Below are 57671 nucleotides of genomic sequence, written 5' to 3'. Positions count from 1 at the left end.
TTTACTTCAAGTTAAACCTCAGGAAAAACAAGAGGCTTTGGTTTCAGGACAATTGAGTGATGCCTTTGCGCAATTTGTGGGATATGTGGTCAAAGGTGTAGTACAAGTAGATTTTGCAGACTTTGATCAGGATGTGAAGTGGCGAATAACTAATCTTGGGTATGCTGTAGTAGAACAAGCTGCAATACATGACGTTGAGTTTATTAGTAATTTACCGATTATGAGTTATTCTCAGGTGATTACAGCAATTTACGAAGTTTATTGTGAGTTTTATGGGCCGACCAAAGCTGACTTTGTTTTCGCACGTGCAAAAGAACAAATTAAACAACAATTTATGGATGTTGATTTGCATCAACTAATTTAAGCAGTTGACTTAAATTTAGCTAACAAAAAAGCCAGTTAATTCCAAGATTAACTGGCTTTTGTAGACCGAGTTGGTCATTTTTCTTATGCTACAGATTCTGGAGCTGTACGCCATAAACTTTCTAAGTCGTAAAATTTACGCGCAGTTGGCAACATTACATGAACCACGACAAGTCCAAGGTCAATTAAAATCCATTCTGCATCACGCTCGCCTTCGACACCGATAGGGCGGAAGCCAGCTTTGCGTGCTTCTTCAGCCACATTATCTGCGAGTGCTTTCACATGACGAGTTGATGTACCACTTGCAATCACAATCGCATCGGCGACATTGCTAATGCTACTAACATCAAGTTCGATAATATCTTTTGCTTTTACATCTAATAGAGCTTCATGTACAACTTTTAAGCAAGCTTGTACATCTTGAGCTTGAGAATTCATTGCGAGATCGAGAGAATTAGAAGCGCTGGGCGATGGTTCTAAATTCATAAAGGGTCATAATTCCTGACAATAACTCATCATCTAATATAGCGGTTTTATCACCAAATTTCAATTGTCTGTTTTTTAACTTTGTGGATGCTCAGCAAAGTACTTGTTTTTCCACGCAAATGAATGGTTCGAGTGGGCTTGTGGTCGATATTCTGCCGCGATAAAACCTGCATAATCACTGTGACTTAACCAGTCAAAAATTTCTTTAAAGTGAATTTGTGCGGTGTCAGGTTCATGTCGCCCAGGACAATCTGCAAATTGAATATGCCCAATTTCTAAAATATTTTCTTTCAATTCAGTCAGTACATCTTCGCCCATCATCGCCATGTGATAGCAATCGTATTGCATTTTGAGTGCGGGATGCTGAACAGCTTCCAGAATTTCCTGAGCTTGCGCAACATTTTGAATGAGGAAGCGTGGCATATCTGTGCCATTAATCATTTCAAACACAGGTTGAATATGATGTTCTGCCAGCATAAAGCAAGCGAGTTTTAAGTTTTTGGCTAAAGTATTTAGGCAGGGCAATAAGTCACAATCAAGCGGTTGTTTACCCGCTAAAATGTTGACACTTGGTACTTTTAACGCAACGGCATATTGAATTGCTAATTCTAGGGCTTGATGAAATTCTTGTTCTCTGCCTGGAATACCAGCCAAACCATTACCGCCTTGCATAAGGTCTCCAGCAGGCACATTAATGAGGCATAAACTTAAATCATGCTGGGTCAGTTGATTTTGAATTTCAGCAATACTGAGCTCATAAGGGAATTGAATTTCAATATGCTTAAAGCCATGAGCATAAGCCAGTGCAAAACGTTCGATGAGTGGCACTTCAGTAAAGATCATGGAAAGATTCACTGCGAGTTTAGTCATGAGCTTGCTCCTGCATTATTATTCTGTTTCAACATGTTGAATTACAGTGGCTAAATCTGATTCAGCATAGCCTTTATTTTGGTGTGCCTGCAATTCCGATAATGCTTTTTTTGCAACTGGAATATCTAATTGAAATTTTTCAGCCAACTGCACAGCATTATTTAAATCTTTTGATAAAGTCTGCACCTTCCATTGTACAGGTTCAAACTGATGATTGGCCATTCTTGGTGTTAAAATTTGAAAAGGTTTTGAGTCGGCAAATCCACCTGCCAATGCTGGAGCAAGTAGGGTGGTATCGACACCCGCCTGACGGGCTAAGGCAACTGCTTCTGCTATTAAGGTGCTGCTGGCGGCCACAATTAATTGGTTACAAATTTTGGTGGCTTGCCCAGTCCCCGTTTCTCCCATGCGTGTGACACGTTGTGAAAGGACATTATAAATCAGACTTAAGTTTTGAATGATTTCGGCATCGCCCCCTGCAAAAATGACCAGTGTGCCTTGTTCGGCACCCGCTGTCCCGCCAGAAACAGGTGAGTCAATCCAATGTACATTATCTTGTTGTGCTAATAATGCCAGTGTTTTGGTTTTATCCACAGATAAGCTTGAGAAATCCACAACCACTTGATTTGCAGTCCAGAAGGGCTGAATTTTTTCAATCACCTGTTGTGCAGCCGAATCATCCGAAAGACAGGTTAAGATGACGGGATAGTCTGCAATGTTTTCTAGTTTTAGCGCAGTTGCACCTAAATCAATGAGCACATCGCAGGCAGCAGCAGTTCTGTTCCATACAGCCACTTCAAATCCAGCTTGAAGCAATCGGGTGGCCATACGGCTGCCCATGAGTCCCATACCTAGAAATGCAATTTTTGTATTACGATCAAAACTCATAGGAATCTCTCTATAGCTTATGTATGTTGCCTAAACTTTATTGAAACTGACGTGGAACAAATTGAACTTCAGGTTGTTTATCTTTTTTACGCGCCAGTTGACTGTTTTTACCTAATAAAAGTTTCAGTTGCCAAATTTTTTCTAAACGTAAAGATTTACGTGGTTGATGCTCCATTGCATCCAATACTTGCTTGGCTGCAGCCAAGGCATCTGGGGAGCGTTGCAGCATTTCTTCTGCAAGGGCTTGCGCTTGTTGTAACGGAGTTTCAGACAAATGCGTGACTAAACCAATAGTTTTGGCATAGTTAGCATCGAAAATACGAGCAGTGAGGGTCAACTCTTTGGCTAAATCTAAGCCAATTACCCCTTTGAGTGAACGGCTTAAGCCCATGTCAGGCACCAACCCCCAACGGCTTTCCATAATTGACATTTGCGTGTCAGGATGAGCAATACGAATATCCGCAGCCAAAGCCAATTGCATACCCGCCCCAAAGCAAAAACCTTCTAATGCTGCAATGACAGGCACAGGCAGTTCTTGCCAAATGAGAAAGGCTTTCTGAAAGAGGCTTTGTCCAGGTTTGACCAATTCCCATGCGGCATAAGCACGGTTCTTGGGATTATTTAAATCGGCAAGATCAATTCCTGCGCTAAATACATGAGCTTCACCTGTTAAAATAACACAACGAATGCTGCGGTCTTTTTTGAGTTGATTGGCAACTTTGACCAGTTCATTCAGTAAGGCAAAGCTCATGGCATTGCGCTTCTCTGGGCGGTTTAAACTGACTGTCGCGATTCCGTTTTGTTTTTCTACACGTAATAAAGCCATGTTGGATACTCTAATTTTGCTTTGTTTCGGAGCATAACATGCACCTAACGCAGTTGCATGACAGCTCAGTCACATCTTTTTTTCCGAACATTATTGCACGTGTTTATTTAAAATCGACTGTGCTGCTTGTTTCACTTGTTGCATGATGAGTTTTAGATCATCAAAGCGTTGAAGTGTTTCTTGAATGAACTGTTCATCGGCACGTCGCTTTTCTTTACGTAGTGTCGATATAAATTGTTCAAAGGCCCCTGATGATTCTTGTAAATTAGGCGTGCCCACGTAGCGTGTAGCGCCGTACAAGCGATGTAAAACATGCTCAAGCTGAGGGAAATCTTCTAACTCAATCAGTTGCTGCATTTCATCGAGTTCGGTCTGGAAACTGTCGACTAACATTTTTAAAAGATCGATTGCTAGATCTTCTTTATTGGCTGCCAGTTGTAAGCTTTGTTGCCAGTTTAGAATTTGCGGATCGAGTGCTTCAATGACGATATTTTTTTCCACGATAGCTGCTTTGTCGAAGCTTTTACTGGTCCAATGCGTCAAAATTTGAATGATTTGTTCCATTTGAATCGGCTTGGTTACATAGTCATCCATACCGACTTTTAATAGTTTTTGTTTTTCGTCTGCCAAAGCATGTGCAGTCAGTGCAATGATGGGCAGATGTGTTTCTTCTTCTAAAGTAGACTCCAGTGCACGAATGGCTCGTGTGGTATCAATGCCAGACATAACAGGCATTTGAATGTCCATAAAGACCAAATCAAAGGGTTTTAGTTTTTGTTCCAGACGCGATTGAATAATATCAATGGCTTCCTGACCGCTTTGCGCTTTGGTGGTGGTGACGTTTAGTTCGGCCAGTAAGGCTTCTAGGACAATTAAGTTGGGTAAATGGTCATCGACAGCTAAAATATGCAAGCCTTGACCATCAAAGTTTTCATGTTGTTCAGATTGGAACATGGACTGATTGCTCAGTAATTGAATCAGCGCATTTCGACTTAGAGGTTGATACAGTGGGCGTGCACGATATTCATTCAGCATATTCGGATCGAGTGCCATTTGGTAACCATAAACGGCAAGGCTACCCGTATAGCGACTACGGATTTCTTTAAGCATGGCTTGAGTGTCGCCACTATGATCCACAATCAGCCAAGTATTTTCTTGTTGCGACTGAAGTTGATTCAAGCGACTAAATAAATCCAGAATCGATGCGGTTTCAATATGCTCGACTTGATAGTTTTCGAGATAGTGGCGCAGCACATGTGCAGCGGCAGGATGCGCCAAATAAGACACCACTTTCATATGTTCGAATTGTGGATGAACAATTTCATATTCTTCATCGACAGCAAACATGGCGGTAAACCAGAAGGTTGAACCTTTTTCGGTTGGTGCTCGTTCTTGGTTGTCTTCAAAACCAATTTGACCTTGCATCAAATGCACCAACTGTTTGGAAATGGCAAGTCCTAATCCTGTTCCGCCAAATTGACGTGTGACTGAAGCATCACCTTGTGAGAACGATTCAAATAAACGTTTGCGGTCTGTACCACTTAAGCCAATACCACTGTCTTGGACACTAAAGTGTAGTAAGCATTGCCCGATATCATCATGTTTCATGCGTACTCGAACAATGATTTCGCCATCAGGGGTAAACTTAATGGCATTCGAAATCAGATTGGTCAGAATTTGTTTAAAGCGTAAGGTATCACCAATCACTTGTTTAGGTACGTCATCGCCATAGTAGAACGCCATATCAATATGCTTTTGCGCTGCCAATGGCGATAACATGTCCATGACATCAAAAATAGCTTCTTCAAGATCAAATGGCGCTGTTTCCAGTTCTAGTTTACCTGCATCAATTTTAGAAAAATCTAAAACATCATTAATTAATGCCAACAAATGAGCAGAAGATTTGCGAATCGTCTGTAGGTATAAATTTTGCTCGTTACTTAAATTGCCCTGACGCAACAGCAAATGAATAAAACCATCAATACTGTTTAAAGGCGTTCTTAATTCATGACTGATATTGGCTAAGAAAACTGACTTGGCTTGGTTCGCTGAAATCGCTTGGTCACGCGCTTGGCGGTAAGTAATGTTTTGTACTTCTAAGGTGTCGAGGGTACGTCTTAAGTCATCTTCAGTCTGTTCAGTATGTTCTTTTAATTCGAGAAAGCTGAAATGAAGTCGTTTTACCACATTGGCAATATCACGTTGGAGGAGACGAAGTTCGCCTGTGCTATTAATGATCATGTGTTGATCGAGTGTGTCGGCATTCAAACGTTGTAACTGCATCCGAATTTCATACATAGGTGCAATCCAACGACGTGAATAGAAGTTTAAACATAACAGCAGCAGTAATAGGGTTAAAAGCCCTGTTGCGACCAACACAATCAAGACACGATAGCGTGCAATTTGTAAGGGTTGATTGTCCAGTTCAATCAAGAGCCAACCTTTTTGATTGGAAGATTCATTAATTTGCATGCCATAGACATGATTGCCATTTAGTTTAATTGGTCCAAAAAAGTTTTTATCTTTTGGATATTTGGGCCAAGTTGAATGTGCATCACCACCAATATTGAGTCGCGCAGCACCAGTATGGTCAATAATAGTGGCTTGATTCAGCAGTTTTTCATTGAACATATATTGCATCGCATTTTGCGCTTGGTCATAGTGCCAAGGGTAGCGATTGAGCAAATCGAGTGCTGATTCTGCGGTGCTTTGGTAACGGGTTAAAATCGCAATCGCCATTTGGCGCTGTTGCGCTTTTGCTGCATTCGATGTTTCAGATAAAACCAATGCCGTGCCTACACAAGCCAAAATCATAATTGGGACAAAAATCATGGCAATTAGCTGCCCATAGGCATGATTTAAGTGTAAGCGTTTAAATAACTTTTTGTTGATATTCGGCATGGCAAATGTAGTAAATTCCCTATGCCCAGCATATTAACATGCTTTAATTGAAACTGACTGAGCTTTAATCACTTTCATGAAAAACCCTGCGAAATGAGTGCAGGCCCCCCTATTTTTTCATACAATACCCGCACCTCGATCAAGGTGCACATAATGAGTAACATAATCCCCGATTTCCAAGCTGATGAATTTTTGTTAGACCACTATGTAGGAAAAACACCATTGGTGCGTTTACAGCGTCTGGCAAGTCACACGCAAGCCACGGTTTTAGCAAAATTAGAAGGCAACAACCCTGCGGGTTCAGTCAAAGACCGTCCAGCCTATAACATGATTATGCAGGCAGAAAAGCGTGGGCAAATTCGACCGGGGGATACCTTGATTGAAGCGACCAGTGGCAATACGGGTATTGCGCTTGCTATGGTTGCAGCGATGCGTGGCTATCATATGAAATTGATTATGCCTAATAACATGAGTCAAGAACGTAAAGATGCTATGCGTGCCTATGGTGCAGAGTTGATTGAAGTGACTCAGCAGCAAGGGATGGAAGGTGCGCGCGACTTGGCGTTACAAATGCAAGCTGAAGGTAAGGGCTTGGTGCTGAATCAGTTTGGTAATCCAGACAATGTGGAAGCACATTACCTGACCACGGGTCCAGAAATCTGGCAGCAAACCAGTGGGAAAATTACCCATTTTGTTAGCTCAATGGGTACGACAGGCACCATTATGGGCGTGTCGAAATTCCTGAAAGAACAAAATCCTGAGATTCAAATCGTGGGTTTACAGCCTGAAGATGGTTCGAGCATTGCGGGAATTCGTCGTTGGCCACAAGAATATTTACCGACTATTTTTGACCGTAGCCGCGTTGATCGTATTATGGATATTCCGCAAATTGAAGCGGAAAAAACCATGCGTAAACTGGCGCAAAAAGAAGGCATCAGTGCGGGTACATCATCAGGTGGTGCGGTGTGGGCATCATTACGTATTGCAGAAGAAAATCCAGATGCAGTGATTGTCTGCATTATTTGTGATCGTGGCGACCGTTATTTATCGACAGGTTTGTTCTCGGTACAAGATCCTGAATAATTTTAAATTGACCATTGAGAGTTGACATGCGCTTACCTGTTCTTGTTTTTGATATTGAAACCATGACGGACTTGAAGTCAGGCGCACATCTTTATGGTCTGAATTTACCCGAAGCGGACTTGGAACAAGCGCTGACCAAGCTGCGTCGTCAAGAAACAGGCATTGATTTTCAGCGTTTACCTTTACATGAAATTGTCTGTATTTCGGGTTTATGGATCGATGAATTAGGTGCAATGAAACTGTTTTCATTTAGTCGAGAACAGTATTCTGAAGCCGAAATTTTAAAGAAGTTTCTCTCTATTTTTGATAAGAAGCATCCAACCTTGGTCAGTTGGAATGGTTCGCAGTTTGATCTTCCTGTGATTTTGTTCCGTGCCATGTATCATGGTTTGTCGGCATCAAGTTTGTTCGATCAGGGTGAGATTGATCATCAGAAGAAGTATAATAACTACCAGAACCGTTACCATCATCGTCATGTCGATTTAATGGATGTTATGGCGATGTTTAATTTGCGCCATTTCCAGAAACTGGATGATGTCGCACATTTATTTGGCTTTCCTGGAAAGCGTGGTGATGGTGGTTATCATGTGCCCGAATATGTTCGGTTACAACAATGGCAGGATTTAACTGGCTATTGTGAGGGCGATGTATTAAATACATGGCTGATTTATTTACGTTGGTTGTTATTGAAAGGTCAATTACAGCTACAAGAGCATCAAGCTTGGATACAGGCGAGTATTCAGTTATTACAGGCTCATCCACAACATACTGATTTTCTGAAAATTTGGCGAGAAACGTCACAGCAGACAGAATTTACAGCATCCGATTTTCACCATTTAAACTAGGTTTTCATGAAGCATCGCAAGCATACCCGTCCAAGTCAGCAACCAATTTATACTTTTCAGGTTGAGACGCTTTCGCATGAGGGACGAGGGATTGCCCATTATGGTACGGATGCCATACACCCTGTAGAAAAGCATGGCAAGAAAGTCTTTATTGCTCAGGCATTACCTGGCGAAACGGTACGTGCCAGAATTACCCATAGTAATAAACGCTTAGAAGAAGCCGATTGTGTGGAGGTGTTGGGTACGCCATCAACGTTAAGAGTGAAGCCTGCCTGCCCACATTTTCATGTCTGTGGGGGATGTAGCTTGCAGCATATTGAAAAAGATGAGCAGATTCGCTTTAAAGAAGATGTGTTGAAATCACATTTACAGCACTTTGCAGGCTTGCAACCAGAACAATGGTTAGCACCTATTCGCTCTTTACGAGAAGATTACCGCCGTAAAGCCCGTATCGGTGTACGCTATTTCCCGCAACGTGATCAACTGATTGTCGGGTTTCGTGAAAAGCAAAGTAATAAATTAACGTCAATCGATCGTTGTTTAGTGCTTGATCAGGCTTTTGGTTCAATCACGCGCTTAAAACAGTTACTCCAAAGTCTAACAGCCAAAGCAGCCATTGGGCATATAGAATTGGCGATGGGGGATCAGGATATTGCCTTACTGATCCGTCATACAGAAAAATTATCGGACCATGATGTCAACCAATTAAAACAGTTTACGTTACAGAAACAATGGCAGTTGTATTTGCAGCCCGCAGGCCCAGACAGTGTACAGCGTGTGGATCAAGCACAGGCTGAAATGCGTTTACATTATGCTTTACCTGACTTTGAAGTGAATTTTAGCTTTAGTCCACTAGATTTTACTCAGGTGAATTCAACTGTAAATCCACAAATGGTCAAGCTGGCATGTGAATTGCTTCAACTGCAACAAGGTGATCGTGTTTTAGATCTCTTTTGTGGACTTGGCAACTTTTCTTTACCCCTCGCGCGTTGTGTTGGACCAACAGGACAGGTGATTGCGGTTGAAGGAAGTGATGAAATGGTACAACGAGGTCAGGACAATGCACGTCGCAATGCCATGACTAATGTTGAGTTCTTTTCACAAGATTTAACAAAAGATTTTTCGCATCATTCTTGGGCAAAACAGGGATTTGATGCATTATTGATAGACCCTCCGCGCTCTGGTGCGGAAGAGGTAATGCATTATGTTCCTAAATTTAATGCAAAAAAAATCGTTTATGTATCATGTAATCCAGCAACACTGGCAAGGGATGCGGGTGTTTTGGCACAGCATGGCTATCGATTAAAAAAGGCGGGTGTGATGGATATGTTTACGCATACTGAACATGTCGAATCAATAGCCTTATTTGAGCAAGAAAAAGAGATAAACGATTTATAATATGAATGATCATTTCGTAGGAGAAGGGTATGGTCACAGTACGTGAGCAATTGCCTGGGCGACTCAATGAGTTGTCTGAGGAAGCGACTGTAGAGCATGCCGAACAAGCTCAACTCGATTTAGCTGAATGGTTAGATCGAGTACGCAGCATTTTAGACGGGGCAGCGCTCAAACAACTCGAAGAAGTTGCAAAAGAGACTCTGCAAAAAGAGTTGGAATCCACTGTTAATCATCGATCGAACACCTTTTACACAGGGATCGAAATGGCCGATATTTTGGCTCATTTACACGTCGATGAAGATACCTTATCCGCTGCAATGTTGTACCGCAGTGTTCGTGAAGGACTCATGAGCATTGATTTTGTCCGTCAGCATTTTGGTGAGCAGGTATATAGCTTGGTGAAAGGTACCTTGTCCATGGGTAAGCTTTCTGAGCTGATTGAACAGAATAAACGCTTAGAAGACCATTTTAATAATGATCAGCGTGAACATTTGACGGGCATCTACAAGATGCTAATTTCCGTCACTGAAGATGTGCGTGTTGTATTGATTAAACTGGCAGAACGTACTTATGCTTTACGTGAACTGGCAAAATCCTCACGTGAGCGTCAGGAACGTGTTGCACGAGAAATTCTGACCATTTATTCTCCACTGGCACACCGTTTGGGTATTGCACAGTTAAAGTGGGAACTGGAAGATTTAGCCTTTCGTTATTTAGCACCAGAACGTTATAAAGAAATTGCTTCCTTACTGAATGAAAAGCGTTTAGAACGAGAACACTATATTCAGTTTGTGATTGATAAACTCAAAAATGAGTTAGCTGATCATGGTATTGAAGCTGAAATTAATGGGCGGGTGAAACACATCTATTCGATTTATCGGAAGATGAAAAGTAAGAACCTAAGCTTTGATCAGTTGTATGATATTCGCGCTGTACGGGTGTTGGTAAAATCTGTGCCTGAATGTTATCACTCGTTGGGCATTGTGCATCAAATTTGGCGACATATTCCGCATCAATTTGATGACTATATTACCAATCCAAAAGCCAATGGATATCGTTCTTTACACACGGCAGTGATTGCTGAAAACAAATCACTGGAAGTACAAATCCGTACCCGTGATATGCACGAAGAAGCTGAGTTGGGTGTGTGTTCGCACTTTAACTATAAGGAAGGTGCGAAAACTACGGATCGCTCTTTCAATCATCGTTTACATTCATTGCGTTCAGTATTGGAACACTACCAAGAACGCAATGATGCCAGCGCGCATAAAGAAGATGAAGATTCTGAGAACTTTGAACAGATTCAAGAGTTTGAAGATTTTGAAAAAATTTATGTGTTCAGTCGTGATGGTGATATTAAGGAATTGCCACGTGGTTCGACAGTGCTGGACTTTGCTTATCATGTACACACGGAAGTCGGCAATAAGTGTTATGCCGCACGTGTTAACCAACGTTACGTACCGCTCACTTACACCTTAAAAACAGGTGAACAAGTTGAGATTTTAACCAAGAAAGATCGTGAACCGAACCGTGACTGGTTGGTGAATTCTTTGGGGTATATCCGAACGGCACGTGCTCGCGATAAATTACGTCATTGGTTCCGTCAGCAAGATCGCAGTAAGAATCTGGAAATTGGTCGTGACATTCTGAACAAAGAGTTATCACGTTTGGCGATTCATCCTAAAAGTATCGATTTAAGTGACTACTGTAATCACTTTAATGTGAAAACAGGGGATGACATCCTGATTAACTTGGTGAGTGGTGATATTAGCCTGCATGCCTTGATGAATCAGGTCAATCGTCATATGCATCTAGATCAGGATGAACCTGAACTGGTACTCAAACCTGCGTTGAATCCGCGTGCTAGCCATACTTTATCGGCACACGGTATTCTGATTGATGGTTTGGATAATGTGGAATTGCATGTTGCACAATGCTGTCAACCTGTCCATGGTGAGTCTATTGGCGGCTATATCACTCTGAATCGTGGCGTCAGCATCCATAAAGTGGCATGCCCTGACTATGTGCGTATGATTGGTCAAGAACCTGAGCGTGCTGTAGAAGCCGATTGGGAAATGCAGCCAACCCGCGGTCAAAGTGTACAGATTGTCGTGGAAGCTTATGACCGCCGTGGTTTGTTGAAAGATTTAACCCAAGTGATCTTCTCGGACCAAATCAATATTCGTCAGGTAAACACCATTTCTGAAGCCGATGGTATTGCCAATATGAAATTGTTGATTGAAGTGAAAGGTTTGGCACAATTGTCACGTTTGTTGGCACGATTGGAGCAGCAACCAGGTATCATTAGTGCGCGTCGCTTAATTCAAGGGAGTTAAGCGCATTCAAAAGCCTGCCTAGAGCAGGCTTTTTATATATGTGGTTCATCAGAAAGATTGAATAGAGAGTAAGCAATGGAACAACTATTGGCGGTCATGCAAGAATTACGTGAAAAATGTCCTTGGGATCAAAAGCAAACGCCTAATAGTTTAACGCCCTATGCGATTGAAGAAGCTTATGAAGTTGAGGCAGCAATTCGTTCTGGCGATATTCAACATATTAAAGAAGAACTGGGCGATTTGTTGCTGCAAGTAGTTTTTCAATCCCAAATGTACAGCGAGCAAGGTGCTTTTAATTTTCAGGATGTGGTGCAAGGGATTACTGAAAAACTGATTCGCCGTCATCCACATGTTTTTCAGGCTGAACAGTTTAATCAGTTGACCGCAGAAGAAGTGTCAACTCTGTGGAAGCAAATTAAACAACAAGAAAAACAAGGTAAGCCACAATCTCGTTTAGATCAAATTAAGCATGGTCCAACTTTACAACAAGCAGAGCAGATCCAAAAAAATGCGGCGCATATTGGTTTCGATTTTGCCAATGTGGCAGATGCTTATGCCAAATTAGAAGAAGAACTTGCTGAATTACAACAAGCAATCAAGCAACAAAATTCAAACGAAATACAAGCTGAATTGGGTGACTGTTTATTTTCTTTAATTAATGTTGGACGTAAACTAGGCGTCAATAATGAAATCGCCCTGTTGGGAACGATTGATAAATTTAGAACACGCTTTGCTTACATTGAAAATCAAGCACAATTGCAAAACAAAAGCGTAGAGCAATTATCCTTGATTGAAATGGACCGATTATGGGAGCAGGCGAAAAACATATGACTTTATAATAAATACAGGCAACTTATGCAGATGAATTTTAACGCTATTCGATTATTGCGAATGGTGATGTTGTTGACATTGACGATTTTTGGATTCGATCATGTAAATGCACAAAACTTTGATCAAGAATACTTGAACTGGAAAGCAAAACAGCAAGCACAGGATGCTCGGCTTGGTTCATCACGCACGGATGGAAACTATTATCTTTCAAAACCCAGTTTAAATACGGTATCAGGCAATAAAATACGCTTGAACAGTGCAACATCAGAACAATTACAGCAACTTTCTGGTATCGGTGAGAAAAAAGCTGAAGCGATTTTACAATATCGACAACAACACGGAAAGTTCAAAACTGTGGATGAATTACAGCAGATTAAAGGCATTGGACCGAAGCTCTTACAGAAAAACAAAGATCGATTAACTCTCTAGCGTTTGGTTTTGCAGAATTGCTATGCAATATTCGGTAATGCGTTGAGATAATCAAATTGCCCTTTGATTGTGTTAGAGATATGATTAGCACCATCTTAGATATTTTACGTTCAGGCGTAGGAGACAGCGTCTTTTGCAAACTTTGCGCGCGTCAAAATGTGGTTTATCCACCGCTCAACTTCCTGCTTCAATTCTTGATGTAATTGATGCCCTAACCAAAGCGGGCTACGAAGCTTATATCGTAGGGGGCGGTGTTCGCGACTTAATGTTGGGTCTTAATCCGAAGGATTATGATGCCGTGACCAATGCCACACCCTCACAAATTAAAGAAGTGTTCGGCCGTCGTTGCCGTATTATTGGCCGTCGTTTTGAATTGGCTCATGTCTATTCTGGACGTGAACTGATCGAAGTAGCGACGTTTCGGGCACCACCAAAAAAAGCAGTGACTTCCGCTGCGGGTATGATTCTGCGTGATAATAATTGGGGATCGATAGAGCAAGATTTTTCTCGTCGTGATTTTTCAATCAACGCACTTTATTATCAACCACGTAAAGATGTGGTGCTCGATTTTTGTCATGCTGTAGAAGATATCCAAAGTCGTACTTTGCGTTTATTGGGTGATCCTCAATTGCGTTTTGAGGAAGACCCTGTACGAATGTTGCGAGCATTACGTTTCTCGGCAAAATTAAAATTCAGTATCGATCCAAAGATTTTAGAGATTTTTACGCCTGAGCGTACACAACTTTTGCGTGATGTCTCACCACATCGTCTTTATGATGAATCACAAAAATTATTTACCATGGGGCACTTGTACCAAGTATTGCCAATGTTGATTGATTTTGGCATTTGGCGTCAGCTATTTGCAGAGATTCGTCCTGAAATTACGCCATTTATTGAGCGTGCGGCCAAAAATACTGATCAGCGCATTCAAATTGGCAAAACCATTAACCCTGCATTTTTTTATGCGGTGTTGTTATGGAAACCTTTTTTAGAGCGTTGCGATTTTTATTTGCAAAAAGGTGTAGTTCCTACAGAAGCACGTGCTCAAGCGGGACTAGATGTGCTCAAGCGTCAAGCGACACGTACCGTGATTCCGCGTTTTGCTGAAACTTTCATTCGTGAAGTGTGGGAAATGCAAACACGTTTGTTAAACCCAAAACCACAGCAAATTGAAGCACTGTCTAACCATGCACGTTTCCGTGCAGGTTTTGACTTTTTATTGTTGCGTGAGAAATCAGGCGACAACACGACTCAATCTATGGGTAGTTGGTGGGATGCTTATCAACTGATGTCTAGCGACGAAAAAGAACGTGCGATTGGTCAGTATAATCGTCAACGTGCCAAAACGCGTCGTAAGGCAGCACAAGAAGAACCTGCTGAAACTAAGGTTGCTATTGAGATTGAACCTTTGGTACAAGAGCAAGAGCCACGCAGTCGTCGAAGCCGAAAAGCCAAAACTACAGAAACCACTTCTAGAACCTCAACTCAAGATACGTCTGAATTGAGTCACGATCATCCTATTTTAAAGAGAAAACGGGTGAAACGTGATTTAAGCCAAGTTGTATTTGGGCCAACCCAATGAAGATTGTGAGCTATATCGGTTTAGGCAGTAATTTGGGTGATTCACGCCAAATTTTGACTGAAGCTGTTCAGAAGTTAGCAACATTGGGTGCTGTGAGTACATCTAAATTGTATCAAAGCCCGCCCATGGGTCCTCAAGATCAACCGCATTACTTTAATGCGGTAGCACGTTTGGAAACGGACTTGGCTGCTTTGGCTTTGCTAGATCAATTGCAGCAATTTGAGCAAGATGCAGGGCGAGTCCGTCTGCGTCGTTGGGGGGAGCGGACTTTAGATCTAGACTTATTGCTGTATGGCGATGAGCAGATTCAACATGAGCGTTTGACCGTCCCACATGTTGGAATTTTAGAACGTGATTTTGTGGTTATTCCATTAATGGATTTAAATCCAAATTTACAGATTCAGGGACACCGATTAGATCACCTCGATTTATTTCAGCACACAACATTAACTGAAGTGGCTGATCAGCATTGGGCCAACATTTAATAACAAAGGTATGTTCTAGGAACTTCTAGAGAGGAACATCTCATGATTAGTCTGAGTGACTTAAGACAATTTAAACAAGATGGACGTAAGTTTTCATGCCTCACTTGCTACGATGCGAGCATGGCAAAAGCAATGGAGCTTGCTGAAGTCGATACGATTTTAATTGGTGACTCTTTAGGGATGGCAATACAAGGTCGTGATTCAACTTTACCAGTAACTGTTGAAGACATGGCTTATCACACCGCGGCTGTGCGCCGTGGTAATCAACATGCGTTGATTATGACTGACTTACCATTTATGTCTTATGCGACGTTGAATGATGCATTGGTGAATGCGAAAACCGTGATGCAAGCGGGTGCGCAGATGGTCAAAATTGAAGGTGGTGCTTGGTTAAGTGAAACTGTAGAAGTATTGACCCGAAATGGTATTCCAGTCTGTGTGCATTTGGGCTTGACCCCTCAATCGGTCCATGTTTTAGGTGGTTATAAACTTCAAGCACGTTCACGCGAAGCCGCAGATAAGCTGCTTGCAGATTGTCAAGCAGTTGTCGATGCTGGTGCTGCGATATTGCTACTCGAATGTGTGCCTGCACAGTTGGGTCAGGAAGTTACTGCACGCTTTCCAAATGTTCCCGTGATTGGTATTGGTGCAGGCGTCGAAACAGATGGACAAGTTTTAGTTGTACAAGATATGCTCGGTTTGACATTTGGACGCGTAGCCAAATTCGTGCGTAATTTTATGAAAGAGCAAGCCGGGGAAACTGCAATTTTAGATGCATTTAAGGCTTATCATGCCGCTGTGCTCGATCAATCATTCCCAGCAAAAGAACATACTTTTCAAGTAGAGCTGTAATATGAAAACTGAAACGACGATACAAGGCTTGGCGGCATCACTGCAACCCGCTCGTACTGCGCGAAAAATTATCGGTTTTGTTCCGACCATGGGGAATTTACACCAAGGACATTTGAACCTTGTACGCGAAGCACGCAAACTTTGTGATGTAGTAGTGGTCAGTATCTTTGTCAATCCGATTCAATTTGGCCCGAATGAAGATTTTGATAATTATCCGCGTACTTTAGATCAAGACAGTCAGCTTTTGGCAGACGTCGGTTGTGACATTATTTTTGCACCTTCGGTCGAGCAAATGTATGGTAAGCAGCCACGTTTAACAAATATCAGTGTCTCAGAAATTACCAATGATTTGTGTGGTAAACAACGTCCTGGTCATTTTGATGGCGTAGCTGTTGTTGTGACCAAGTTATTTAATATTGTACAACCGAATTATGCCTTCTTTGGACAGAAAGACTTTCAGCAGTTGGCGGTGATTCGTCAATTGGTGCGTGATTTAAATATTCCATTGGAAGTGATTGGTGTACCGATTGCCCGTGCTGAAGATGGTTTGGCGTTAAGTTCTCGCAATGGCTATTTAAGTGAAGATCAACGTAAAGTTGCGCCAAGCATTTTTAAAAGTTTGAAGCATGCAGAAGCAGAATTGCAGCAAGGCACTGATTTAAAAGAAGTGTTAGAGAATATTAAAACCACGTTGACAACAGCAGGTCTGGTTGTGGACTATGTAGAAGCGCGTACACCACAATTACACATGATTGATCAGTTCAATCAAGATATTGTTTTGTTTGTGGCAGCAAAATTGGGCACAACCCGACTCATCGATAATTTGCAGATTAAGCATACTGCAGCATAGAAACCAAGGAATAGCTTTGCCATGAAGCGCATTTTGATTGTGACAGGACAATCTGGTTCAGGTAAGTCATCTGCATTGCAGGTACTGGAAGATTTAGGTTATTACTGCATTGATAATTTGCCTTTGGCATTGCTGCCAGAGATTGTGGCGAAACTGGATCGTGAAAATAATCTCGAACAATTGGCCTTAGGGGTGGATGTTCGGAGTACGCGTGCAGATTTGCAGGAGTTTGATCATGTTTTTGAACAATTATTAAGACATGGGGCGGTCGATATTATTTATTTGACTACGCGGGATCAGGAGTTAATCGCACGATTTAGTGCTTCACGTCGCCCGCATCCATTGTCGAGTCGTTTTAAAAGTTTGAATGAGTGTATACAGGAAGAAAAAACATTATTACTTCCGATACAATTACGCTCTACAGTACATATTGATACAACTGATAAAAGTGTGCATGATTTAAAGCATACTTTATTGTCTAAACTTGGACAGTCCGATAACTTAATTGTAATTTTGCAGTCATTTGGCTATAAACATGGCATCCCTTTAGATGCTGACTATGTCTTTGATGTGCGTCATTTACCAAATCCGCATTGGGATTTAGAGTTGCGGAAATATTCTGGTTTAGATGTGCCAGTACAAAATTTTTTGGAACAAAGTCCACAGACCAATGAAATGTTTAAAGACATTTATCATTTTTTGGACAAGTGGTTGCCTGCATTTGCTGAAGGGCATCGTCACTATATGACGATCTCCATTGGTTGTACAGGTGGACAGCATCGTTCTGTTTATATTGTGGATAGACTCAAAAAAGCGCTTGAAGCGAACTGGTCTATTCAAGTCCTACATCGAGAAATGAAGCACTGGTCATGATTGACACAACTGTTGACGTAATTAATAAACTAGGGTTACATGCGCGTGCATCTGGCAAACTCATTGAAGTAACCACCAAATTCAAATCATCTATTCAAATTGGAAAAGGTGATAAATTGGTCGATGCAAAGAACATTATGTCTTTACTGATGCTTGGCGCAGGTAAAGGCACCACTTTACGTTTAGTGATTGAAGGCGCAGATGAGGAAAAAGCCTTGTCTGAAGTTCAAGCACTATTTGCAGCAAAATTTTACGAGGCAGATTAATCGTGGCACGTCGACCGAACCGTTTTACTGACGAAGACTTCGAAATTTTAGAAGGACGCGCAAGTAAAACTGAACAAAAGAAAGCAGTTCAGCGTATGGCTGCTTTAGGTGAGCAGTTGGCGCAACTGAATCCAAAACAAATCCAGCAACTTCCTGTGGATGAGCGTTTAATTGATGCTATTTTGGATGCGCAAACCATTACCTCACATGAAGCGCGTCGTCGCCAATTTCAGCGTGTAGGTAAGTTATTGCGCAATGAAGACGAGACCGTCATTTTGTCGTATTTGACCCCACAGCAGGGTGCAAAGAAAACTGCACAGTTGCAACGTTGGGTAGATCGAATTATTAAAGATGGTGATCCGATCATCAATGAATTCTGTAAAGTTCATAACGCTGCAGAACGTCATACGTTACGTCAACATGCTTTGCGTATTCACCGTGATATGGCTAAAAATTTGACGGAAGCTGAATTGGCAGAATCAAGACTGAAGTTATTTAACTATGTGCAGCAAGTGGCACTGTTGTCTGATAACTGATTTAAGTAAGTTATAAAAAAGCACTTCAAATGAAGTGCTTTTTTATTTGGGGTAAAGCCTTTGTTTAGGCATTACTTAGCCGAACTCACCGATAGAGCGCTCTTTAGCCCAATCCCGCAGTACAAATTTTTGTAGTTTACCCGTTGAGGTTTTTGGAATTTCCGTAATCACGACATCCTTAGGTACTTTAAAGCGTGCTAGATGTTCTTGGCAAAAGCTGATGATTTCTTCAGGAGTCACAGATTTCCCTTCTTTAAGTTCAATAAAGGCACAAGGGACTTCTTGCCAGCGTGGATCAGGTTTGGCTACCACAGCAGCAGTCAGAATGGCTGGGTGTCGATATAGCACTTCTTCGACTTCTAAAGAAGAGATATTTTCGCCGCCTGAAATAATGACATCTTTGGAGCGGTCGGTAATTTTGGCATAACCATCAGGTTGGCAAACCGCCAAATCACCTGTATGGAACCATCCACCTTTAAACGCTTCTGCTGTAGCTTCAGGGTTTTTTAGATAGCCTTTCATGACAATATTGCCACGGAACATGATCTCCCCCATGGTTGTACCATCTTTAGGCACTGGTTCTAAGGTCTCTGGATCAAGAACTTTCATACCATCTTGTAGCGGATAAGGAACACCTTGACGCGAGTGAAGTTGAGCCTGTTCTTGAATACTTAATTCACTCCAACCTGCTTGAGAAGCACAAAGTGCTGAAGGTCCATAAGTTTCCGTGAGGCCATAGACATGGGTGACATTAATGCCAATATTGCGCATCCCTTCAATAATCGCAGCAGGCGGCGCTGCACCTGCCACCATGACTTCAACGCGATGTTCAAATTTAATCTGCTTCTGTTCTGGGGTATTAATTAGCATAGATAAGACAATTGGAGCACCACAGAAATAATCGACCTGATGTTCAGCAATCAGTTTAAAAATGAGTTCAGAATCTACTTTGCGCAAACAAATATTAGTACCACCATTGGCTGCCATGGTCCAAGCAAAACACCATCCATTGCAATGGAATAAAGGAAGGGTCCATAAATAAGTCGCTCGAGGTGTCATACCGCAAGCGATAATGTTGCTCGCTGCATTAATATATGCTCCGCGATGGTGATAAACTACGCCTTTAGGATTACCTGTGGTGCCTGAGGTGTAGTTTAAGCTAATCGCATCCCATTCATCATTTGGTAAATGCCATTCAAATTCAGCATCGCCTTCTGCCAGCCAATCTTCGTATTCAATTTGCCCAATTGGGGTAGAAAAGCATTGCTCGTATTCTTCATCATCCACATCAATCACATAAATTGAATGGGAAACCAAGCTTAAAGCTTCTTTCGCCAGAACAGCAAATTCAGGATCAACCAAGAGAACTTTAGTTTCGGCATGCTCTAGCATGAACGCAATGGTCTTGGCATCTAAACGGGTATTGAGGGTATTCAATACCGCACCAATCATTGGTACAGCAAAATGAGCTTCAATCATCGCAGGAATATTGGGTAACAACACTGAAACCGTATCGTTTTTACCAATCCCTAATTTTTGCAACTGATGTGCAAACTGACGGCAACGATTATAGGTTTCTCGCCAACTAATATGTCGCTTGCCATGAATAATTGCATCTTGATGCGGATAAATATAAGCCGCACGCTCTAAATAGCGCAGTGGGGATAATGCAACAAAATTCGCAGGGGTGCGCGGTAGTTCATCATAGGCAGCGACCATCTAATAACTCCATGTATATTTATTATCATCGATGATTTAAAGATAAGCCTTTCATAATCGACATGCATTTATGCTTTAGTCGAGTGGTTGTTTATTTATAAGGTAATGAATTTTATGTAAAAATAATTAAAAAATACTATTTAGTGAATGTGAATTCATAAATATGATTAAATTCAATCATATATGAAAAAGTTAAATATGTGTTTATTTTTTAATCTTGTTTGTCAATATAGAAAACTCTTGCGGATAAAAATGTACATGCATGACATCAAGATTAAAAATCATTCCAATGGGTTCAAATGTATCAAAAATGACAATTTTCTGATTCGGATAAGATTTATAGAGCGAAAAGGTTTTATCCAACCCTGAACCCGTGTAAAATTCTTAGCAGTTTTTATCCACCGTTTTTATCTTTTGAGGTTTTACCTCGATCATAATCTCGCGGTGACATGCTCCATGGTACGGGGCATCACTCCTTAAGGATTTTCTATGCCTATTATTACTTTGCCAAATGGCGATCAAAAACAATTTGATCAAGCTGTTTCTGTAATGGACGTTGCTTTAAGCATTGGTCCAGGTCTTGCTAAAAATACTGTTGCAGGAAAGGTCGATGGTCGTTTAGTCGATGCATCAGACTTGATCACCACGGATGCAAGCCTTCAAATTATTACACCAAAAGATGATGAAGGCGTTGAAATCATTCGTCACTCTTGTGCGCACTTGGTAGGTCACGCAGTTAAGCAGCTTTTCCCAGAAGCAAAGATGGTGATTGGTCCAGTCATTGAAGAAGGTTTCTACTATGACATCTGGATGCCACGTCCATTTACATTAGATGACATGGCAGCAATCGAAGAGCGCATGAAAAAGCTCATCGACCAAGATTATGATGTCGTTAAAAAAATGACCCCGCGTGATGAAGTGATTGCAGAATTCACTGCGCGTGGCGAAGAATACAAATTACGCTTGATTGCGGACATGCCGAATGAAACTCAAATGGGCTTGTACTACCATCAAGACTATTTGGACATGTGCCGTGGTCCGCACGTGCCAAATACAAAATTCTTAAAATCATTCAAGCTCACTAAAATCTCTGGTGCTTACTGGCGCGGTGATGCGAAAAATGAACAGTTGCAACGTATCTACGGTACAGCATGGGCAGACAAGAAACAGCTTGCTGCTTATATTAAACGTATTGAAGAAGCTGAAAAGCGTGACCATCGTAAAATTGGTAAAGCTTTAGACTTGTTCCATATGCAAGAAGAAGCACCAGGTATGGTGTTCTGGCATCCAAATGGTTGGACTATTTACCAAGTGCTTGAACAATACATGCGTAAAGTTCAGCAAGACAATGGTTACCTCGAGATTAAAACACCACAAATCGTAGATTTTACGCTGTGGGAAAAATCAGGTCATGCGGCAAACTATGCGGACAACATGTTTACGACTCATTCTGAAAGTCGCAACTATGCGGTTAAGCCAATGAACTGTCCTTGTCATGTGCAAGTATTTAACCAAGGTTTGAAATCTTACCGTGATTTACCAATTCGCTTAGCTGAATTTGGTTCGTGTCACCGTAATGAACCATCAGGTTCATTGCATGGCATTATGCGTGTACGTGGTTTTACCCAAGATGATGCTCATATCTTCTGTACTAAAGAGCAGATTGGGCAAGAGGTTGCAGACTTTATTAAGCTCACTTTAGAGGTTTATAAAGACTTCGGCTTTGAAGAAGTGCAAATGAAGTTGTCTACACGCCCAGAAAAACGTGTGGGTGATGATGCACTTTGGGATATGGCGGAAAAATCTTTAGCAGACGCTTTAGATGCGGCAGGTCTTGCTTGGGATTTACAACCAGGTGAAGGGGCATTCTACGGTCCGAAAATTGAATTCTCGTTGAAAGACTGCTTAGGTCGTGTATGGCAATGTGGTACAATTCAATGTGACTTCAACTTGCCAGAGCGTTTAGACGCGTCATATGTCACTGAAGACAATGACAGGGATCAACCTGTAATGTTGCATCGTGCAATTCTTGGCAGTTTTGAACGTTTTATTGGTATACTTATTGAACACTATGCGGGCTTTATGCCACCTTGGTTAACACCAATTCAAGCATGTGTTATGAATATTACCGATTCTCAAGCGGAAGCTTGTGAGTCTGTAGTGGCGAAACTTAAAGAAAACGGTCTCCGTACGATTTCAGACTTGAGAAATGAGAAAATCGGCTTTAAGATTCGTGAACGTACATTAGAGCGTATTCCTTATTTACTCGTTCTTGGAGATCGAGAAGTAGAGGAAGGTACTGTAAACGTCCGTACCCGCTCAGGAAAAAATTTGGGTACTATGTCAATCGACGCTTTCGTTGACTTAGTAAAAGCAGCCGTTGCCGAACGCGGCCGGTACATTGTGGAGTAACAGCGATTAAACAGCCTGACCGTAATCAACAGGGCGGTAACAAATCAAACCGTCCTGCTTTGAATGATGAAATTCGTGCGAAAGAAGTTCGTCTTGTAGACGAAAATGGTGAGCAAAAAGGTATTGTTAGCTTGGCAGATGCATTACGCGCTGCTGAAAGTGTTGAGCTTGATCTTGTTGAGATCGTAGCAAATGCTGAACCACCAGTTTGTAAAATCATGGACTTCAATAAGCATTTGTTTGATCTGAAGCAAAAGCAGAAAGAAGCGAAGAAAAAACAGCATCAAGTACAGGTGAAAGAAATCAAACTCCGCCCAGGTACTGATGTTGGTGATTACAACGTAAAATTACGTGCAATTATCAAGTTCCTTGAAGAAGGCAATAAGGTAAAAATCACATTACGCTTCCGTGGTCGTGAAATGGCTCACCAACAGTTAGGTTTGGCTCAATTACAAAAAATTGAAGCAGATGTGGCTGAAGTTGGTATTGTAGAGCAAGCACCAAAAATGGAAGGTCGTCAAATGGGTATGTTACTTGGTCCTAAAAAGAAAAAGTAATGATCCTTTGATCTTAAAAAGCACTGCCTATGCAGTGCTTTTTTTATTGCCTGAAGATTGGTTTGGTTCTAACGGGGGGGAGAGAGCTTATAATCTTGCCTGAAACGCACATAAACCATCTATTTCCAGATGAATCTGAATATTTTTGAACTGAGCTTGTTTTAGGCTAAGAATATGCTCGGTTTTATTCATATAAAGTTCGTGATTATTCATCTGTCCATCGGGAGTAGCAAGATGATCAGTGATGAAGTAATCTCCATCTGGGTGAAGTACATGCTGAGCGATAATCTGGTGAAAATTATCAGTATGAGCTTTATGGCGAAGCTCATGTAAAGCCTGATGAATCACTACGTAATCGAAGCGTTGGGCTTGGAGTATCTGATACCAGTGTGGCTGTTTAAAATCGGCAATGATGAAGTTGGTCTGTGAATGAGGAATGGTTGCTATTCGTTGTTGGGCTAGAGTATGCATAGCTGATGAAAAATCTATAGCGGTGTAATGGATATGTGGTTTTGCATTTAACAGTTCGTAGGCAAAAAAACCTGGGCCAGAGCCTAATTCTAAAATACGAATATCTTGTTTAAAGTCGGCTAAAATTTGAGATACATAATAAGCAAAAAACTCTTGTCGATAAGGTCGCTTAACGCTGGCTTCATTTGCCCACTGTATTGCATGAAGTGAGTCTTGAAGATTGATTGGGCTAGGAATATCTATGATTTTATGCATTTGTGTAGCGTATTTTTATATGAATAAGTGTTAAACAGTTTATAAAATTACATCAAAATAATCATGTCTAATTATGCTATGGTGTATCCCAAAGAAGTGAATAAACAAAGGAAATAACAATGATCGACTTGTATTATTGGGGCACGCCCAACGGTCATAAAATTACGATTGCTTTAGAAGAAATGGGTTTGGAATATCAAATCTTCCCAGTCAATATTTCAGAAAATGATCAATTCCAGCCTGATTTTTTACGTATCTCACCTAATAACAAAATTCCTGCCATTGTTGATCAAGATGGGCCGAAAGGTGAGCCGATATCGGTATTTGAATCAGGCGCGATCTTGCAATATTTAGGTCGAAAAACAGGCTTGTATTATCCAACAGATGAACAAGAGCGAGTGGAAGTTGAACAGTGGTTGATGTGGCAGATGGGCGGTTTAGGGCCAATGTTAGGGCAAAATCATCATTTTAGTCGCTTTGCACCTGAACGAATTCCCTATGCGACAGAACGTTACGTGAATGAAACTAAACGTTTATACGGCGTATTAAATAAGCAGTTGATCGGTCAAAAATATGTAGCTGGAGAATATTCGATTGCCGACATGGCAATATTACCGTGGATTTTGCGCTACGAGTGGCAGCAGATTCAATTAGAAGATTATCCTTATGTTAAGGAATATGTCGAGCGTTTGACCGCACGTCCAGCCGTTCAGAAGGCTTTAGCAATTAAAGTTTAAAGTTTTGGGTAGATAGTTTAAAAGCTATCTACCTCCACAAAAGTTATATTCCTAACAGGCTTAAATTTATATATTTTGGATTTACGTTTCTCTGTTAATACTTCTTTTGCACGATACAGTAAATTGCCATTTAGAGTGATGAACCAATTATAAAATAGTTCAGGCATATTTGTACTTGGATGTGTGATTTCCGTAAGATTGCCATGAATTAAATCCTTAATTTGCTGTGTATTGAAATTGATATTCTCGAAACTATGTGCAAACTTATTTCTAATCTTTCTTAAGCCTTTCAAGTTGTTGGTATTCATTCTCCTCAATTAATCCTAATGCGTGACATAAAGGGATTTTTGACGAAAATTGACCTATGGGGGCATTGAATCCATCTAAAAGTTTTTTGCAGATTTTGAATCACTTAAGAATGAATACAGAATTTGCGTTAACTGCTCTTCGAGTATAGTGGCAGCAATTAAAGTTGCTCCGCGATCTGTTTCTGGATAAAACGATTGGATTTTTGAAGCATTTTCAAAAATTTCAGGGTGTTTTAATTTCATTTCGTCCTGATATTTGTTCCATTCATCCATGTGTTCTTCCTGTATTTGTGTTCGCATCATTGATAGGCGGTATCCTTTCTCAGGTTGAGTCCCTCAGTATGTTAATATCTGTTTCTTACCCAGCATTTTTTTTTGTGATTTTCAAACCTGAAAATCAGTAGGTTGTGATGAAAGCATTTTTTTTAAATTTAACTCGAATTATTGAAGCAAATCCTAAAATTTATATCAGTATTATTGTCGGAATTGCAGGGTGTTGTATGCTATTCGTCGCAGAAGCAGTGCATGTTCAAAAAATTGTTGAGTTGCTGAATACTCGGGATCAAGCCATATTGCGGACTGCCATTGAGCCGATTGCAAATAAATACACAGTGGCGCGTAGTTTATTATTGGTGTTCTCATTTATTTGGTCAGGTTATGAATATTTGGTGACAAAGAAAAAGCTGGGTCTATCTTCATAAGATTATGTGGACTTTAGGGCTTTTATTCCTTTCAGCCTTTGGTGCGGCCACTTTACTGCCTTTGCAATCTGAGGCGGTGTTATTGGGATTGTTGGCAAATGGAGTTTATTCCGCGGGATTACTGATAGCGGTAGCCAGTATCGGTAATATTTTAGGTTCATGTGTCAATTGGTATTTGGGCTTTAAGATTGAACACTACAAGCATAAAAAATGGTTTCCCGTCTCTGAGCAGAAAATGCTGCAAGCACAAAAAATTTATCAGAAATATGGTTTTTGGTCGTTATTGCTGAGCTGGATGCCAATTATTGGAGATCCTATTACCCTGATTGCGGGGCTACTCAGAGAAAATTTTCTACGGTTTTTGTTGATGGTGTGTGTAGCGAAAACAGGCCGATATTTTGTACTTTATCTTGTTTTTGTTGGATGGTTTTAATTGCAAAAGCTGTTTTAGCTATTAAAGGATAGGGAGGAAAACATGTCCTCCCTAGACCTTACTTATGAGCATTGATTGAGTTTGAATTGAATTTCATCCTTAAAGCTCGATTTTTTATAGAGCCATAAGGTGCTAGCAGTACGCTTCACTTTAATCTGGCTTTTGGAAACCGCTTGTAGAATATTTTGGTCAAGTGCATAAACACCAGAACCTTGATTGATTTTTACTTTCTTGACTGCACCGTGTTTATCTACTTTAAAGCTAAACTTGATTTTACGGTCATGTTGGTTGAGCTCATCGCGATTGAGTTCAAGTTGGGGTTGAGTGTTGTAGGCAAATTTAACTTTTTGTTGCTGTTGTTGCGCCATCCAATTTTTCGAATTAAAGCTGTAGTTACAGTCTGATTGATCGTGTTCCAGATTTAAACTAAAGGTTTGATAACCAATAATCGGCAGCACGGTATCTTCAATTTTATAAGGTTGAACATGTGCCTGACGTACAGCTTGAACTAAAATTTCGTCTAAGTTTTTTAAACCAGTGCTTTCTTGAACACTGGCTTGGGTAATTTTTCCTGTTTCATCAGCATAAATACGCAAGATTGCCGCACGATTCTGCCCTTTTAAATCATCATTGTTATATTTTGGCTGCGGGAAAGTCGTCCATTGAATACGTGTGGTTAAATGGGCAGGTAGTGCAGTACTTTTTTGTACTACCAATTGTGAAGTTTTGGTTGTTTCTGCACTGTGGCTCTGTACAAAAGGGAAACTGAGAATCAGGGAAAAACAAAGCAGTTGTTTCATAAGGTTAGATAGGACATTCGTTCAAGAATGCTCATGCATAATGGTGGCTGAATTATCGCCCAGTATTTCCTGATTTGAAAATACTGGCAAGTCTAAATTCATGTTTTATTGGTCTTTTCTTTGGGTAATATCTACACCAAATAAATCGGAAGTTTTTAACCAACTCAGTCCCACCACAAGCATGGTCATACATCCGCCAAACACTGTCGCCATAACGGTGCCCATATATTTAGCTGCAAGCCCAGATTCGAAAGCACCTAATTCATTGCTACTGGACACAAACATACCGTTTACCGCTGCCACACGCCCACGCATATTTTCTGGTGGGTAAATTTGCAAAATGGTTTGTCGAACGACTACGGAAATGCTGTCACAGGCCCCCGTCATGGCTAAAGCAAATAAGGAAAGCCAGACATGATTGGAAAAGGCAAAGACGAGTGTGAAAAGCCCAAATCCAGCCACAGCCAGTAGCATATTGCGCCAAGCATGACGTGTCGGTGGAAATCGGGTCAGGGCAATTATGGTGATCAGTGCGCCAATTGATGGAGCTGCGCGTAAATAACCCAAGCCTTCAGGACCAATTTTTAAGATGTCTTCAGCGAAAATAGGGAGGAGAGCAATTACACCGCCAAATAAAACAGAGACAAGATCAAGTGAAATGGCCCATAAAACAATTTTGGTTTTCCAGATAAAACGGAATCCATCGCCTAAGCTGGCCCATAGATTTTCAGTTTCAATACTGGGAAAGCTACGTTTTTGTAATAAGTTAATTAGAATAAAACAGAGGCTCAGCAATACAGCAATGCTCAGTAAACTGATTTCTCGACCAAGAAATGCTAATATAAAACCACCCAGCATTGGACCTAAAATTACCCCACTTTGCCAACCAATGGTGGTCCATGTAGCACCATTGGCATACAATTCACGTGGAATTAAAAAAGGTTTTAATGAGGTGGCAGATGGGTTGTAAAATCCACGAATGGTGCCTAAAGCAAAAATAACAGCATAAATACCCCAAGATAAGCTTGTTACACCAAGATACCCTAAGCCAAAAGCATGAAATAAGCTCCATAAAATGAGGGGCAGTGGTACTGCGAAGAACAGGCAGATTTTCATGATGTTTTGTTTGTTAAAACGATCAGCAAAATAACCACCCCATAGCGAAAGAGCAATAAAGGGAATGGCTTCGGCGAGTCCAATTAAACCAAGCGTTAGCGGATCTTTGGTAATTTTATACAGTGAATACGCCACAATAATTTCTTGAATCAGAATGGCGAGGGTTAGGCAAAATTGATTTAAGGTCACAATTGAGAAATCGCGATAGCGTAATGCAGCAAAAGCATCAGGTGTTGGCTTCATAATGTTTGGGTTTTATCGTCATATGATTATTATAGAGGTAATTTTTATGTTTAAACTAAATAATTGTCATATTAAGGCTAAACAAGTATTCAATTCTGAGAATGGATTTATTCCCTAATTAATACGGTTTTTGCTTTTGTTTTGTACAAAGATGATTTAGAATAGCGCCTTCCTTACCTGCAGGTCGTTTTGCAATGGTGCATACGTGCCGAACAGGTGTTTAAAGAGGTTGTTATGGCTAAGTTAAAAACTCGCCGTGGTGCAGCTAAACGTTTCAAAGCGACTGCAAACGGTTTCAAGCGTAAACAAGCGTTCAAACGCCACATTTTGACCAAAAAATCTGCTAAGCGTATTCGTCAATTACGCGGCTGTGTAATGGTTCACGTAAGTGACGTTGCTTCAGTTCGCCGTATGTGCCCATACATCTAAGGAGATTTATAAATGGCTCGTGTAAAACGTGGTGTACAGGCTCATCGCCGTCATAAAAAAATTCTTGCTCGTGCTAAAGGTTACTACGGTGCTCGTTCACGCGTTTATCGCGTAGCGTTCCAAGCAGTAATCAAAGCGGGTCAATACGCTTACCGTGACCGTCGTCAGAAGAAACGTCAATTCCGTGCTCTATGGATTGCGCGTATCAATGCTGGTGCTCGTCTAAACGGTTTGTCTTACAGCCGCATGATCGATGGCTTGAAAAAAGCTCAAGTAATCATCGACCGTCGCGTACTTGCTGACATCGCTATGCATGACGCAGTTGCATTTGCTGCTTTAGCTGAAAAAGCTAAAGGCGCATTAGCTGCTTAATCATCTTCCGATGATTTAAAAAAGACCGCTTTATGCGGTCTTTTTTATTGCGTAATTTTATGGAAAGGACAGGTGTTACATAATTTGTCTTTAAATGAACAAGACTTAGTTGCCTAATAAAAACAATTCATTATAAAAAGGAATAGGGCGATGCTTGCAGAAATTGTTGGTGTGGATCAGGCGCGGATCACTGTAAAGCTAGAAATGATTCCAAGAATTGGTGAATCTGTCAAAATTATGTATGGACCCGATGCACAGTTAGAAGGAGAGGTGGTCGCGGTGCAGCATTATATCAATCAGCATGCCGATGAGCATAAAGTGCGTATTGAGATACGGCCCTTTAATTTGTTGATAACGTCCTAATCTAATTTGTTTTTACTGTACTTTAATAAATTTTTAGAAAAGAAGGTTTCTGATTCAATGGATTGATTTAATTATTTATTATGAATTAAAACAAGGCCACATGAAGTGGCCTTTGATGTTTTTATAAACCAAAATAATAAGCCGCAATACAAATAATGACGGTAATCAGGATCAGCTTGAATACGGCAGAAGAACCAATTTTATGAGGGTGATGCGGCGTAGATGATGTTGACGTTGTAGTCGTAGCAGCGGCACCTTCTAAGGGATTATTGATGGCAATCGAAGTTAGTTGCGCTGTTTGATAATGGTTGGCAACTTTCACAATAAATTTGGCTTGAAGATCTTCAAGTTTTTGCGAAAAATGGCGTAGGTTAAGTTGCTCATCAGCAGTGAGAAGCGAGCCATCTTCATGTTGAGGGTGTTGTAATTTATTTTGGATGTAGTGATTGAGTGCTTCAAATCGGTAAAGAGATTTATGTGCAAAATCAGCAGGATAATCCGTAGGGATTAAAGCGAGTTTCTGTGAGTCTAATCCACTTTCAGCTTCAGTATTTGTTTTTCTAACATAGCCATAATACGGAAGATTTGATTGTGCAGGCTCGATAAAACCTTCTGTTAAAGGACTATTGAATAATTCAGTTTGTGTATAGCTTTGAATATCATCCCAATTTGGGCGTTGCAAATCTGCATCAATGCGTTTAGCAAGTTTAGAATTCAGTTCAAAGCGCCAAAAAGTTTCCTGACGTAAAGGATTTTGCTGTGCGATTGGTGCTTCAAAATCATTGTCTGCATTATACCATTCCGCTAATTCTTTACCCAAAATCCAAGCTGTTTTCTTGTTGGCTTCATGGCTGACAATGAAATGGGCAAAAGGGAGTAGCTCAACATTGGCATTTGGATTTTGTTCATCATTTAATAGACTTGAACTGTGTAAGCTTAGGTGTTTGGTGCCCTGTTTTTTGAGACCTTCTAGCCAAATTTGAAAATGCTGAGCCAGTAAATGCTGTGAGATAAGATCTCGAAAGGCGAGGAGGTGCTGATCAAAAATAGGATGCTGTTTCCAACGATTAAAACTCAGCTCTTTATTGAGGAATTTATTGCCATAAGTAACGAGGGTGAGCTGTTGTTTCCAAATTTGATCGAGGGCCATAGATATTGATCTCTTTGCAAGTGGGTTTATCTTATACTTTTTCTAATTTCGGATGTTAATCAAATTTTCCTTAATTGGAAACGCATCAATCTTGTTAAAAACTGATAGAATATCGGGTTTTATCTTATTATTAAACTGTTGCTTTGAGAGTTACTATGTCACTGGAAGCCCTGACCACCGAAGCGCTTGCTGCTATTGCAGCAGCTCAAGACCTTGCCGCCCTCGATTTGGTTCGTGTGCAATTTACAGGGAAAAAGAGCCAGCTTGCAGAACAATCGAAAGCCTTGGGTAAAATGGACCCTGAGGAGCGTAAAGTTCAGGGTGCTGCAATTCATGCTGTGCGTGAAGCGATCAATGCGGCATTGACTGAACGTCAAACACAATTACAAAAAGCGGCGTTAGAACAACAGCTTGCAAGTGAAACAATTGATATTACTTTGCCTGGGCGTGGTCAAACCATCGGAAGTATTCATCCAGTTACCCAAGTTCAGGAACGTATTTGTCAGTTCTTTACGAAAGCAGGATTTACTGTTGCGACAGGCCCAGAAGTTGAAGATGATTATCATAACTTTGAAGCGTTAAATATTCCGGGGCATCACCCTGCTCGTGCGATGCACGATACATTCTATTTTGATGCAAACCATTTGTTGCGTACACATACTTCAGGCGTTCAAATTCGTACTATGGAAACTACGCAACCGCCAATTCGTATTGTATGTCCAGGTCGTGTATATCGCTGTGACTCAGATCAAACGCATTCGCCAATGTTCCATCAAATTGAAGGTTTATACGTTGCAGAAAATACCAGCTTTGCGGAACTGAAAGGTTTATTGGTCAATTTGCTGAACGAATTCTTTGAAAAAGATTTGAAAGTTCGTTTCCGTCCATCTTACTTTCCATTTACAGAGCCGAGTGCAGAAGTGGATATTATGGATGAGCGTGGCAAGTGGTTAGAGGTTTTGGGTTGCGGTATGGTGCATCCAAACGTTTTACAAGCTGCGGGTATTGATCCAGAGAAATATAAAGGCTTTGCATTTGGTCTGGGTGTAGAACGTTTTGCTATGTTGCGTTATGGCATCAACGACTTGCGTATGTTCTATCAAAATGATGTGCGTTTCCTACGCCAATTTGCTTAATAGTTTAAACAGTTATTTGAGATTTATTGAAATCCCCCTAAATCCCCCTTTATAAAGGGGGACTAGTCTACCTAAAACGGTAGTGTGTTTTTCCCTCTTTTAAAAGAGGGTTAGGGGAGATTAAGGACATTGAATTTATGAAAATTAGCGAAAATTGGTTGCGCACATGGGTCAACCCAGCCATTGATAGCGAAACGTTATCTGACCAACTGACCATGTTAGGTCTCGAAGTTGATGATTTATCTCCTGCAGCAAAACCATTTACAGGTGTTGTAGTGGGTGAAGTGCTTACCGTAGAACAACATCCTGATGCAGACCGTTTACGTGTTACTACCGTAAATATTGGTTCAGGTGAGCCTTTGCAAATTGTATGTGGTGCACCGAATGTTCGCGTGGGAATGAAAGCTCCTGTAGCGACAATTGGTGCAGTGTTACCAGGCGATTTTAAAATTAAAAAAGGCAAATTGCGTGGTATTGAGTCACAAGGGATGTTGTGTGGTGCTTCGGAAATTGATCTAGAAGATAAAATTGATGGTCTTTTAGAGCTTCCAGTAGATGCACCTGTTGGTGTAAATATCCGCGAATATCTAGATTTAGATGATCATGTGATTGATATTAGCATTACGCCAAACCGTGGTGACTGTTTCAGTATTCGTGGTATTGCGCGTGAAATTGCAGTCATTAACCAAATGACTGCGGTTGCGCCAGAGATTAAAGAAGTAGTTGCGACTATTGCAGATGAGAAAAAAGTTGTTGTCACTACTGAAGGTTGCCCGCGTTATTTAGGCCGCGTAATCAAAAATGTAAATACCAAAGCACCAACACCAGAATGGATGGAGCGTGCGCTTGCGCGTTCGGGTATTCGTCAGCACAGTATTTTGGTTGATATTACCAACTATGTGTTGATGGAGTTGGGTCAACCATTACATGCATTTGATGGTGGAAAAGTTCAAGGCGCAGTTCACGTGCGTCAAGCAACAGCAGCGGAAAAATTGGTGCTGTTAAATGAACAAGAAGTTGAACTTAATGAAAAAGTAATGATTATTGCTGATGCTGAAAAAGCATTGGCAATAGCGGGTATCATGGGTGGTTTATCATCTTCGGTAACCGATGAAACGACTGAAATTTTCTTGGAATCTGCATTCTTCGCGCCGTTACATATTGCTGGTCGTGCGCGTAGTTTTGGTTTGCATACTGATGCGTCGCAGCGTTATGAACGTGGCGTAGACTTTGAATTACCAATGATAGCAATGCATCGTGCATCACAATTGATTGCTGAGCTTGCTGGTGGTGAATTTGGTCCGATTACTGTTGCAGAACAAGCTGAAGTTTTGCCTAAGCGTGAAGCGATTGAGCTTAAGCAGGCACAAGTCGATCAACTATTGGGTTATCGTGTAGAAGGTGAATTTATCGCTGATGCATTAACCCGTTTAGGTTGTATTGTGACGGTTAAAGCTGAAGGTCAGTGGTCTGTTGTTCCGCCATCACACCGTTATGATATGGCCATTTATCAAGACTTAATTGAAGAAGTTGCTCGTATCCACGGTTATGACAATATTCAAATCAGTCTACCAGTCATTGATGCACAACTTGCCAAGTATCAAGATCAATTTGAAATCGCACAATTACGTCAGACTTTAGTGACTTTGGGTTATCAAGAGGCGATTAGTTTTAGCTTTGCTGATTTGAAACTTGAAAAACAGCTCAATCCAGCGGTTAATCCATTGGCCTTGGCAAACCCAATTTCAAGTGATTTGGCTGTTATGCGCTCAACATTGCTTTCAAGTTTAATTCCTTGTGTGCAATACAATATTAACCGTCAACAAAGTCGTGTGCGTTTCTTTGAGTTGGGTTTGCGTTTTGACTATCAAGATGCCAATAACATCCATGATTTAAAACAGATTCCAACATTAGCCATGATTGCTGTAGGTGCGAAGCAAGCAGAATCTTGGCATGCCAAACCACAAGCAATGGATTTCTTTGACTTTAAAGGTGAAGTGGAAGAACTATTAGCAGCAGGCCGTATCAAAGTGGAATATACTCGTTCTGAGCGAGTTTGGTTACATCCAGGCCAGTCAGCGGAAATTATAGTGGATGGTCAATCAATTGGTTATTTAGGTCGTTTACACCCAACGCTAGAAGCAGAATTAGATTTGGGTACAACTTGGGTGGCTGAACTTGATCAAAAGGCACTTTTGCAAACTTATGTATCTAATTTTACAGAATTATCACGTTTTCCATCGGTTAGACGTGATATTGCGCTTTTAATTAGTGATAAGATTAATATTGGTGAAATTCAGCAACTTATCACTAAAACTGGTGGGGAGCTGTTAAACTCGAATTGGCTCTTCGATGTATACACAGGACAAGGGGTTGAAGCAGATAAACGCTCATTGGCATTTGCACTGCTATGGCAACATCCTTCACGTACATTAGAAGATGCTGAAATTAAATCGGGTATGGATACAATCATTGAAGTGTTGCAAAACACTTATCAGGCGACATTGAGGGCTTCATGACAGCATTAACTAAAGCAGAAATGGCTGATCATTTAAGTGAGCTCACGAGTTTAAACCGTCGTGAAGCAAAACAAATGGTCGAATTATTCTTTGATGAAATAAGCCAAGCGCTTATTTCAGGAGAACAAGTTAAACTTTCGGGTTTCGGAAACTTTGAGTTGCGTGATAAGCGTCAACGACCAGGCAGAAATCCTAAAACGGGTGAAGAAATTCCGATTTCTGCCCGCCGTGTTGTAACATTTCGCGCAGGTCAGAAGTTTAGACAGCGTGTTGGGAAAGAGCAGATCGATTGATCTGCTTTTTTTATTATTATGAGATTAAGCTGATTTGTTGAAATTATTGATATTCTGCTGTGTGCAGTAAATTTCAGACATAAAAAAAGAGAGAACATAAGTTCTCTCTTTTTTGCTACGTAATCGTAAAGATTAGTGAGCAGCAGAAGCAGCAGTATCAGCAGCAGAAGCAGCAACTTCAGCAGCAGAAGCAGCAACTTCAGCAGCAGAAGCAGCTTCAACAGCAGCTGCGTCTACAGCAGCAGAAGCTTCAACAGTAGCTTCAGACGCAGCAGAAGCAGCAGCTTCAGCAGCAGGAGCTTCTTCTTTTTTAGCACAGCCAACGAAAGCTAAAGTAGTAGCAACTGCAGCAGCAATAGCGATTTTTTTGAATAACATGGCATCACTCTCTAAAAATATGAGATTAAAAAAAACCAAGGTCAGCTGTTATGTGCTTTTATTATTCCTAAATTTGTTAGGTAGTAACAATGCAGGAGCAGCTTAACTGGTCTGCGAATATGCTATCACTGCCTATTTTGAATTACTACTAGTTTGTGTGAAAAAAAACCAAAAAATGAGCAAATAAATGCTATTTTTTAACAGAAAATAACAATTAAACATGTGCTTTATATTGGAGAAGTACTTATTAAGTTTATAAAATTAAAGAGGTTTTTAATGTCATTTATTTAACAATCAAATATTTGCAACTGTTGTTACATAGCTTAAAGCGAATTGTGTATTTATGTTAATAAGGTCAACCAAATAAAAAGGCCACTTATAAAAGTGACCTTTTCATTTCAGGTGTCAAATTAATTGGTCGCTTTACGTTTCATTTGATCAAAGAAATCGTCATTGGTTTTAGTTTCTTTCATACGATCCAATAAGAATTCCATTGCCGCCAATTCATCTTGAGTATGAAGTAACTTACGTAAAATCCATACCTTACGTAAATTATCTTCAGACATTAGACGCTCTTCACGACGCGTGCCTGACTTTTTAATGTTCATAGCAGGGAATACACGCTTTTCAGCAATACGGCGATCAAGGGTGATCTCTTGGTTACCAGTACCTTTGAATTCTTCGTAAATGACTTCATCCATCTTGCTGCCTGTTTCAATTAAGGCAGTTGAGATAATGGTTAGTGAGCCGCCTTCTTCGATATTACGTGCAGCACCAAAGAAACGCTTTGGACGTTCAAGTGCATGAGCATCTACACCCCCTGTTAATACCTTGCCAGAAGAAGGTACTACGGTATTGTAAGCACGAGCCAAACGGGTAATCGAGTCAAGTAGAATCACGACATCTTTTTTGTGTTCAACCAAACGTTTTGCTTTTTCAATCACCATTTCAGCAACTTGAACGTGGCGTGCTGGAGATTCATCAAAAGTAGAAGCAATAACTTCACCGCGTACCGTACGTTCCATTTCAGTCACTTCCTCAGGACGTTCATCAATGAGAAGAACGATCAGGAAGCATTCAGGGTTGTTACGTACAATTGATTGCGCGATGTTTTGTAGCAACATGGTTTTACCCGCTTTAGGTGGAGCAACGATAATTGAACGTTGACCTTTACCAATTGGAGCAACCAAATCTACAACACGGGCAGTTAAATCTTCAGTGGTACCATTACCTAACTCCATCACCAATTGTTCAGTTGGAAATAATGGTGTTAAGTTTTCGAATAAAATTTTATTGCGCGAGTTTTCTGGTGTGTCGAAGTTAATTTGATTCACTTTTAACAGGGCAAAATAACGTTCACCTTCTTTTGGTGGGCGAATCGTTCCCGTAATGGTGTCGCCCGTGCGCAAGTTAAAGCGACGAATTTGCGAAGGGCTCACATAAATGTCATCTGGTCCAGCAAGATAAGAACCTGCGGCAGAGCGTAAGAAACCAAAACCATCTGACAGAATTTCGAGAACGCCATCACCAAAGATCTCTTCGCCATTCATCGCATGACGCTTTAAGATGGCAAAGATAATATCTTGCTTACGGTTACGCGCCATTCCTTCTAGGCCCATAAACTCTGCAATTTTGATGAGTTCGCCAATTGGTTTTTTCTTGAGTTCGGTTAAATTCATAGGTGGTCAGATAGAATCAAAAATTCTAGAAACAGGTTGGAAAGGGAGCAACATTCGGTCGCATACAGTAATAAAATGACGGCATTGTATTATTACAATAACAACGCGGTGGTCTGATAAATTGTTGCGAAGAGAAAATGTGTGAAACAATTTCTGTTGCCGAACGGCGATCTTATGTGTTGTGTCTTGTAAGAAAAAGACGGACTTGAAATCCTTTCTTTCTTGAGCATGAAATATAAGAGAGATTCTTGACTTTGTCAATTTATAGACGAAAAAAATGCGCTATTGGGTATAGCGCATTTGGTCTAATTGCAAAGTTTGAATTAGATGTGGTCTTCAATGAAGGCTGTTAATTTTGATTTTGGTGCTGCGCCAACTTGTTGTGCAACAACTTCACCATTTTTAAACATTAATAATGCCGGAATGTTGCGAATGTTGTAATTCACGGCTGTTGCTTCACAAGAAGTCACATCAACTTTTACAATTTTCACTTTTCCTTCGTATTCGTTAGCAAGAACTTCTAATACAGGGGCAATCGCTTTACATGGTGCACACCAGCCTGCCCAGAAATCAACAAGAACGGGAGTATCTGAATTTAAAACATCTGCTTCAAAGTTTGCATCTGTAGTGTTGATGATATTGCCTGACATGGAATATGCTCCAAAAATTTTATTAAAAGATAGCTAATGGCTCTAAGTATTACATAGCCATCTTTAACAATGTAGTGTTAGATGCAAATTTTCAGCCTTTCGATCAAATTTGTCTAATTGGTGCTCACGATGATGCTGATCGTGTAACACAATTGTCATATATGCTCAAAAATAAAAAGCTCAATATTTAAAAGAGATAAATGGCTTTTAAATTGCATGTATGTGCATTACTCTAGGCTCAATTCTGTACAGGTTTATTTGAAGAATGTCTGATTTTTTAATTGATGAAGAATTACTTGCTGCCATCGATATGGGGTCGAACAGCTTTCACCTTGCGATTGCGCGTGTAGACCATGGTGAAGTCAAAAAAGTTGCATCAATGTCAGAAAAAGTTCAGTTAGCAGCTGGACTTGATGAAAATAAAAACTTAACTGAAGCCGCGCAACAACGCGGTTTGGCATGTTTAGCGCGCTTTGTGGGGCGTTTAAGTTCAGTGCAGCCCAATCGTTTGAGAATTGTAGCAACCAATGCGTTACGTCAAGCTAAAAATGGCCATGAATTTATTCAAAAAGCCGCAGAAATCTTGCCTAAACCAATTGAAATTATTGCAGGTCGTGAAGAGGCGCGTCTGATTTATTTGGGTGTTTCTCACACTATGGCGAACAGTGGTCGTCGTTTGGTGATTGATATTGGTGGTGGTTCGACTGAACTGATCATTGGTGAAGAATTTGAACCGATACACACTGAATCTTTACAAATGGGTTGTGTCGCGTTCACTAAAGCATATTTCCCAGATGGTGAAATTAATCAAAAAAGCTTTGACAAAGCTGTGGTTGCAGCACGTAAAGAGTTATCTGCAATTGCCAATACTTATAAAGAAGCGGGTTGGGATACTGTTGTTGGATCGAGTGGCACCATTAAGGCGTGTCGCCAAATTGCGGTCAATATGGGCTGGAGTAATGAGCAAGAGAATCTGACGCGTGAAGGGCTAGAAAAACTTAAAGAAAAACTACTTAAATATAAGCATATTTCAGAAATGGATTTTGATGGTCTTAAGGAAGACCGTCGAGCAGTTTTGCCAGCTGGAATTGCAATTTTGTGTGCAGTATTCGAGTTGTTAGAAATTGAAGTTTTGGTTTATTCGGATGGCGCATTAAGAGAAGGCGTCATGTACGACTTATTGGGTCGTTTCCAACATGAAGATATTCGTGACCGTAGTGTACAAGCCTTAATGGGGCGCTATGGTGCCGATCCGAAACAGGCTGAGCGAGTCGTTAAAACTGTACAGCATCTATTTGATGGTGTAGCAAAACCGCTAAATTTAACCAGCGATGACAGTGACTTACTGCGTCGTGCGGCATATTTACATGAGATTGGATTGGCGATTAGCCACGGTGGTTATCATCGTCATGGGGCCTATTTATTACAACATTCGGATATTGCAGGTTTTTCGCAGATTGACCAAAACCAGATCTCACATTTGGTTGCACATCACCGTCGCAAGTTGCGTAGTGATGCCAAAATTGATGTCATGAAGGTTGGTGGTAGCAAACTTGTGCATCTATGTCTATTGCTTCGATTAGCAGTTTTACTAAATCATAGTCGTAGCGATGCGATGCTTCCTGCCATTGAATTAAGTATCGGCAATGCGCAACAATGGCAACTCTGCGTTTCTGGTGATGCCAAACAATGGCCTTTGCTTGTTGCAGATTTGCATGATGAACAAATGCAATTCAAGCATTGGGATATTGAATTGAATATTCAGTCGGAACAATTTATCGATTAACACTGTTTGGTTAATTTAGGGATAATGGTCGACCTATGAAAAATAAAGCTGCTCAATCTAAAGCATGGACAACAGTCCAAATTGCGCGTCATCCAGACCGTCCGCAATTTTTGGACTATGTTGGTGAAATCTTCACTGAATTCGATGCTTTACATGGAGATCGTTTGTTTGGTGATGATGGTGCGATGGTCGGTGGCTTAGCGCGTTTTGACGGCAAACCAGTTATGGTAGTCGGTCAACACCGTGGTCGTAGCACTCGCGAAAAATTAAAACATAACTTTGGGATGAGTAATCCTGAAGGTTATCGTAAAGCACAACGTTTGCTCGATATGGCAGAGCGTTTTAATTTACCTGTATTCACTTTTATTGATACTATGGGCGCTTACCCAGGTGTTGGTGCTGAAGAACGTGGTCAAGCAGAAGCGATTGCGACTAGCCTTGCACAACTTTCAAATTTGAAAGTCCCAGTTATTGCAACTGTTTTGGGTGAAGGGGGTTCAGGCGGTGCTTTAGGTATTGGTGTTGCTGACCGTGTGCTTATGCTGTCACACAGTATTTATTCAGTAATTTCACCTGAAGGCTGTGCATCGATTTTGTGGAAAACTGCTGAAAAAGCAGAGCAGGCCAGTGAGGCATTGGCTTTAACTGCTGATCGTTTACAACAACTAGGTATCGTTGAATACGTGGTTGATGAAGGTCAAGGTGCGCATTTAAACCCTGAACAAGTCATGGAAAATTTAAAGCTCGTACTCAAACAAGCATTGGATGAGTTACAGCCAATGGATGCCCAAGAACGATGCGAAGCACGTTACCAACGTTTAATGAAGTTTGGCAGCGACAATTTAGGTCTAACGTCTTAATACAGGCGCAGACCTTTACAGAACAAAGTTCTTATCTCATAGGATGTAGTGGTGGTGTGGATTCCATGCTGCTACTGCATCTTATGTCGTTTTTATTCCCACAAAAAACCAGAGCCATTTATGTTGATCATCAACTGCAAAGTATGAGTTCAGCTTGGGGGGAGTTTGTCCTGAATGCCTGTCAGCAATTGCAGGTTCCATGCAGTATTGTTCCTGTTCATGTAGCTGAAGGTAATTTAGAAAACCAAGCACGTAATGCTCGATATCAAGCCTTTGCAGAACATTTAAAAAATAATGAGGTTCTGGTTTTAGCCCATCATCAGCAAGATCAAGCTGAAACTTTGATGTTGCGACTGCTTTCTGGCGCTGGAGTACAGGGCTTATCGGCGATGTCTGTGGTCGATGTACGTCCACAAATGACACTTTGGCGACCCATGCTAGAACTGTCACGTGAGCAGATTTGCCAATGGGCGGTTCAGTTGGATGTGCAAAATATTGAAGATCCAACCAATGCCAATCCAGATTATGATCGCGCTTGGTGTCGTGAAATCTTATGGCCTGTTTTACAACAACGCTTCCCCAAAATGCAGCAAGCGCTGAGTCGTACCAGTATTTTAATGCAAGATGCAGATGAAATATTGGCGGAGGTATTAGCCTTTGATTTGGAAAAATGTGGCAATCCATCTTTGCTGAATATTGAACCGTTAAAGATGTTGTCGGTGGCTAGACAACGCCAACTCCTTTCGCATTGGATGCAAGGTGAAGCGACTTATCGCCCAAATTTTGCCATGGTGCAACGTCTGCAAGCAGAAGTGATTGAGGCAAAACAGGATGCTCAGGCGGCATTACATTGGCAGGGCTATTACTATGTTCGCTATCAACAACAAATCTTTCGTTTGACTGCAGATACGTATTTGGCTGAGCAATGTTCTTCTGTTTTGCCCACACAAATGCAAATTTTCGAACTTAATCAGACCGTATCTTTATTCTCAGGACGGTATTTGATTCAAGAGCAAGCCCTTGGATTATCAAAAGAACTGTTAGGTAAACAACTGATTTTCTCTCCACGAGTCGGTGGTGAAAAAATTCATCTGCATGGGCGGGTGGGGAGTTGGCCTTTGAAAAAAGCGCTACAACAAGCACAAATTTTTCCTTGGTTGCGTCATACAATTCAAATATTAAGCATAGATAATGTTATGCTAGGGGTTTTTACACCCAAAGGTTTTTGGTTAGCACAGTCTGAATATCTTGTAGTGGATGGATGGCAGCCGAAATTAGTTTCAGGGCAATAGAATACTCAATAACGAGCGTAAATCATGAGTGCAGTTTTAAATTGTAATATTACTTTTATTGGTGGCGGCAATATGGCGCAGGCCTTAATTGGCGGATTAATTGCGCGAGGCATGCCGACAACTCGTATTACAGTTGCTGATCCCTTTGAAAATGTACGTCAACTTTTACAAGAAAAAGATGTGCATGTGACGGATGATAATATCGCGGCGATTGAGAAAGCAGATATTGTTGTTTTGGCTGTTAAACCTCAGGTACTTGCCAATGTATTGAAGCAATTGCATGGTTTACTGGATGGTAAACTGGTGATTTCAATTGTTGCGGGAGCGGAAATTGCAACCATGGCAACCTTATCGGGTACAGAGCGTATTGTCCGTGTCATGCCAAACACGCCAGCATTGGTCCAGACCGGTGCGCATGGTTTATATGCGACAGATGTTGTCGATGCGAAAGACCGCGAGTTAGCCAGCCAAGTGCTTGCTGCAACAGGTTTAACCATTTGGGTGAATTCTGAAGCACAAATTGATGCTGTAACTGCGGTTTCAGGTTCGGGTCCTGCATACTTTTTCTATATGATGGAAAGCATGATTCGTGCAGGTAAAAACCTAGGTCTAGATGAAAAAGTTGCAACGGCTTTAACTTTGCAAACCGCTTTAGGTGCTGCACAAATGGCCATTACCAGTGCAAACTCACCAGCAGAATTACGTAAGAATGTCACCTCTCCAAATGGTACGACTCAAGCTGCTTTAGAAGTGTTTGATCGTGCACAAATTTCACAAAATATTCAGTCTGCGTTGGCTGCTGCGAAAAAACGTAGTCAAGAGTTGGCGCAAGAATTAAGTGAAAGTAGCAAGTAATTAGTTTTAATTAGGAAAATTTTAATATGGGTGCAAACTCTGCGCTAATTTTTGGCATTATTATTAACGTAGCGATTTTGCTCGTATTCTTCCGCTTTTTAATGCAATTGGCTGCGGTTAATCCCTACAACCCTGTGGTGATGTCGACAGTCAAAGCCACCAAGATTGTGGATATTTTTAGTCGCATTTTCCCAACACTGGGTAAGGGGCGTGTGAACTCTGCTGCCTTGGCCTTGGTGGTGGTGCTTTATCTACTTAAAATATTTGGCATCATGTACTTGTCAGGTGCCATGCCGAATAGTCCGATTCATTTGGTGATTTTAACCTTTGTCACCATGATTCAGGACTTGATTCGTTTCTGCCGTTATTTGATTTTTGCAACGATTATTTTAAGTTGGGTGGTGATGTTTACTCAGTCACGTTCACCTTATATTGAGGTGATTCAAGAGTTGGCTGAGCCTCTGTTGGCACCATTCCGTCGTTTATTGCCAAATATGGGAATGATTGATTTATCTCCAATCGTAGCATTCTTGGCATTGTATATAGCTGAAATCATTATGAATGAAGTGGCAATTGTCTTGTTAACAGGTTTATAAGATTTTTTTAAATTATTTTCAATTCATCATAAAAAAGGACTCTATATAGAGTCCTTTTTTATTGTGTTGATAAACGTCTCTTAGTGGGCCTCATCCCAGTTGTTGCCTTTACCGACTTCAACCAGTAACGGAACTGAAATTTCCAGTACCGATTGCATCACTTCAGCCAGTTTTGGTGTCAACTCATCTGCAATGTCAGCATCGACTTCAAACACCAATTCATCGTGGACTTGTAAAAGCATTTTGGCTTGATCTTTCGGTAGCATTTTATCCACTTCAATCATCGCCATTTTAATAATGTCTGCTGCACTACCTTGCAGTGGTGCATTAATTGCGGCACGTTCAGCCGCTTTACGGATCATCATGTTACGTGCATCAATTTCAGGTGTATATAAACGTCGGCCTAAAATAGTTTCCACAAAACCTTGTTCCAAAGCAACTTGGCGAGTGCGTTGCATATACTCATAAATACCAGGATAACGATGGAAATATTGTTTGATATAGTTTTGCGATTCTTCACGGGTAAAGCCCAGCTGACGAATCAAACCAAATTCCGACATGCCGTATAACAGACCAAAGTTGACCGCTTTAGCTTGGCGACGCTGATCGTGAGTCACCTGATCCAGTGGAATATTCAGGACTTCGGATGCGGTACGACGATGCACATCCTGACCATGACGGAAAGCATCGAGTAGGGCATCATCTTGAGAGAAATGTGCCATTAACCGCAATTCAATTTGTGAATAGTCGGCTGCCAATAACACACGACCTTCTGGTGCAATAAAGGCTTTACGAATTTGACGCCCAATTTCTTCACGTACTGGAATATTTTGCAGGTTTGGATCGGTCGAAGATAGACGACCAGTTGCAGTCAAAGCTTGGTGATAACTGGTGTGGACACGATGGCTATCATTGTTGGCTTGTTTTAATAAACCATCGGTATAGGTGCTTTTCAGCTTGGATAAACCACGATAATCCAAAATCAGCGCGCTAATGGGATGATCCAATTTTTCTAAAATACTTTCGCTGGTAGTGTATTGCCCTGTTGCGGTTTTTTTGCCACCTTTTAGGCCCAGTTTTTCAAACAAGATTTCACCGACTTGTTTGGGTGAGCTGACATTAAACGGCTGACCTGCCAGTTCGGTGATCTGATTTTCTAAATCTTGCATCGTTTTGGAAAAATCTTCACCCAATTGATCTAAGAACTGAAGATCGAGTTGGATGCCATTTTCTTCCATTGAGGTTAAGACACGTGCTACAGGCACTTCAATATTGTGCAAAATATTGATGAGTTCTGGATGCACTTTGAGTTTTTTATCTAGCACTTCATACAGACGGAAGGTGACATGGGCATCTTCGGCTGCATAGTGTGCGGCAGTCTCAATCTCAATTTGATTGAAGGTCTTTTGTTTCGCGCCTTTACCCGCCACTTCTTCATATGTTGTGGTAAGGTGGCTTAAATATAAACGTGCAACATCATCCATGCCGTGACGAGTAGCGACAGAATTCAGCACATAGGATGCCAGCATGGTGTCAAAATACCAACCTTGCAGCTCAATTCCATGATTGGCAAAAATATGTGCATCATATTTCAGGTGATGACCGATTTTTTTAATTTCAGGATTTTCTAAAATCGGTTTGATTTGGGTCAAAACGCTGCTACGGTCTAATTGCGCAGGTGCACTTTCATAATCATGTGCGAGTGGGATGTAGTAGGCATCTTGTGCATCAAATGCAATCGAGAAGCCCACCATTTCCGCAACACGATAATCCAGACTGGTGGTTTCGGTATCAATCGCAAACTTACTCGCATTCTGCATGCGTTGTAACAGTTTGTCCCATGCCTCGGCAGATAATACGGTATGGTAGTTGGCTTGACCAAGTTGATCATCAACACTGGTTAAGGTCGCTTGGTCTTCAGTTTCAATCGGAGCTGTTGCAGGGGCTTGTTGAAGGCTGGCATTGCTTTGTTTGTTATTGGTATTGTTTGGGTTGTTGGGATGATCTAAGGATTGTAATTGATTACGGAACTCTAGCTCAGTGTAGAGACGACGTAATTCATTCACATTTGGGTCTTGGATGGCAAGATCTTCGTAGCAAATTCCAATGTCCAAATCACAGACAATACTGGCAAGCTGATGGTCAATGGCGATGCCTTCGACATTGTCTTTAATGTTTTGACCGACTTTTCCCTTAATCTGGTCGACATTTTCCAAAATACCGCCAATTGAGCCGTATTCGGTGAGCAGTTTAGCGGCTGTTTTCGCACCTACACCAGGTACGCCCATAATGCCGTCAGAGGCATCGCCCATTAGTGTAAGATAATCAATAATTTGATTTGGCCAAACGCCAAACTTTTCAAAGACGCCATTCACGTCCATCGGCTTTTCTTTAAAGCTGTCTTCGAGTGTGACTTTTTCAGTGACGAGTTGCGCCATGTCTTTATCGCCAGTCGAAATGAGGACTTGTTGTCCTTTTGCTTCAGCGCGTTTTGCCAGTGTCCCGATGATGTCATCTGCTTCTGCACCTGGCAGCATATGTACTGGAATACCTAAGGCGCGAATCAGTGCGTGTAAGTAAGGAATTTGTTGTCCTAATTCATCAGGCATACTTGGACGATCACCTTTATAAATCGGTGAAAGCTCATGACGGAAAGTCGGTTCTGGTGTATCGAAAATGACAGCCATGTGTGTTGGTTGAGTGCGACGCATCAGTTTCTGAATCGCAGAAATTGCGCCACGTACAGCATTGGTATGCAACCCCGTAGAAGTTGTTAGAGGTGGGACCGCATGGAAGGCGCGAAATAAAAAATATGACCCATCGACCAATACAAATGGTGGCATGCTGCAAATCCTGATTATGAACTAGGGCTTATATTACGTGAAAAAGGTAAAGCTGTCTTATTTGTAATGTCATTATGCGCTAAGTAACATTCTAGTCCTCAGCCTCAAGTATATAAATTTGCAGTATTTTGTATGTGAAACTGCTTGTATGAAGGGTGATCAAGTAAGATAAACCTATTCAAGCTGCATAAGCATAAACCCATGTATAAAAACGACAAACAGGGAATGGTCCTGCTCTTAATCGCATTAACCGTATTGTTGGCTGTTGCAATCGTCATGCAATGGCAATCGACATTAGTTGCTGCTGCCCTTGGTTTAACTGTTGTGATTGTGCAGTCAATCTCGAATATTCATCAGCGTCTTGAGCAATTAGAACAACTCACTTCTCAGCCATTGATTCAATCTGCAGGAATCGGGACACAAAAGATTGTGATTTATGGTGCTGCCTTGGTGGCATTGTGGGCCTATGCCAATACGTGGATATGGTTGGTTGGTGGGGCATTGCTGGTTTTACTGCTGTGTTTGATTCAATTGATCAGTTCATTTCAGCGGCGATTGGCTTTGCTAGAGCAACCACAGCAACAACCTTCGGTTATGTCTAGAACCTCCACATTCGTGATGTCAGAGCAACCGCTTCCTCCTGCAATGCCAACATCAGGACAGTTGACCCTGACGCAACAACAGGATGTTACGGTTCAACAGCCGCAACAAACCTCAGTTGACTCAAATACAGCATCATCAGAATCGACTCGCACATGGTGGCAACCTGCTGTGGATTGGATGCAGCATGGTAATCCAATTTTAAGAGTTGCTGTTGCTCTACTTATGGTCGGTGTCGTGTTGTTGCTGCGTTTTGCTAGTGAACATTGGCAATTAAGTTTAGGAGTGAAACTGGGTTTTATTGCAGTTGCAGGTGCAGTGACTACATTAGCGGGTTATCTGCTACAACGTAAAAATACTTTGTTTGCCATAGCACTTCAGGGCTTAGGCTTGGCCGTCATCTTTCTGACGCTGATTTTTGCCCATCATTTTGAAGTGTTACAAAGTCTAATGACGGCCAGCGTTTTATTTGTGATGTTATTGGGAATGACTGTGGTGCTGAGTCTAAAGCAGCAAGCACTGTATTTAGCTATTCTTGCTTTGAGTATGGCCTATCTAGCACCTCTGCTTATTCCACACACTCATCCTGATGTGGTGTTTTTATTTGGGTATTATTTTGTGATTAATTTGGCTGTGGTCGTGGTCAATTATTTGCAGCCATGGAAAACACTACATCAGATCGCTTTTTTTGTGACGATGTTTATTGGCGGATCCGTGATTGGGATTTACGCGGAAGATTCGCAACTGAATACCCTTGATATCATTTTATGGCTGCATATTGCGCTATTTATTTGGCTCAGTATCCGTTATAGCCAGTTGATAGTGGCAGAGCAACAGCAACAACGAGAATTTGAAACCAGCTCAAATAAGAAAAAGCTTCAACCGATTTTAGATGTGGGACTTATTTTTAGTGTCCCTGTACTAGGGTTTTCCCTACATGCTTTTTTAATGCATGACTCAACCGTTGCTCTCACATCGGGAGCTGCTGCTTTGGCAGTAACGTATGGGCTGTTGAATTTTTGGATTAAGCGTCAGCATCCGCAATTGTCTATTCTGGCCAAAAGTTTCTTTATTCTCGCCGTCGTATTTACCGCGTTGATCTTTCCGTTGGCAAAAGGGGCACATTGGACCTCTACAGGTTGGGTGATTCAAGGTACTGCTTTAATTGTTTGGGGCATTACCGAGCGCTATCGTCTCAGTCGTTATGTGGGGGTGGCATTGGTGCTGCTCAGTACCATTGCATTGATGTACCAGATTTGGTCGAATGATGATTTCCCTATTTTAATCACGGTCATTTATGCTATTGCGCAGTTTATTTCGGCATTTTATTTATTGCATTATCCAGAAGTGGAAAAATATTTCAGCGCCCGTATTTTGAGTGGGATTTTCCTTGTTTCATGCATGTATGCAGGCGCTATCGCTGGTGTAGAACTGATGCACTGGCAGTCGTGGGCATTTGCTTGCTCAATAGCGATTGCTACGGCTTCACTGGCATGTTTTAGCATAGTCGTACAGTTGAAAACCAAATTGGAGTGGCAAAGTTTGCAGCTCACTTTGCTGGGGAGTTTATTGCTGTTGCTGTATGGTCTGACTGTATTTGAAGAGGTGTTTATAACGCAGCGATGGACCAGTCAAACTACGCAGTTCAGTTTTGCCATCAGCGCGGTAGTGTTAAGTTTGATGTTGATATTCATGCAGCGTTCATCAGTACGTGTTGCGAATCAGTGGTGGGCTGCAATGTTGTGTCTTGCACTTGCCAGTATCGGGCTTGCCATTTTCCCACAAATGCCAATTGTAGCTTTAGGTATTGTGCCAGTTTTATACGCGTTCTATGGATATTTCACAGCGAAGCGTGACTTTATTGATCAAATATCTGTATGGGGACTGGGGCTATTGTGGTTGCTGGTCTTAAATTTAGACTCGTATTCTGCCGTACATTACTATTTAGCTCCGTTATTGAACTTCACCGATTTACTGTCTTTGCTGATGTTTGCAGGCTTGTTAAGGATCATCTACCGACATAATTTTGAGACGCAGTCTACGCTAGAATGGGGCATTAAAATTAGTACGATTCTGATTGGGCTGTTAGTGTTCAGTAGTGTTGTGGTCCGAGCTATGCATCATTATCTGGCAACGCCGTTATGGGGAAGTGCAATTTGGCATGATGGTTCAGTACAACTCAGTTTGACCTTGTTATGGGTAGTTTTGGCTTTTGTATTAATGACTTTTTCGAGCCAACGTCATATTCGTCAAATCTGGTTTGTAGGCGCAGCCTTACTGGGAATTGTCGTTGTGAAGTTATTATTATTGGATCTCTCTCAAAGTGGTACCTTAACACGAGTGATTTCCTTTATTGGCTCAGGTGTGGTGATGTTGGTGATTGCCTATATTGCTCCATTACCTCCGAGCCTGAATGAACAAAAAAAAGAGCGATAATCCTATCGCTCTTTGGGCTCTCTTTTGAGTTCTTTCTCATGGGCATATTGATCAATCTCATCACGCGCTTTGGGACGAGGACGGTCAATAATCCCCATTTTAGGTACTGGAATCTCAATATGATTTTTTAAGAAATCATTACGCACACGTTCTTGCAGTTCATCTCGTGCTTTTAAGAAAAGTTCTTGTCGACACCAAACTGCAAATAAAATTTCGATGGTTGATTCGCGAAAGGCAGTTACTGTGACCTCAGGTTTTGGATCATCCAAAGCTAAGGGATAGCGAGCCGCAACATCGAGCAGCACTTCACGAACTTTAATGATATCTTCCTGAAAATTAATTGCTAAGGTAATTGGAATTCGCCGAATGGGAAATTTGGATAAATTCATCACGGGGGCACGAATCAATTGTTCATTGGGCAGACGGACATAAATATTATCTAAAGTCAGTAGTTTGACCGAAAGCAAATCAATTGAAATTACTTCACCTTCAATTACATGACCTCGAATCAAGGTAATTTGAATGGTGTCTCCCACTTCAAAGGAACCTTCACCAATGAGGAATAAACCACTAATTAAGTTACTGGCAGAAGTTTGTGAGGCGAAACCAAGCGCAACGGTAAAAATACCCGCTGCACCAATAAAGACACTGAGTTTAAAGCCTGCTTCTTTCAGGCTTGCCATTATAAACAGCACGAAAATAAAGTAAAAAATTCCGCGACGCCAAACCATACTTTGGTGGGCATTAAAGTTTTGCCCAATCGTTCGTATAAAGGTATTTGAGATCAGACGTGCAAAGATAAAACCAATCAGACACAGTACCAGTGCAACTAAAATCTCACTGATTCGTTCTAAATTAATATTGGTAAATATTTCCTTCAAACTGACTGCAACATCTTTAGGAATATTGGTCTCTGGCATATCAGTATCCTAAAAAAATGAGTCAAACATATTAAATAATGCACCACCTGGTGAGCGAGGTGCGTGTACATAAGTGACTTCACCCGCCAACGGTGGGGTGCGGTTTTCAATTTTAATTCGTGGCGGACGAGTCAAATCTTCATGGATGACTTTAATTTGTGAAGTCCATAAACGATTGGTACTTTCACTATAAAAAAGCGGTAGTGCTGAAACAGGAATATTCATTCGATCAAAACGGAGTTGCTGACCACTGGTATTGTGGAACTCAATTGGTGTAACTGCCCGAAATGGACTCGGTTTAAGTAAATTTAACTCCGTACGTCCATCTACTGAAGTAGCATAGCAAACTTCACCTGTGCGGCGGTCGGGACCAAACCATGTATCCTTCGGTTGCATCATTGGAAGGTCAAATAATGGTTCGCGTTGACTTTCAACAAAACCTGCAATCCAGAGTGGCGTACTAATGTAGAGGGTTCCGCGTTGCCCCGCAGGAATATAAATGGGGTCGACGGGTTTAATCACGACAGATCGATCTGCCAAACGTGGCATCAAATGAAATATTTCATGCGTTTGACGAAACATATAACGCTCAATTTTGATGGGATGTGGAAAGGCAAATTCAGGATCTCTAATAATATTCCATTGGCGTTCAGAATCTTTTTGATATTGTGGGCGATGATATTCTAGGCGCCATTCATTGATGCTCCGCGCCAGACGAAATAATAAAGAGCCAAACTGCCATGTTTTAGCTTGATTTAATTCGAATTTTTGTTCGCCCCACCATTTGAGGGAGGGGTGTTCAGCTTGATGATGCTCGAAATCGGATGATGCCAAAATAAAAAAATCCTCTAGTCAGTTCAGTCAAAAACAGACTTCACGCTGTCATAAGCTTAGAGTACACTCAAAAGCCTCTTTTTCATCATTATAATTTTGTGATGCAAATACTTAAACAAATACAAATTCCTTATAGTTTTGCCAAGCGACATGGCGTTTTACTTCGATATGATGGGGATCAGGTTTTTATTGTACGCCGTGAAAATACTGCATGGATTGCATTACAAGAAGCGCGTCGTTTACTCAATGTACCTGCATACTATGAAATATTAGATGACCAGCGTTTTAATGCCTTACTCAGTTCTAGTTATGCTGGAGATACAGGCGAGTCACAGCAAGTGGCTGCGGGGCTGGAAGATCACCCTGATTTACTCAGTTTAGCAGATCAAGTACCAGAAGCTGAAGATCTGATGGATCAAGAGGATGATGCGCCGATTGTGCGTTTAATTAATGCTTTGCTTTCAGAAGCAATTCGCGTTGGTGCATCTGATATTCATATTGAAGCCTTTGAAAAGAAGCTCTCGGTACGTTTACGAGTGGATGGTCAGTTACGCGAAATTGTACAACCTCGCCGTGAGTTGGCACCACTCTTGGTTTCGCGAATTAAAGTCATGGCGAAATTGGATATTGCTGAAAAACGGATTCCTCAGGATGGACGTATTTCATTGCGCCTAGCAGGGCGTGAAGTTGATGTGCGTGTTTCGACTTTGCCCTCATCACATGGCGAGCGTGTGGTAATGCGTTTGTTGGATAAGCAAGCAGGGCGTTTGAATATGACCCATTTGGGCTTGTTGAAACCTGACTATGAGCGTTTAACTCAATTGGTGCATCGTCCACATGGCATTATTTTGGTAACTGGACCGACGGGTTCAGGTAAGACCACGACCTTATATGCGGCCTTATCAGACCTAAATGACAATACTCGCAATATTTTGACTGCCGAAGATCCAATTGAGTATCAGTTGGAAGGGATTGGTCAGACGCAGGTGAATACCAAGGTAGATATGACCTTTGCGCGAGCGCTTAAGGCTATGCTGCGTCAAGACCCTGATGTGGTGATGGTTGGCGAAATCCGCGATTTAGAAACGGCCGAAATTGCAGTGCAAGCCTCCTTAACGGGGCATTTAGTCTTATCGACTCTACATACCAATACTGCAATTGGTGCGGTGACTCGATTAAAAGATATGGGGATTGAACCCTTCTTGCTTTCGAGTTCTTTAATTGGGGTGATTGCCCAGCGCTTAGTTCGTACACTTTGCCCACATTGTACCAAGTGGCATGAAGCTGACTTGTTTGAACAACAGATTTTTAAGCCGATTGTTTCTTCTATGGAAGGCTTAAAATTACCAGAACCACAAGGATGTGAGCAATGTTCACATACGGGTTTCAGTGGACGAACTGCAATTTATGAAATTGTACCTGTAGATGAATCTATGCGTCGTTTAATACATGGCAACGCGGCTGAATTTGAATTAGAAAGTTATGCACGGCAGCATGCAGGTTCTATTCGAGATGATGGTTTGAGAAAAGTTTTGGCAGGTAAAACGACTTTGGAAGAAGTTTTGCGTGTGACCAATGAAGCGGCTGAATAACTGAAAGTGATCAGGCTATTTCGTTAATTTTCTCTTTCGCTTTGGAAGAAAGGACTGCGAAAGAGAAATAAAGCAATACTTTTTAAAAAGTTTAAAAAGCATTGCTTTAAGGGGTAATTGGTCTAGTTGAAGTATTAGCCTTTAGCAATTGATAGTAATGATTTTGTGTTGCCAAAAAATGATGCAAGTAGCTATTAAACTTAACGTAAGAACAAATAGATTTTAATAATGAATAAACTTTTAATTTCCTTTTTTTTAATAAGTGGGGCATTTATTGCCCAGCACGTTTTTGCTGATACTGAATTGTTTAAGGTGTATAAGCAATGTCATGATGAGATGGAATTCCGTTGTGATGTAATAAGAGAGGTTAATGGTGAAAAAAATATAATTTATAAAGAAATGAAGTCACCTGTGATTAAGCGATTAAATGATGAGTATTATCACGTTAAAATTTCTTGTGGAAGTCCATGTCAGGGGCATGCTTTTATAGCAAGAAGCAAACAAAAGGATGATGCAACGTCTGAGTTTATTACAATTAATGCCAAAAATAATTGTTTAATTGAAACGGATTCAGCGCGCAATAAGATCATTGCACGTCAATTAAATTCGAAGAAAAGCTATACTTTGATTAGCACTAAAAATCATATTTTTCAAAATGTTCCTATTTTTGATATCGCTCAATATACCGTGTTTCAAGGTTCTTCTTATTTTGATCAAAATGGTAATTTAATTTTGGTGGCAGATGAAATCGATGATCAAAAGAAATTTAAAAAGATATTTCCAAATCCTTGTAAGTTATGAAGTCTCTATCCCGAAGTGATGACTTCGGGATAGAACGTGTGACTTAAACAATCACATTTAATGTCACATCAATATTGCCACGTGTTGCATTTGAGTAAGGGCAAACAATATGTGCTGCATCTACTAATTTTTGGGCCTCAGCTTGCTCTAAGCCTTCTAAATGAATATTTAAAGTCACTTGAATACCAAAGCCTGTTGGAATTGGACCAATACCGACATCACCTTCGATATAAACGTCAGGCGTAATTTTTAAATGATCACGGTTAGCAACGAATTTCATTGCACCAAGAAAACAGGCTGAATAACCTGCAGCGAATAACTGTTCGGGGTTTGTTCCACCACCTGCACCACCCATTTCTTTTGGGAGAGCAAGTTTGACATCTAAAATACCATCAGATGAGATTGCGCGACCATCACGTCCACCTGTGGCTTTGGCATGTGCGGTATAAACTACTTGTTCTAGAGACATTTTATTCACCTGTATTTATGTCGAATGCAAATATATCGTACACGATTTAATTTGCAGTGCAAGTATTAAACAACGAAATTTACATATAGCTACACTCAATTTTTTAGATCAATTCTGTTTTGTGAAGATTCGTCAAAAATGCCGGTGTGATACAGATGGGGGGAATATCTTAAAGCTATGTCAATTAATGAATTGAATACAGGGTTTTTCTACTCTAATTATTGAAATTCATTAGGAAATAATAGCCTTTTAACCGAACTGAACCAATCGGCGATGTTGCATTAAGGGCATCGACTCACGAATTTGTTGTTGTTCTTGTAAGTCAAAAGGAACGGTAATGAGTTGTGTTCTTTCAGTTGTAATCAGGTCCAGCACTTGTCCGCGACTATTGGTGGCAGCAGTATGCCCCCAAGTTTGACGTTTTTCACCATGCCAACCTTGTTGAGCAGCCCCGAGCACTTGGCATTGACTGTCCATGGCACGTGCTTGTAAAAGTAATTGCCAGTGCATTTGACCAGTGGTGTAAGTAAAGGCAGATGGGGCAGTTAAAATATTGGCACCACGCGCACGTAAATGTAAAGCCAATTCAGGGAAACGTAGGTCATAGCAGACCATCATCCCAATGTTGCCAAAAGGAGTCTGTGCAACAACAATATCTGTGCCTGGTTCAAAAAACTTGGATTCTTGGTAGCCACCTACAGCATCGCCGACTTGTACATCAAACAAATGAATTTTGTCATAACGAGCCTCAGTTCGTTCAGGGCTAATACACAAACTTACTGTGCGCACACGACTATCTTCAATCACAGAACCATCTGGACGGAAGGGGCAAGGTAAAGTCCCAGCAATCAGCCAAATTTGATACTGGTGAGCTAAGGCTTCGAGTCGTTTTTGAATGCTTTCAAACTGTTCTGCTGTTTCTCGTTGTTTGCCAGCAGCGAAACATACGAAATTTTCTGGAAATACGACCAAGGAAGAACCCTGTGCTTTACTCTGTTGAATCAATGATTCAATGACCTTGAAGTTTTCTTCAATGTCATTTTGGGAATTCATTTGAGCAACAGAAAGTAAAGACATGAGTTTATCCTTGTAGCAAGTACATTAAGCGTTTTGTTGATGAGACGCTTGTTCCAAGTTATCTTGTTCTTTTTGGAGTTGTTTGACCAGTGGTTCAAACATATTTTGATTATTTTCATTCAATTTCATTAAGGTTTTGTGTGCATCAAGTACAGTTGTCAACATACTTGAATTTGTCACGTGTTCTTCCATTAACTCACGTGTGCATACGCTTGGATCACCGCAGTAATTCAAGATCACAAAAACCTGACCTAAGCCCATACTGTTGGCTAAAGTCGTAATATCTGGATTAGTAGATAACATGACAGCCTGAATGTTGTGTACTTGTTTTAGCTTCAAACCAAGTTTGGCTAAAATACCTAACACTGTACTATCGATGAATGTAGTTTGGGTTAAATCTACGATTGCCCCAACGACATTCGACTGTTGTTCAATACGGTTTAAAAGTTTGTCTAGACTGATACAAGATTGGGCTCGCACTTCGCCAATAAGCTTAAAAATATGCGTTCCGTCCAAACTTGCATATTCAACATGACCTGTTGACATATAAATGCCATTTGCAGAGAAGGATTGTAAAATTATCACATAGGGCAAGTATAGACTCAAGTATTCTTGAGTCGTAGATACCTATTAAAATGTTTAAATTATTGAAAATTAAACTAATTCATTCTGCATAAACTTAAGATGGCAATATCATCCGCCACGTGTTCAGGTGCTTGGAATGATTGATTTTGCAAATGGAAGACCAATTGTTCGAATTGTTCGTTCAATCCACCATCAAATGGTTCAAGGGCGCCATCAGAACAAATAATGAAACGAGAGTGTTTATTTAATACACATTCAAATTCTTCTACTTCTAAATCTTCAGTTAAACCAAGTGGAAAACTGCTGGTATTTAAAATTTTAGGTGGATGATTGGGTTCAAACATAATTGCTGGGGGGTAATGTCCTGCACTCGACCATTTCAATACATGGGTTTCTAAATTGAGCGTGCCCGCAATCATGGTGATGTGTTTTTCAATATTTTCTTGTACCAACATCCCATTCAGCTTCTTAATCAGCTCTCTTGGGGTTTTCGAACGACCATGAAAAGCGGCCATCCACGAGGTAAGTAAGCTACTGGTAACCCCATGGCCAGAAACGTCGGCTAAATAGAAAATTATTTCTTTGTCGCTGAGTTTCCAATAATCGTACCAATCACCAGAAAGATAAGCTGAGGGTTGAAAAAGTGTTTCAATTCGATAGTTCGTTAATTCAATAGGATTAGGAAGTAGACGTTTTTGTAGTTCGGCTGCAGAGGGAAGGTCACGACTATCTTGATTACGCTTGTACTGGGCATCAATTTTTAATAATGAATGTTCTGGATTCGCAGGTAAGCGATTCCAGATCCACCCTGCAAGCGCACCGAGTTCCCAAGCTTGGGCTAAAGCTGTACCTTCATTTTCAAAAGCCATCACTATAGTAGGTAAATTCCACTGATGGATAAGATAATCTTGTACATCGGCAATCGCAATAATCGTAGGATCATACAAGTCAATATCATCTATTTGAATCATTTGTACGCTTGGAAGAGTATTAATGACTTGATCTAAATAAGGAATATTGCGCGTTGGTTGAATGAAATACATATATATATTGTATGATCCTTTAGCTGTACTCGTTAGATGTACTATATCAATCAAGTAATTGCTAGAAAAAATAATGCTTTTCAGTGCAAATAAGTTTTACAAATTATTCAGAAGGCTTTGATGTATCTTCATCTGGGGTGTCGTCAATACCATCATCCGATTCTTCATCCACAAACGAAATATTATCGGCATCAAGGCCCTGCTTTTGTGCAATCTCAAAATTCTTACGTTGTAAGTAAATATCTCGAATGGCGGCATAGCGGTCACCTTGGAGCACATCTTCTACATCCAGAATTTGTGCACGAGTATCAATTCCACGTAAGAGTTGATCTGACCAATAAATACCATCGTTATTGTCAAACATATACTTTTGCGGTCGTGCTTGACCATCGACAAAGAAACCGATGCCATCTCGGAAAGTACTCGGGCCAACAATAGGTAAAACTAAATATGGACCAGATGGTACGCTGTAATAACCAAGCGTCGTACCGAAGCCTTCTTCCTCCATATCTAAACCTAAACGTCGAGCAGGGTCTGCAAAACCTAAAGTTGTTACGGTGTTAATAGTAAAACGCCCTAAAGATTTCGCAGCACGTGATGGACGCCCTTGTACCAATTGATTGACGGCATTCCAAGGTTCATTCAAGTTTTTACGAAATGAACGATAAGCACCTCGGACACTATCAGGCACTTTAGTTTTATATTGTACCGCTACTGGTCGAGCAAAATTTCGGTCTAAGAAATCATTAAACGCAAACGTTTCACGATTTAATGCTTCTAGAGGATCTTTGATGCTATCGGGTTGAGCTGCATTTGCATTCACTTTCAAATCATTTGCTTTTACATTTTTGAGTTCTTTTAATGACTCAAGTCTAGAAACTTGAGTAGTCGATGATGCATCAGGTGCAACTTCATTTATAGGAGTGTCACTTGAAGCTGTAACAGATAGATCATCTTTTGCTTGAACCGTAGAGGCAAGACTAACAGCTAAAAGTGTTGCACATAAATAATAGTGAGTATGTTGCATAATAGATCCGAGACAGCTCTTAATGTCGTAAATAACTTAAGAAGTCTAAAATAATTAAAGTATAGAGCGTATTGTAACAGTTGTTTTCTTCAGAGTATTAAAACAAATTTGATCAAAATATGTAATAAAAAGGATTTTTTGCTGCTTAAATAGCCAAGTAAACCATTTTTTTTAAATAATTTGAGGATAGGGGTTGTGTTGGGTAGGAAATGCTGTAGAATGCACATCCATCGGCGGTGATGCAGATAAAAACTTGTTGATTAACAAGGATTTAGCTTAGTAGTTAAATTTTTAGATTGATTTAATGAGTTTTAAAAATATCGAAATTACCTGTTGACTTTGATTTAGATTAGAGTAACATAGCCGACCTAGCTTGATGATGACGAATCATCGAGAAGATCATTAAGAGATTATGAAGAACAACTTGTGTGGATTTTTACTGATTGATTGATCGAAATTATTTTCATTGATTGATGGTAGAAATTACTCGAAGTTTATTTGAGAAATTAATGTCAGAAAATTGATGAGCCAGATTTGGTATTTAGAATAAAGCACTATTGATTTTAAACTGAAGAGTTTGATCATGGCTCAGATTGAACGCTGGCGGCAGGCTTAACACATGCAAGTCGAGCGG

56 protein-coding genes and 1 rRNA gene (1 of these 57 running past the window's edge) are annotated in these 57671 nt (G+C 40.8%); 34 read left to right on the top strand and 23 right to left on the bottom strand.

Features of this window, described 5'->3' with window-relative positions; all coding sequences use genetic code 11:
- Positions 1–364: the 3' portion of a hypothetical protein gene (locus I593_RS03320; protein ID WP_016166153.1), read on the top strand. 245 nt of this gene lie to the left of the window's left edge; the window shows 364 of its 609 coding nt (coding positions 246–609); the start codon falls outside the window, past its left edge; its stop codon occupies positions 362–364.
- Positions 365–447: 83 nt separating this feature from the next.
- Here I593_RS03320 and rsfS read toward each other — a convergent pair whose 3' ends face one another.
- The 5 genes from rsfS to I593_RS03295 all read right to left on the bottom strand — a co-directional run bounded on the left by rsfS (position 448) and on the right by I593_RS03295 (position 6334).
- Positions 448–849 carry a ribosome silencing factor gene (rsfS, locus tag I593_RS03315; protein WP_016166152.1) on the bottom strand — a complete coding sequence of 134 codons (402 nt, stop codon included), beginning with the start codon at positions 847–849 and terminating at the stop codon, positions 448–450.
- Positions 850–924: 75 nt separating this feature from the next.
- Positions 925–1719, bottom strand: coding sequence for a hydroxypyruvate isomerase family protein (locus tag I593_RS03310; protein ID WP_016166151.1), 795 nt, complete (start codon positions 1717–1719; stop codon positions 925–927).
- Between the two features lie 18 nt (positions 1720–1737).
- On the bottom strand, positions 1738–2607 hold the full coding sequence (locus I593_RS03305; RefSeq protein ID WP_016166150.1) for an NAD(P)-dependent oxidoreductase: 870 nt from the start codon (positions 2605–2607) through the stop codon (positions 1738–1740).
- A 37-nt stretch (positions 2608–2644) separates the two neighbouring features.
- Complete coding sequence (locus I593_RS03300) at positions 2645–3433, bottom strand: crotonase/enoyl-CoA hydratase family protein (RefSeq protein ID WP_016166149.1); 789 nt, start codon at positions 3431–3433, stop codon at positions 2645–2647.
- A gap of 90 nt (positions 3434–3523) precedes the next feature.
- A complete protein-coding gene (locus tag I593_RS03295) occupies positions 3524–6334 on the bottom strand; it encodes a GacS-like sensor histidine kinase (protein ID WP_016166148.1) in 2811 nt (936 codons plus the stop codon).
- A 153-nt stretch (positions 6335–6487) separates the two neighbouring features.
- Between I593_RS03295 and cysM the strand changes: the two genes are divergently transcribed.
- The 13 genes from cysM (at position 6488) to yjgA (ending at position 18700) form a co-directional block, all read left to right on the top strand.
- Positions 6488–7417, top strand: coding sequence for a cysteine synthase CysM (cysM, locus tag I593_RS03290; protein WP_016166147.1), 930 nt, complete (start codon positions 6488–6490; stop codon positions 7415–7417).
- A gap of 26 nt (positions 7418–7443) precedes the next feature.
- Positions 7444–8262, top strand: a complete 819-nt coding sequence (locus I593_RS03285) for a 3'-5' exonuclease (RefSeq protein ID WP_016166146.1) — start codon at positions 7444–7446, stop codon at positions 8260–8262.
- A 6-nt stretch (positions 8263–8268) separates the two neighbouring features.
- On the top strand, positions 8269–9660 hold the full coding sequence (rlmD, locus tag I593_RS03280) for a 23S rRNA (uracil(1939)-C(5))-methyltransferase RlmD (protein ID WP_016166145.1): 1392 nt from the start codon (positions 8269–8271) through the stop codon (positions 9658–9660).
- Positions 9661–9689: 29 nt separating this feature from the next.
- Positions 9690–11996 carry a RelA/SpoT family protein gene (locus I593_RS03275; RefSeq protein WP_016166144.1) on the top strand — a complete coding sequence of 769 codons (2307 nt, stop codon included), beginning with the start codon at positions 9690–9692 and terminating at the stop codon, positions 11994–11996.
- A gap of 75 nt (positions 11997–12071) precedes the next feature.
- Positions 12072–12827: a nucleoside triphosphate pyrophosphohydrolase gene (gene mazG, locus I593_RS03270; RefSeq protein WP_016166143.1), complete on the top strand. Its 756-nt coding sequence runs from the start codon at positions 12072–12074 to the stop codon at positions 12825–12827.
- Between the two features lie 30 nt (positions 12828–12857).
- Entirely contained in the window at positions 12858–13256 is a 399-nt protein-coding gene (locus tag I593_RS03265; protein ID WP_051195095.1) for a ComEA family DNA-binding protein, read from the top strand.
- A 133-nt stretch (positions 13257–13389) separates the two neighbouring features.
- Positions 13390–14838, top strand: a complete 1449-nt coding sequence (gene pcnB / locus I593_RS03260) for a polynucleotide adenylyltransferase PcnB (RefSeq protein WP_016166141.1) — start codon at positions 13390–13392, stop codon at positions 14836–14838.
- Positions 14835–15323: a 2-amino-4-hydroxy-6-hydroxymethyldihydropteridine diphosphokinase gene (gene folK, locus I593_RS03255; RefSeq protein WP_016166140.1), complete on the top strand. Its 489-nt coding sequence runs from the start codon at positions 14835–14837 to the stop codon at positions 15321–15323. The genes pcnB and folK overlap by 4 nt, the downstream gene beginning before the upstream one ends.
- Positions 15324–15365: 42 nt before the next feature.
- A complete protein-coding gene (panB, locus tag I593_RS03250; RefSeq protein WP_016166139.1) occupies positions 15366–16175 on the top strand; it encodes a 3-methyl-2-oxobutanoate hydroxymethyltransferase in 810 nt (269 codons plus the stop codon).
- A 1-nt stretch (position 16176) separates the two neighbouring features.
- Entirely contained in the window at positions 16177–17025 is an 849-nt protein-coding gene (panC, locus tag I593_RS03245; RefSeq protein ID WP_016166138.1) for a pantoate--beta-alanine ligase, read from the top strand.
- A 21-nt stretch (positions 17026–17046) separates the two neighbouring features.
- On the top strand, positions 17047–17898 hold the full coding sequence (gene rapZ / locus I593_RS03240) for an RNase adapter RapZ (RefSeq protein ID WP_016166137.1): 852 nt from the start codon (positions 17047–17049) through the stop codon (positions 17896–17898).
- On the top strand, positions 17895–18164 hold the full coding sequence (locus I593_RS03235; RefSeq protein ID WP_016166136.1) for an HPr family phosphocarrier protein: 270 nt from the start codon (positions 17895–17897) through the stop codon (positions 18162–18164). The genes rapZ and I593_RS03235 overlap by 4 nt, the downstream gene beginning before the upstream one ends.
- Before the next feature lie 2 nt (positions 18165–18166).
- Positions 18167–18700 carry a ribosome biogenesis factor YjgA gene (gene yjgA / locus I593_RS03230; protein ID WP_016166135.1) on the top strand — a complete coding sequence of 178 codons (534 nt, stop codon included), beginning with the start codon at positions 18167–18169 and terminating at the stop codon, positions 18698–18700.
- 75 nt (positions 18701–18775) lie between these two features.
- Here the strand turns inward: yjgA and I593_RS03225 are convergent, their stop codons facing one another.
- Complete coding sequence (locus tag I593_RS03225; protein ID WP_016166134.1) at positions 18776–20419, bottom strand: acyl-CoA synthetase; 1644 nt, start codon at positions 20417–20419, stop codon at positions 18776–18778.
- Between the two features lie 489 nt (positions 20420–20908).
- Between I593_RS03225 and thrS the strand changes: the two genes are divergently transcribed.
- Together thrS and infC are read left to right on the top strand one after the other, a co-directional pair.
- Positions 20909–22831: a threonine--tRNA ligase gene (gene thrS / locus I593_RS03220; protein ID WP_016166133.1), complete on the top strand. Its 1923-nt coding sequence runs from the start codon at positions 20909–20911 to the stop codon at positions 22829–22831.
- Positions 22832–22836: 5 nt separating this feature from the next.
- Positions 22837–23388: a translation initiation factor IF-3 gene (infC, locus tag I593_RS03215; RefSeq protein WP_081401218.1), complete on the top strand. Its 552-nt coding sequence runs from the start codon at positions 22837–22839 to the stop codon at positions 23386–23388.
- Between the two features lie 87 nt (positions 23389–23475).
- On the opposite strand, the gene I593_RS03210 is transcribed toward infC, so the two are convergent.
- Entirely contained in the window at positions 23476–24114 is a 639-nt protein-coding gene (locus I593_RS03210) for a class I SAM-dependent methyltransferase (RefSeq protein ID WP_016166131.1), read from the bottom strand.
- A gap of 119 nt (positions 24115–24233) precedes the next feature.
- Between I593_RS03210 and I593_RS03205 the strand changes: the two genes are divergently transcribed.
- A complete protein-coding gene (locus I593_RS03205) occupies positions 24234–24851 on the top strand; it encodes a glutathione S-transferase N-terminal domain-containing protein (RefSeq protein WP_016166130.1) in 618 nt (205 codons plus the stop codon).
- A 17-nt stretch (positions 24852–24868) separates the two neighbouring features.
- On the opposite strand, the gene I593_RS20330 is transcribed toward I593_RS03205, so the two are convergent.
- Positions 24869–25159, bottom strand: a complete 291-nt coding sequence (locus I593_RS20330) for a hypothetical protein (RefSeq protein ID WP_016166129.1) — start codon at positions 25157–25159, stop codon at positions 24869–24871.
- 75 nt (positions 25160–25234) lie between these two features.
- The gene (locus I593_RS03195; RefSeq protein WP_044738958.1) at positions 25235–25462 is read right to left on the bottom strand and encodes a hypothetical protein; all 228 of its coding nucleotides are present in this window, start codon (positions 25460–25462) and stop codon (positions 25235–25237) included.
- A gap of 104 nt (positions 25463–25566) precedes the next feature.
- Here I593_RS03195 and I593_RS03190 point away from each other — a divergent pair, with 104 nt between their 5' ends.
- Together I593_RS03190 and I593_RS03185 are read left to right on the top strand one after the other, a co-directional pair.
- On the top strand, positions 25567–25860 hold the full coding sequence (locus I593_RS03190; protein ID WP_026441025.1) for a hypothetical protein: 294 nt from the start codon (positions 25567–25569) through the stop codon (positions 25858–25860).
- A gap of 4 nt (positions 25861–25864) precedes the next feature.
- The gene (locus tag I593_RS03185) at positions 25865–26293 is read left to right on the top strand and encodes a YqaA family protein (protein WP_016166126.1); all 429 of its coding nucleotides are present in this window, start codon (positions 25865–25867) and stop codon (positions 26291–26293) included.
- A 62-nt stretch (positions 26294–26355) separates the two neighbouring features.
- Here I593_RS03185 and I593_RS03180 read toward each other — a convergent pair whose 3' ends face one another.
- Positions 26356–27093, bottom strand: a complete 738-nt coding sequence (locus I593_RS03180; RefSeq protein WP_016166125.1) for a TonB family protein — start codon at positions 27091–27093, stop codon at positions 26356–26358.
- Between the two features lie 105 nt (positions 27094–27198).
- A complete protein-coding gene (locus tag I593_RS03175; RefSeq protein WP_016166124.1) occupies positions 27199–28452 on the bottom strand; it encodes an MFS transporter in 1254 nt (417 codons plus the stop codon).
- Positions 28453–28686: 234 nt separating this feature from the next.
- On the opposite strand from I593_RS03175, the gene rpmI reads away from it, so the two are divergent.
- The 3 genes from rpmI to I593_RS03160 all read left to right on the top strand — a co-directional run bounded on the left by rpmI (position 28687) and on the right by I593_RS03160 (position 29616).
- Positions 28687–28881 (top strand): 50S ribosomal protein L35, encoded by a 195-nt coding sequence (gene rpmI, locus I593_RS03170; RefSeq protein WP_001096359.1) that lies wholly within the window; start codon positions 28687–28689, stop codon positions 28879–28881.
- 12 nt (positions 28882–28893) lie between these two features.
- Positions 28894–29253 carry a 50S ribosomal protein L20 gene (gene rplT / locus I593_RS03165; protein ID WP_004675688.1) on the top strand — a complete coding sequence of 120 codons (360 nt, stop codon included), beginning with the start codon at positions 28894–28896 and terminating at the stop codon, positions 29251–29253.
- A gap of 150 nt (positions 29254–29403) precedes the next feature.
- Entirely contained in the window at positions 29404–29616 is a 213-nt protein-coding gene (locus I593_RS03160) for a hypothetical protein (RefSeq protein ID WP_016166123.1), read from the top strand.
- A 121-nt stretch (positions 29617–29737) separates the two neighbouring features.
- On the opposite strand, the gene I593_RS03155 is transcribed toward I593_RS03160, so the two are convergent.
- Positions 29738–30766 carry a hypothetical protein gene (locus tag I593_RS03155; RefSeq protein ID WP_016166122.1) on the bottom strand — a complete coding sequence of 343 codons (1029 nt, stop codon included), beginning with the start codon at positions 30764–30766 and terminating at the stop codon, positions 29738–29740.
- Positions 30767–30921: 155 nt separating this feature from the next.
- Between I593_RS03155 and pheS the strand changes: the two genes are divergently transcribed.
- The 3 genes from pheS to I593_RS03140 all read left to right on the top strand — a co-directional run bounded on the left by pheS (position 30922) and on the right by I593_RS03140 (position 34714).
- Entirely contained in the window at positions 30922–31902 is a 981-nt protein-coding gene (gene pheS / locus I593_RS03150) for a phenylalanine--tRNA ligase subunit alpha (protein ID WP_016166121.1), read from the top strand.
- A 137-nt stretch (positions 31903–32039) separates the two neighbouring features.
- The gene (pheT, locus tag I593_RS03145) at positions 32040–34421 is read left to right on the top strand and encodes a phenylalanine--tRNA ligase subunit beta (RefSeq protein ID WP_016166120.1); all 2382 of its coding nucleotides are present in this window, start codon (positions 32040–32042) and stop codon (positions 34419–34421) included.
- Positions 34418–34714, top strand: coding sequence for an integration host factor subunit alpha (locus I593_RS03140; RefSeq protein ID WP_016166119.1), 297 nt, complete (start codon positions 34418–34420; stop codon positions 34712–34714). Before pheT ends, I593_RS03140 begins: the two co-directional genes overlap by 4 nt.
- Positions 34715–34846: 132 nt before the next feature.
- Here I593_RS03140 and I593_RS03135 read toward each other — a convergent pair whose 3' ends face one another.
- The 3 genes from I593_RS03135 to trxA form a co-directional block, all read right to left on the bottom strand.
- Complete coding sequence (locus I593_RS03135; RefSeq protein WP_016166118.1) at positions 34847–35092, bottom strand: hypothetical protein; 246 nt, start codon at positions 35090–35092, stop codon at positions 34847–34849.
- A gap of 410 nt (positions 35093–35502) precedes the next feature.
- Positions 35503–36771: a transcription termination factor Rho gene (gene rho / locus I593_RS03130; RefSeq protein WP_016166117.1), complete on the bottom strand. Its 1269-nt coding sequence runs from the start codon at positions 36769–36771 to the stop codon at positions 35503–35505.
- Between the two features lie 323 nt (positions 36772–37094).
- Positions 37095–37421, bottom strand: coding sequence for a thioredoxin (gene trxA, locus I593_RS03125; protein WP_016166116.1), 327 nt, complete (start codon positions 37419–37421; stop codon positions 37095–37097).
- Positions 37422–37686: 265 nt separating this feature from the next.
- Between trxA and ppx the strand changes: the two genes are divergently transcribed.
- Genes ppx through I593_RS03100 form a run of 5 tightly spaced genes read left to right on the top strand, consistent with a single transcriptional unit; the run spans position 37687 to position 42810 of the window.
- Positions 37687–39207, top strand: a complete 1521-nt coding sequence (gene ppx / locus I593_RS03120) for an exopolyphosphatase (RefSeq protein ID WP_016166114.1) — start codon at positions 37687–37689, stop codon at positions 39205–39207.
- Positions 39208–39242: 35 nt separating this feature from the next.
- Positions 39243–40067, top strand: a complete 825-nt coding sequence (locus tag I593_RS03115; protein ID WP_016166113.1) for an acetyl-CoA carboxylase carboxyltransferase subunit alpha — start codon at positions 39243–39245, stop codon at positions 40065–40067.
- Complete coding sequence (tilS, locus tag I593_RS03110) at positions 40004–41359, top strand: tRNA lysidine(34) synthetase TilS (RefSeq protein WP_081401217.1); 1356 nt, start codon at positions 40004–40006, stop codon at positions 41357–41359. Before I593_RS03115 ends, tilS begins: the two co-directional genes overlap by 64 nt.
- 24 nt (positions 41360–41383) lie before the next feature.
- The gene (gene proC, locus I593_RS03105; protein ID WP_016166111.1) at positions 41384–42214 is read left to right on the top strand and encodes a pyrroline-5-carboxylate reductase; all 831 of its coding nucleotides are present in this window, start codon (positions 41384–41386) and stop codon (positions 42212–42214) included.
- Between the two features lie 26 nt (positions 42215–42240).
- A complete protein-coding gene (locus tag I593_RS03100) occupies positions 42241–42810 on the top strand; it encodes a YggT family protein (RefSeq protein ID WP_016166110.1) in 570 nt (189 codons plus the stop codon).
- 80 nt (positions 42811–42890) lie between these two features.
- On the opposite strand, the gene polA is transcribed toward I593_RS03100, so the two are convergent.
- Positions 42891–45653 (bottom strand): DNA polymerase I, encoded by a 2763-nt coding sequence (polA, locus tag I593_RS03095; protein ID WP_016166109.1) that lies wholly within the window; start codon positions 45651–45653, stop codon positions 42891–42893.
- A 201-nt stretch (positions 45654–45854) separates the two neighbouring features.
- On the opposite strand from polA, the gene I593_RS03090 reads away from it, so the two are divergent.
- The gene (locus I593_RS03090; protein ID WP_016166108.1) at positions 45855–48689 is read left to right on the top strand and encodes a DUF2339 domain-containing protein; all 2835 of its coding nucleotides are present in this window, start codon (positions 45855–45857) and stop codon (positions 48687–48689) included.
- A gap of 2 nt (positions 48690–48691) precedes the next feature.
- On the opposite strand, the gene I593_RS03085 is transcribed toward I593_RS03090, so the two are convergent.
- Both I593_RS03085 and I593_RS03080 read right to left on the bottom strand, forming a co-directional pair.
- Positions 48692–49609, bottom strand: a complete 918-nt coding sequence (locus I593_RS03085; RefSeq protein WP_016166107.1) for a mechanosensitive ion channel family protein — start codon at positions 49607–49609, stop codon at positions 48692–48694.
- A 9-nt stretch (positions 49610–49618) separates the two neighbouring features.
- Positions 49619–50443, bottom strand: a complete 825-nt coding sequence (locus tag I593_RS03080; RefSeq protein ID WP_016166106.1) for a hypothetical protein — start codon at positions 50441–50443, stop codon at positions 49619–49621.
- 101 nt (positions 50444–50544) lie between these two features.
- Here I593_RS03080 and gspE point away from each other — a divergent pair, with 101 nt between their 5' ends.
- Together gspE and I593_RS03070 are read left to right on the top strand one after the other, a co-directional pair.
- On the top strand, positions 50545–52035 hold the full coding sequence (gene gspE / locus I593_RS03075; protein WP_016166105.1) for a type II secretion system ATPase GspE: 1491 nt from the start codon (positions 50545–50547) through the stop codon (positions 52033–52035).
- Positions 52036–52263: 228 nt separating this feature from the next.
- Positions 52264–52836, top strand: coding sequence for a hypothetical protein (locus I593_RS03070; protein ID WP_016166104.1), 573 nt, complete (start codon positions 52264–52266; stop codon positions 52834–52836).
- Positions 52837–52879: 43 nt separating this feature from the next.
- Here the strand turns inward: I593_RS03070 and I593_RS03065 are convergent, their stop codons facing one another.
- From I593_RS03065 to I593_RS03045, 5 genes are all read right to left on the bottom strand, one after another.
- Positions 52880–53305, bottom strand: coding sequence for an organic hydroperoxide resistance protein (locus tag I593_RS03065; protein WP_016166103.1), 426 nt, complete (start codon positions 53303–53305; stop codon positions 52880–52882).
- A 249-nt stretch (positions 53306–53554) separates the two neighbouring features.
- On the bottom strand, positions 53555–54382 hold the full coding sequence (locus tag I593_RS03060) for a carbon-nitrogen hydrolase family protein (RefSeq protein ID WP_016166102.1): 828 nt from the start codon (positions 54380–54382) through the stop codon (positions 53555–53557).
- 24 nt (positions 54383–54406) lie between these two features.
- A complete protein-coding gene (gigB, locus tag I593_RS03055; protein WP_026441029.1) occupies positions 54407–54928 on the bottom strand; it encodes an anti-anti-sigma factor GigB in 522 nt (173 codons plus the stop codon).
- A gap of 113 nt (positions 54929–55041) precedes the next feature.
- Entirely contained in the window at positions 55042–56010 is a 969-nt protein-coding gene (gene gigA / locus I593_RS03050) for an RsbU family protein phosphatase GigA (protein ID WP_016166100.1), read from the bottom strand.
- A gap of 103 nt (positions 56011–56113) precedes the next feature.
- A complete protein-coding gene (locus I593_RS03045; protein WP_016166099.1) occupies positions 56114–57037 on the bottom strand; it encodes an MlaA family lipoprotein in 924 nt (307 codons plus the stop codon).
- Between the two features lie 565 nt (positions 57038–57602).
- On the opposite strand from I593_RS03045, the gene I593_RS03040 reads away from it, so the two are divergent.
- Positions 57603–57671, top strand: a 16S ribosomal RNA gene (locus I593_RS03040); the annotation flags it as partial.

The organism is Acinetobacter tandoii DSM 14970 = CIP 107469 (genome assembly GCF_000400735.1).
GTDB classification, from domain to species: domain Bacteria; phylum Pseudomonadota; class Gammaproteobacteria; order Pseudomonadales; family Moraxellaceae; genus Acinetobacter; species Acinetobacter tandoii.
Note: the sequence above shows the minus strand (reverse complement) of the source record. Positions and strands in the feature narration are given on the sequence as shown.

Excerpts from the sequence above, each read along its gene's own strand:
- panC (WP_016166138.1), top strand. The coding sequence starts at position 16,177 with ATGAAAACTGAAACGACGATACAAGGCTTGGCGGCATCACTGCAACCC.
- trxA (WP_016166116.1), bottom strand. The coding sequence starts at position 37,421 with ATGTCAGGCAATATCATCAACACTACAGATGCAAACTTTGAAGCAGAT.
- I593_RS03175 (WP_016166124.1), bottom strand. The coding sequence starts at position 28,452 with ATGAAGCCAACACCTGATGCTTTTGCTGCATTACGCTATCGCGATTTC.
- cysM (WP_016166147.1), top strand. The coding sequence starts at position 6,488 with ATGAGTAACATAATCCCCGATTTCCAAGCTGATGAATTTTTGTTAGAC.
- mazG (WP_016166143.1), top strand. The coding sequence starts at position 12,072 with ATGGAACAACTATTGGCGGTCATGCAAGAATTACGTGAAAAATGTCCT.
- proC (WP_016166111.1), top strand. The coding sequence starts at position 41,384 with ATGAGTGCAGTTTTAAATTGTAATATTACTTTTATTGGTGGCGGCAAT.
- I593_RS03285 (WP_016166146.1), top strand. The coding sequence starts at position 7,444 with ATGCGCTTACCTGTTCTTGTTTTTGATATTGAAACCATGACGGACTTG.
- I593_RS03210 (WP_016166131.1), bottom strand. The coding sequence starts at position 24,114 with ATGCATAAAATCATAGATATTCCTAGCCCAATCAATCTTCAAGACTCA.
- I593_RS03225 (WP_016166134.1), bottom strand. The coding sequence starts at position 20,419 with ATGGTCGCTGCCTATGATGAACTACCGCGCACCCCTGCGAATTTTGTT.
- gigA (WP_016166100.1), bottom strand. The coding sequence starts at position 56,010 with ATGTATTTCATTCAACCAACGCGCAATATTCCTTATTTAGATCAAGTC.
- gspE (WP_016166105.1), top strand. The coding sequence starts at position 50,545 with ATGCAAATACTTAAACAAATACAAATTCCTTATAGTTTTGCCAAGCGA.
- I593_RS03115 (WP_016166113.1), top strand. The coding sequence starts at position 39,243 with ATGAAAAATAAAGCTGCTCAATCTAAAGCATGGACAACAGTCCAAATT.
- thrS (WP_016166133.1), top strand. The coding sequence starts at position 20,909 with ATGCCTATTATTACTTTGCCAAATGGCGATCAAAAACAATTTGATCAA.
- I593_RS03070 (WP_016166104.1), top strand. The coding sequence starts at position 52,264 with ATGAATAAACTTTTAATTTCCTTTTTTTTAATAAGTGGGGCATTTATT.
- rsfS (WP_016166152.1), bottom strand. The coding sequence starts at position 849 with ATGAATTTAGAACCATCGCCCAGCGCTTCTAATTCTCTCGATCTCGCA.
- I593_RS03180 (WP_016166125.1), bottom strand. The coding sequence starts at position 27,093 with ATGAAACAACTGCTTTGTTTTTCCCTGATTCTCAGTTTCCCTTTTGTA.
- I593_RS03160 (WP_016166123.1), top strand. The coding sequence starts at position 29,404 with ATGCTTGCAGAAATTGTTGGTGTGGATCAGGCGCGGATCACTGTAAAG.
- I593_RS03205 (WP_016166130.1), top strand. The coding sequence starts at position 24,234 with ATGATCGACTTGTATTATTGGGGCACGCCCAACGGTCATAAAATTACG.
- I593_RS03295 (WP_016166148.1), bottom strand. The coding sequence starts at position 6,334 with ATGCCGAATATCAACAAAAAGTTATTTAAACGCTTACACTTAAATCAT.
- I593_RS03090 (WP_016166108.1), top strand. The coding sequence starts at position 45,855 with ATGTATAAAAACGACAAACAGGGAATGGTCCTGCTCTTAATCGCATTA.
- I593_RS03140 (WP_016166119.1), top strand. The coding sequence starts at position 34,418 with ATGACAGCATTAACTAAAGCAGAAATGGCTGATCATTTAAGTGAGCTC.
- I593_RS03065 (WP_016166103.1), bottom strand. The coding sequence starts at position 53,305 with ATGTCTCTAGAACAAGTAGTTTATACCGCACATGCCAAAGCCACAGGT.
- I593_RS03060 (WP_016166102.1), bottom strand. The coding sequence starts at position 54,382 with ATGTCTTTACTTTCTGTTGCTCAAATGAATTCCCAAAATGACATTGAA.
- I593_RS03085 (WP_016166107.1), bottom strand. The coding sequence starts at position 49,609 with ATGCCAGAGACCAATATTCCTAAAGATGTTGCAGTCAGTTTGAAGGAA.
- I593_RS03305 (WP_016166150.1), bottom strand. The coding sequence starts at position 2,607 with ATGAGTTTTGATCGTAATACAAAAATTGCATTTCTAGGTATGGGACTC.
- ppx (WP_016166114.1), top strand. The coding sequence starts at position 37,687 with ATGTCTGATTTTTTAATTGATGAAGAATTACTTGCTGCCATCGATATG.
- I593_RS03300 (WP_016166149.1), bottom strand. The coding sequence starts at position 3,433 with ATGGCTTTATTACGTGTAGAAAAACAAAACGGAATCGCGACAGTCAGT.
- tilS (WP_081401217.1), top strand. The coding sequence starts at position 40,004 with ATGCGAAGCACGTTACCAACGTTTAATGAAGTTTGGCAGCGACAATTT.
- I593_RS03135 (WP_016166118.1), bottom strand. The coding sequence starts at position 35,092 with ATGTTATTCAAAAAAATCGCTATTGCTGCTGCAGTTGCTACTACTTTA.
- rapZ (WP_016166137.1), top strand. The coding sequence starts at position 17,047 with ATGAAGCGCATTTTGATTGTGACAGGACAATCTGGTTCAGGTAAGTCA.
- rpmI (WP_001096359.1), top strand. The coding sequence starts at position 28,687 with ATGGCTAAGTTAAAAACTCGCCGTGGTGCAGCTAAACGTTTCAAAGCG.
- panB (WP_016166139.1), top strand. The coding sequence starts at position 15,366 with ATGATTAGTCTGAGTGACTTAAGACAATTTAAACAAGATGGACGTAAG.
- I593_RS03185 (WP_016166126.1), top strand. The coding sequence starts at position 25,865 with ATGTGGACTTTAGGGCTTTTATTCCTTTCAGCCTTTGGTGCGGCCACT.
- I593_RS03155 (WP_016166122.1), bottom strand. The coding sequence starts at position 30,766 with ATGGCCCTCGATCAAATTTGGAAACAACAGCTCACCCTCGTTACTTAT.
- gigB (WP_026441029.1), bottom strand. The coding sequence starts at position 54,928 with ATGTCAACAGGTCATGTTGAATATGCAAGTTTGGACGGAACGCATATT.
- rho (WP_016166117.1), bottom strand. The coding sequence starts at position 36,771 with ATGAATTTAACCGAACTCAAGAAAAAACCAATTGGCGAACTCATCAAA.
- I593_RS03265 (WP_051195095.1), top strand. The coding sequence starts at position 12,858 with ATGAATTTTAACGCTATTCGATTATTGCGAATGGTGATGTTGTTGACA.
- I593_RS03235 (WP_016166136.1), top strand. The coding sequence starts at position 17,895 with ATGATTGACACAACTGTTGACGTAATTAATAAACTAGGGTTACATGCG.
- I593_RS03100 (WP_016166110.1), top strand. The coding sequence starts at position 42,241 with ATGGGTGCAAACTCTGCGCTAATTTTTGGCATTATTATTAACGTAGCG.
- I593_RS03045 (WP_016166099.1), bottom strand. The coding sequence starts at position 57,037 with ATGCAACATACTCACTATTATTTATGTGCAACACTTTTAGCTGTTAGT.
- I593_RS20330 (WP_016166129.1), bottom strand. The coding sequence starts at position 25,159 with ATGAATACCAACAACTTGAAAGGCTTAAGAAAGATTAGAAATAAGTTT.
- polA (WP_016166109.1), bottom strand. The coding sequence starts at position 45,653 with ATGCCACCATTTGTATTGGTCGATGGGTCATATTTTTTATTTCGCGCC.
- pheS (WP_016166121.1), top strand. The coding sequence starts at position 30,922 with ATGTCACTGGAAGCCCTGACCACCGAAGCGCTTGCTGCTATTGCAGCA.
- rplT (WP_004675688.1), top strand. The coding sequence starts at position 28,894 with ATGGCTCGTGTAAAACGTGGTGTACAGGCTCATCGCCGTCATAAAAAA.
- pheT (WP_016166120.1), top strand. The coding sequence starts at position 32,040 with ATGAAAATTAGCGAAAATTGGTTGCGCACATGGGTCAACCCAGCCATT.
- I593_RS03275 (WP_016166144.1), top strand. The coding sequence starts at position 9,690 with ATGGTCACAGTACGTGAGCAATTGCCTGGGCGACTCAATGAGTTGTCT.
- rlmD (WP_016166145.1), top strand. The coding sequence starts at position 8,269 with ATGAAGCATCGCAAGCATACCCGTCCAAGTCAGCAACCAATTTATACT.
- I593_RS03310 (WP_016166151.1), bottom strand. The coding sequence starts at position 1,719 with ATGACTAAACTCGCAGTGAATCTTTCCATGATCTTTACTGAAGTGCCA.
- folK (WP_016166140.1), top strand. The coding sequence starts at position 14,835 with ATGAAGATTGTGAGCTATATCGGTTTAGGCAGTAATTTGGGTGATTCA.
- I593_RS03195 (WP_044738958.1), bottom strand. The coding sequence starts at position 25,462 with ATGATGCGAACACAAATACAGGAAGAACACATGGATGAATGGAACAAA.